This is a genomic window from Streptomyces sp. NPDC003027 (genome assembly GCF_053591435.1).
Genome location: NZ_JBSFTU010000001.1, coordinates 114195 through 168454, shown reverse-complemented (window position 1 = coordinate 168454; position 54260 = coordinate 114195). Strand labels below are relative to the sequence as shown.

The 54260-nt window shown below is 71.1% G+C and carries 56 protein-coding genes and 1 pseudogene (1 of these 57 only partly in view); 25 read left to right on the top strand and 32 right to left on the bottom strand.

Going from position 1 to position 54260, the window contains the following annotated elements:
- Positions 1-718, top strand: the final stretch of a protein-coding gene (locus ACWDX6_RS00785) for a molybdopterin oxidoreductase family protein (RefSeq protein WP_451482781.1). It extends 1487 nt beyond the left edge of the window; 718 of the gene's 2205 nt are visible here — the last part of the coding sequence; its start codon lies off the left edge, out of view; its stop codon occupies positions 716-718.
- Here ACWDX6_RS00785 and ACWDX6_RS00780 read toward each other — a convergent pair.
- The 5 genes from ACWDX6_RS00780 to ACWDX6_RS00760 all read right to left on the bottom strand — a co-directional run bounded on the left by ACWDX6_RS00780 (position 672) and on the right by ACWDX6_RS00760 (position 5858).
- A complete protein-coding gene (locus tag ACWDX6_RS00780; protein ID WP_451482780.1) occupies positions 672-1154 on the bottom strand; it encodes a gamma-glutamylcyclotransferase family protein in 483 nt (160 codons plus the stop codon). The two genes, ACWDX6_RS00785 and ACWDX6_RS00780, sit on opposite strands and share 47 nt — an antisense overlap.
- Positions 1151-1474 carry a divalent-cation tolerance protein CutA gene (gene cutA / locus ACWDX6_RS00775; protein ID WP_451482779.1) on the bottom strand — a complete coding sequence of 108 codons (324 nt, stop codon included), beginning with the start codon at positions 1472-1474 and terminating at the stop codon, positions 1151-1153. Before cutA ends, ACWDX6_RS00780 begins: the two co-directional genes overlap by 4 nt.
- A gap of 44 nt (positions 1475-1518) precedes the next feature.
- Positions 1519-3303, bottom strand: coding sequence for an ABC transporter ATP-binding protein (locus ACWDX6_RS00770; RefSeq protein WP_451482938.1), 1785 nt, complete (start codon positions 3301-3303; stop codon positions 1519-1521).
- 167 nt (positions 3304-3470) lie between these two features.
- Complete coding sequence (locus ACWDX6_RS00765; protein ID WP_451482778.1) at positions 3471-5204, bottom strand: ABC transporter ATP-binding protein; 1734 nt, start codon at positions 5202-5204, stop codon at positions 3471-3473.
- 15 nt (positions 5205-5219) lie between these two features.
- The gene (locus ACWDX6_RS00760) at positions 5220-5858 is read right to left on the bottom strand and encodes an NADPH-dependent FMN reductase (RefSeq protein ID WP_451482777.1); all 639 of its coding nucleotides are present in this window, start codon (positions 5856-5858) and stop codon (positions 5220-5222) included.
- Positions 5859-5936: 78 nt separating this feature from the next.
- Here ACWDX6_RS00760 and ACWDX6_RS00755 point away from each other — a divergent pair, with 78 nt between their 5' ends.
- From ACWDX6_RS00755 to ACWDX6_RS00745, 3 genes are all read left to right on the top strand, one after another.
- On the top strand, positions 5937-6758 hold the full coding sequence (locus ACWDX6_RS00755) for an aminotransferase class IV (RefSeq protein WP_451482776.1): 822 nt from the start codon (positions 5937-5939) through the stop codon (positions 6756-6758).
- Positions 6759-6928: 170 nt separating this feature from the next.
- Positions 6929-7426, top strand: coding sequence for a hypothetical protein (locus ACWDX6_RS00750; RefSeq protein WP_451482775.1), 498 nt, complete (start codon positions 6929-6931; stop codon positions 7424-7426).
- A gap of 162 nt (positions 7427-7588) precedes the next feature.
- Entirely contained in the window at positions 7589-8218 is a 630-nt protein-coding gene (locus ACWDX6_RS00745) for a class F sortase (RefSeq protein ID WP_451482774.1), read from the top strand.
- Here the strand turns inward: ACWDX6_RS00745 and ACWDX6_RS00740 are convergent.
- Positions 8213-8992 carry a sulfite exporter TauE/SafE family protein gene (locus ACWDX6_RS00740; RefSeq protein WP_451482773.1) on the bottom strand — a complete coding sequence of 260 codons (780 nt, stop codon included), beginning with the start codon at positions 8990-8992 and terminating at the stop codon, positions 8213-8215. The genes ACWDX6_RS00745 and ACWDX6_RS00740 overlap by 6 nt on opposite strands.
- 254 nt (positions 8993-9246) lie before the next feature.
- Between ACWDX6_RS00740 and ACWDX6_RS00735 the strand changes: the two genes are divergently transcribed.
- The 5 genes from ACWDX6_RS00735 (at position 9247) to ACWDX6_RS00715 (ending at position 14918) form a co-directional block, all read left to right on the top strand.
- Positions 9247-10518, top strand: coding sequence for an NAD(P)/FAD-dependent oxidoreductase (locus tag ACWDX6_RS00735; RefSeq protein WP_451482772.1), 1272 nt, complete (start codon positions 9247-9249; stop codon positions 10516-10518).
- 1 nt (position 10519) lies between these two features.
- Positions 10520-13066 carry a nitrite reductase large subunit NirB gene (gene nirB / locus ACWDX6_RS00730; protein WP_451482771.1) on the top strand — a complete coding sequence of 849 codons (2547 nt, stop codon included), beginning with the start codon at positions 10520-10522 and terminating at the stop codon, positions 13064-13066.
- Positions 13067-13072: 6 nt separating this feature from the next.
- Positions 13073-13414, top strand: coding sequence for a nitrite reductase small subunit NirD (gene nirD / locus ACWDX6_RS00725; protein ID WP_451482770.1), 342 nt, complete (start codon positions 13073-13075; stop codon positions 13412-13414).
- Positions 13415-13452: 38 nt separating this feature from the next.
- The gene (locus ACWDX6_RS00720) at positions 13453-14037 is read left to right on the top strand and encodes a TetR/AcrR family transcriptional regulator (RefSeq protein ID WP_451482769.1); all 585 of its coding nucleotides are present in this window, start codon (positions 13453-13455) and stop codon (positions 14035-14037) included.
- A 95-nt stretch (positions 14038-14132) separates the two neighbouring features.
- Positions 14133-14918 carry an SDR family NAD(P)-dependent oxidoreductase gene (locus tag ACWDX6_RS00715; protein WP_451482768.1) on the top strand — a complete coding sequence of 262 codons (786 nt, stop codon included), beginning with the start codon at positions 14133-14135 and terminating at the stop codon, positions 14916-14918.
- Between the two features lie 22 nt (positions 14919-14940).
- Here the strand turns inward: ACWDX6_RS00715 and ACWDX6_RS00710 are convergent, their stop codons facing one another.
- Together ACWDX6_RS00710 and ACWDX6_RS00705 are read right to left on the bottom strand one after the other, a co-directional pair.
- The gene (locus ACWDX6_RS00710; protein WP_451482767.1) at positions 14941-15351 is read right to left on the bottom strand and encodes a VOC family protein; all 411 of its coding nucleotides are present in this window, start codon (positions 15349-15351) and stop codon (positions 14941-14943) included.
- A 144-nt stretch (positions 15352-15495) separates the two neighbouring features.
- Positions 15496-15951 carry a group III truncated hemoglobin gene (locus ACWDX6_RS00705; protein WP_451482766.1) on the bottom strand — a complete coding sequence of 152 codons (456 nt, stop codon included), beginning with the start codon at positions 15949-15951 and terminating at the stop codon, positions 15496-15498.
- 71 nt (positions 15952-16022) lie between these two features.
- Here ACWDX6_RS00705 and ACWDX6_RS00700 point away from each other — a divergent pair, with 71 nt between their 5' ends.
- Positions 16023-16640: a hypothetical protein gene (locus tag ACWDX6_RS00700; RefSeq protein WP_451482765.1), complete on the top strand. Its 618-nt coding sequence runs from the start codon at positions 16023-16025 to the stop codon at positions 16638-16640.
- A gap of 50 nt (positions 16641-16690) precedes the next feature.
- On the opposite strand, the gene ACWDX6_RS00695 is transcribed toward ACWDX6_RS00700, so the two are convergent.
- Complete coding sequence (locus ACWDX6_RS00695) at positions 16691-17977, bottom strand: hypothetical protein (RefSeq protein WP_451482764.1); 1287 nt, start codon at positions 17975-17977, stop codon at positions 16691-16693.
- A 216-nt stretch (positions 17978-18193) separates the two neighbouring features.
- Here ACWDX6_RS00695 and ACWDX6_RS00690 point away from each other — a divergent pair, with 216 nt between their 5' ends.
- On the top strand, positions 18194-19354 hold the full coding sequence (locus ACWDX6_RS00690) for a PhoX family protein (protein ID WP_451482763.1): 1161 nt from the start codon (positions 18194-18196) through the stop codon (positions 19352-19354).
- On the opposite strand, the gene ACWDX6_RS00685 is transcribed toward ACWDX6_RS00690, so the two are convergent.
- The 4 genes from ACWDX6_RS00685 to ACWDX6_RS00670 form a co-directional block, all read right to left on the bottom strand.
- Complete coding sequence (locus ACWDX6_RS00685) at positions 19324-20346, bottom strand: ArsR/SmtB family transcription factor (protein WP_451482762.1); 1023 nt, start codon at positions 20344-20346, stop codon at positions 19324-19326. The genes ACWDX6_RS00690 and ACWDX6_RS00685 overlap by 31 nt on opposite strands.
- A 542-nt stretch (positions 20347-20888) precedes the next feature.
- Positions 20889-23600: a pyruvate, phosphate dikinase gene (ppdK, locus tag ACWDX6_RS00680; RefSeq protein ID WP_451482761.1), complete on the bottom strand. Its 2712-nt coding sequence runs from the start codon at positions 23598-23600 to the stop codon at positions 20889-20891.
- 428 nt (positions 23601-24028) lie between these two features.
- A complete protein-coding gene (gene dusB, locus ACWDX6_RS00675; protein WP_451482760.1) occupies positions 24029-25165 on the bottom strand; it encodes a tRNA dihydrouridine synthase DusB in 1137 nt (378 codons plus the stop codon).
- Positions 25166-25432: 267 nt separating this feature from the next.
- Positions 25433-25642, bottom strand: coding sequence for a DUF6243 family protein (locus ACWDX6_RS00670; RefSeq protein ID WP_451482759.1), 210 nt, complete (start codon positions 25640-25642; stop codon positions 25433-25435).
- Between the two features lie 249 nt (positions 25643-25891).
- Here ACWDX6_RS00670 and ACWDX6_RS00665 point away from each other — a divergent pair, with 249 nt between their 5' ends.
- Together ACWDX6_RS00665 and ACWDX6_RS00660 are read left to right on the top strand one after the other, a co-directional pair.
- On the top strand, positions 25892-26917 hold the full coding sequence (locus ACWDX6_RS00665) for an aldo/keto reductase (protein WP_451482758.1): 1026 nt from the start codon (positions 25892-25894) through the stop codon (positions 26915-26917).
- Positions 26918-26960: 43 nt separating this feature from the next.
- Positions 26961-27545 carry a TetR family transcriptional regulator gene (locus ACWDX6_RS00660; protein WP_451482757.1) on the top strand — a complete coding sequence of 195 codons (585 nt, stop codon included), beginning with the start codon at positions 26961-26963 and terminating at the stop codon, positions 27543-27545.
- Positions 27546-27612: 67 nt separating this feature from the next.
- Here ACWDX6_RS00660 and ACWDX6_RS00655 read toward each other — a convergent pair whose 3' ends face one another.
- On the bottom strand, positions 27613-28995 hold the full coding sequence (locus ACWDX6_RS00655; protein WP_451482756.1) for a glycine--tRNA ligase: 1383 nt from the start codon (positions 28993-28995) through the stop codon (positions 27613-27615).
- A 164-nt stretch (positions 28996-29159) separates the two neighbouring features.
- Between ACWDX6_RS00655 and ACWDX6_RS00650 the strand changes: the two genes are divergently transcribed.
- Genes ACWDX6_RS00650 through ACWDX6_RS00635 form a run of 4 tightly spaced genes read left to right on the top strand, consistent with a single transcriptional unit; the run spans position 29160 to position 32319 of the window.
- Positions 29160-30173 (top strand): metal ABC transporter substrate-binding protein, encoded by a 1014-nt coding sequence (locus ACWDX6_RS00650; RefSeq protein ID WP_451482755.1) that lies wholly within the window; start codon positions 29160-29162, stop codon positions 30171-30173.
- Between the two features lie 29 nt (positions 30174-30202).
- A complete protein-coding gene (locus tag ACWDX6_RS00645) occupies positions 30203-30967 on the top strand; it encodes a metal ABC transporter ATP-binding protein (protein ID WP_451482754.1) in 765 nt (254 codons plus the stop codon).
- Between the two features lie 2 nt (positions 30968-30969).
- A complete protein-coding gene (locus tag ACWDX6_RS00640; RefSeq protein WP_451482753.1) occupies positions 30970-31860 on the top strand; it encodes a metal ABC transporter permease in 891 nt (296 codons plus the stop codon).
- 48 nt (positions 31861-31908) lie between these two features.
- Positions 31909-32319 carry a Fur family transcriptional regulator gene (locus ACWDX6_RS00635; protein WP_451482752.1) on the top strand — a complete coding sequence of 137 codons (411 nt, stop codon included), beginning with the start codon at positions 31909-31911 and terminating at the stop codon, positions 32317-32319.
- 62 nt (positions 32320-32381) lie between these two features.
- On the opposite strand, the gene ACWDX6_RS00630 is transcribed toward ACWDX6_RS00635, so the two are convergent.
- Genes ACWDX6_RS00630 through ACWDX6_RS00600 form a run of 7 tightly spaced genes read right to left on the bottom strand, consistent with a single transcriptional unit; the run spans position 32382 to position 35844 of the window.
- Entirely contained in the window at positions 32382-32906 is a 525-nt protein-coding gene (locus tag ACWDX6_RS00630) for a YcxB family protein (RefSeq protein ID WP_451482751.1), read from the bottom strand.
- 1 nt (position 32907) lies between these two features.
- Positions 32908-33780, bottom strand: a complete 873-nt coding sequence (locus ACWDX6_RS00625; RefSeq protein ID WP_451482937.1) for an isoprenyl transferase — start codon at positions 33778-33780, stop codon at positions 32908-32910.
- A 20-nt stretch (positions 33781-33800) separates the two neighbouring features.
- Complete coding sequence (recO, locus tag ACWDX6_RS00620; RefSeq protein ID WP_451482750.1) at positions 33801-34550, bottom strand: DNA repair protein RecO; 750 nt, start codon at positions 34548-34550, stop codon at positions 33801-33803.
- A 29-nt stretch (positions 34551-34579) separates the two neighbouring features.
- A complete protein-coding gene (locus tag ACWDX6_RS00615; RefSeq protein ID WP_451482749.1) occupies positions 34580-35032 on the bottom strand; it encodes a PIN domain-containing protein in 453 nt (150 codons plus the stop codon).
- Positions 35025-35315 (bottom strand): type II toxin-antitoxin system Phd/YefM family antitoxin, encoded by a 291-nt coding sequence (locus ACWDX6_RS00610; RefSeq protein ID WP_451482748.1) that lies wholly within the window; start codon positions 35313-35315, stop codon positions 35025-35027. Before ACWDX6_RS00610 ends, ACWDX6_RS00615 begins: the two co-directional genes overlap by 8 nt.
- 53 nt (positions 35316-35368) lie before the next feature.
- Positions 35369-35584, bottom strand: a complete 216-nt coding sequence (locus ACWDX6_RS00605) for a hypothetical protein (RefSeq protein WP_403288868.1) — start codon at positions 35582-35584, stop codon at positions 35369-35371.
- Positions 35581-35844 carry a hypothetical protein gene (locus ACWDX6_RS00600; RefSeq protein ID WP_451482747.1) on the bottom strand — a complete coding sequence of 88 codons (264 nt, stop codon included), beginning with the start codon at positions 35842-35844 and terminating at the stop codon, positions 35581-35583. Before ACWDX6_RS00600 ends, ACWDX6_RS00605 begins: the two co-directional genes overlap by 4 nt.
- 93 nt (positions 35845-35937) lie before the next feature.
- Between ACWDX6_RS00600 and ACWDX6_RS00595 the strand changes: the two genes are divergently transcribed.
- The 5 genes and pseudogenes from ACWDX6_RS00595 to ACWDX6_RS00575 all read left to right on the top strand — a co-directional run.
- Positions 35938-36771: a helix-turn-helix domain-containing protein gene (locus ACWDX6_RS00595; protein ID WP_451482746.1), complete on the top strand. Its 834-nt coding sequence runs from the start codon at positions 35938-35940 to the stop codon at positions 36769-36771.
- The gene (locus ACWDX6_RS00590) at positions 36753-37034 is read left to right on the top strand and encodes a DUF397 domain-containing protein (RefSeq protein WP_451482745.1); all 282 of its coding nucleotides are present in this window, start codon (positions 36753-36755) and stop codon (positions 37032-37034) included. The genes ACWDX6_RS00595 and ACWDX6_RS00590 overlap by 19 nt, the downstream gene beginning before the upstream one ends.
- Positions 37035-37172: 138 nt before the next feature.
- On the top strand, positions 37173-38549 hold the full coding sequence (locus ACWDX6_RS00585) for an FAD-dependent oxidoreductase (protein WP_451482744.1): 1377 nt from the start codon (positions 37173-37175) through the stop codon (positions 38547-38549).
- A 159-nt stretch (positions 38550-38708) separates the two neighbouring features.
- On the top strand, positions 38709-40490 hold the full coding sequence (locus tag ACWDX6_RS00580; protein ID WP_451482743.1) for a helix-turn-helix transcriptional regulator: 1782 nt from the start codon (positions 38709-38711) through the stop codon (positions 40488-40490).
- 3 nt (positions 40491-40493) lie between these two features.
- Positions 40494-40727 (top strand): annotated as a pseudogene (locus ACWDX6_RS00575) (BBE domain-containing protein); the annotation flags it as partial.
- A gap of 10 nt (positions 40728-40737) precedes the next feature.
- Here ACWDX6_RS00575 and ACWDX6_RS00570 read toward each other — a convergent pair.
- Positions 40738-41430 (bottom strand): TerB family tellurite resistance protein, encoded by a 693-nt coding sequence (locus ACWDX6_RS00570; protein WP_451482742.1) that lies wholly within the window; start codon positions 41428-41430, stop codon positions 40738-40740.
- A gap of 255 nt (positions 41431-41685) precedes the next feature.
- Positions 41686-43443 carry a 2-isopropylmalate synthase gene (leuA, locus tag ACWDX6_RS00565; RefSeq protein WP_451482741.1) on the bottom strand — a complete coding sequence of 586 codons (1758 nt, stop codon included), beginning with the start codon at positions 43441-43443 and terminating at the stop codon, positions 41686-41688.
- Between the two features lie 295 nt (positions 43444-43738).
- On the opposite strand from leuA, the gene ACWDX6_RS00560 reads away from it, so the two are divergent.
- The gene (locus tag ACWDX6_RS00560; protein WP_451482740.1) at positions 43739-44803 is read left to right on the top strand and encodes a M4 family metallopeptidase; all 1065 of its coding nucleotides are present in this window, start codon (positions 43739-43741) and stop codon (positions 44801-44803) included.
- Between the two features lie 45 nt (positions 44804-44848).
- Positions 44849-45112, top strand: coding sequence for a protealysin inhibitor emfourin (locus ACWDX6_RS00555; protein ID WP_451482739.1), 264 nt, complete (start codon positions 44849-44851; stop codon positions 45110-45112).
- A gap of 16 nt (positions 45113-45128) precedes the next feature.
- Here ACWDX6_RS00555 and era read toward each other — a convergent pair whose 3' ends face one another.
- The 4 genes from era to ACWDX6_RS00535 form a co-directional block, all read right to left on the bottom strand.
- Complete coding sequence (gene era, locus ACWDX6_RS00550; protein WP_451482738.1) at positions 45129-46070, bottom strand: GTPase Era; 942 nt, start codon at positions 46068-46070, stop codon at positions 45129-45131.
- 146 nt (positions 46071-46216) lie between these two features.
- A complete protein-coding gene (locus ACWDX6_RS00545; RefSeq protein ID WP_403288855.1) occupies positions 46217-46579 on the bottom strand; it encodes a cytidine deaminase in 363 nt (120 codons plus the stop codon).
- Positions 46580-46606: 27 nt separating this feature from the next.
- Positions 46607-47311 (bottom strand): hypothetical protein, encoded by a 705-nt coding sequence (locus ACWDX6_RS00540; protein ID WP_451482737.1) that lies wholly within the window; start codon positions 47309-47311, stop codon positions 46607-46609.
- 119 nt (positions 47312-47430) lie between these two features.
- Positions 47431-48252, bottom strand: a complete 822-nt coding sequence (locus ACWDX6_RS00535) for a helix-turn-helix transcriptional regulator (RefSeq protein WP_451482936.1) — start codon at positions 48250-48252, stop codon at positions 47431-47433.
- Positions 48253-48409: 157 nt separating this feature from the next.
- On the opposite strand from ACWDX6_RS00535, the gene ACWDX6_RS00530 reads away from it, so the two are divergent.
- On the top strand, positions 48410-49831 hold the full coding sequence (locus ACWDX6_RS00530; protein WP_451482736.1) for an MFS transporter: 1422 nt from the start codon (positions 48410-48412) through the stop codon (positions 49829-49831).
- Here ACWDX6_RS00530 and ACWDX6_RS00525 read toward each other — a convergent pair.
- The 5 genes from ACWDX6_RS00525 to ACWDX6_RS00505 all read right to left on the bottom strand — a co-directional run bounded on the left by ACWDX6_RS00525 (position 49812) and on the right by ACWDX6_RS00505 (position 54229).
- Positions 49812-50165, bottom strand: coding sequence for an MmcQ/YjbR family DNA-binding protein (locus ACWDX6_RS00525; RefSeq protein WP_451482735.1), 354 nt, complete (start codon positions 50163-50165; stop codon positions 49812-49814). The genes ACWDX6_RS00530 and ACWDX6_RS00525 overlap by 20 nt on opposite strands.
- The gene (locus ACWDX6_RS00520) at positions 50162-51460 is read right to left on the bottom strand and encodes a hemolysin family protein (protein ID WP_451482734.1); all 1299 of its coding nucleotides are present in this window, start codon (positions 51458-51460) and stop codon (positions 50162-50164) included. The genes ACWDX6_RS00525 and ACWDX6_RS00520 overlap by 4 nt, the downstream gene beginning before the upstream one ends.
- Before the next feature lie 16 nt (positions 51461-51476).
- Positions 51477-51974: an rRNA maturation RNase YbeY gene (ybeY, locus tag ACWDX6_RS00515; RefSeq protein WP_451482733.1), complete on the bottom strand. Its 498-nt coding sequence runs from the start codon at positions 51972-51974 to the stop codon at positions 51477-51479.
- 12 nt (positions 51975-51986) lie between these two features.
- Positions 51987-53009: a PhoH family protein gene (locus ACWDX6_RS00510; protein WP_451482732.1), complete on the bottom strand. Its 1023-nt coding sequence runs from the start codon at positions 53007-53009 to the stop codon at positions 51987-51989.
- Between the two features lie 104 nt (positions 53010-53113).
- Positions 53114-54229, bottom strand: a complete 1116-nt coding sequence (locus ACWDX6_RS00505; protein ID WP_451482731.1) for a carbohydrate kinase family protein — start codon at positions 54227-54229, stop codon at positions 53114-53116.
- Positions 54230-54260: the final 31 nt, after the last annotated feature.

Genomic DNA, 54260 nt, shown 5'->3' with positions numbered 1-54260 from the left:
GGATCCGGAGGAGGTCTTCGACGAACTCCGCCGCGCGTCGGCCGGCGGCCCCGCGGACTACTCCGGTATCAGCTACCGCCGCATCCGCGAGGAGAACGGCGTCTTCTGGCCGTGCCCGGAGGCCGTGGAACCGTCCGAGGCCGGGGAACCGTCCGCGGCGGGGGCTCAGCCCGGTGCCGGGGCCCAAGCCGCCGAAGGAGCTCGGCCCTTCGGCGGGCCGGGCGCCCGGGCCGGTGCCGCCGGTGTCCACCCCGGGACTCCCCGGCTCTTCCTCGACCGGTTCGCCACGCCCGACGGGCGGGCCCGGTTCGTCGCCGTCGTGCACCGGGAGGCGGCCGAGGAGACCGACGCCGAGTATCCGGTCGTGCTGACGACCGGGCGGGTCGTCTCGCAGTACCAGTCGGGGGCGCAGACCCGGCGGGTCGACGAGCTGAACGCGGCCGCGCCGGGCCCGTTCGTGGAGCTCCATCCACGGCTCGCCGCCCGGCTGGGGGTGGCCGACGGCGAGCGGGTCGCGGTGGTCTCGCGGCGCGGACGTTCGGTGGCGCCCGCGCGGATCACCGCGACCATCCGGCCGGACACCGTCTTCATGCCCTTCCACTGGCCGGGCGAGGGACGGGCCAACACGCTCACCAACCCCGCCCTCGACCCCGTCTCGCGGATGCCGGAGTTCAAGGTGTGCGCGGTGCGCCTCGAGCCGGTGGAACCGACCGTGTGAACCAGTCGCCACCGGCGACGGGCGGCCCCGGCTCGACCCCCGGGGCGGCGAGGTAGACCCAGGCCCGTACGGCGGCCCCGTCCCGGACCCGGACCACCTCCCGCTCCACCCGCTCGTACAGGTTGCGCGGATGGCCGGGCCCCCGGTACTCCTCCAGCCGGTCCAGTACGGCGAGCAGTTCGCCGTACGCGCCGGGCGCGGCGGTCACCAGGTCGCCCGCGATTCCGCCCGCGATCGCGGCCGCCGTGCCGGCCTCGATCCGGCCCTCGGCGGGGACGGCGTACGGATAGCCGGGCCCGTCGTGCAGCAGCGCGCCCGTGAGCCGGGCGGGTTCCTCGGCGACCGTGCGGCCGAGGAGGAACCGGTCGTGGTTGTACGCGCCCGGGCGCAGGGTGCCGTACACGAAGAACGGCAGCTCGCGCGCCGCGGCGCTCACGGTGCGACCGTCTCGGCCGCGAGCCACGCCAGATAGCCGGCGGAGCCGCGGACGACGGGGATGGCGATGATCTCCGGGGTGTCGTAGTCGTGCGCGGCCAGGAGGTGGGCTTCGAGGGCTGCGTAGGCGGCTTCCGTCGTCTTGAACACGACCTGCCACTCCTCGCTCGTCTCGATCGCCTTCTGCCAGTGGTAGACGGAGGTCAGCGGCCCGGAGACCTGGGCGCAGGCCGCGAGCCGCGCTTCGACGGCGCCGCGGGCGAGCGCCTCGGCCTTCTCGGCGCTGTCGGTGGTGGTGAGTACGGTGAGTGCGAGGGTCACGCTCCTCACCGTACCCATCCGCGCGCCGGCTCCGCCCCGGTCGGTCAGGCCGCGGGCGCGAACTGGGCGGCGTACAGCCGGGCGTACGCCCCGCCCGCCGCCAGCAGCTCGTCGTGCGTGCCCTGTTCCACGATCGAGCCGTTCTCCATCACCAGGATCACGTCCGCGTCGCGGATGGTGGAGAGCCGGTGCGCGATGACGAAACTGGTCCTGCCCCGGCGCAGGGAGGACATCGCCCGCTGGATGAGGAGCTCCGTGCGGGTGTCGACGGAGCTCGTCGCCTCGTCGAGGACCAGGATCACCGGCTCGGACAGGAACGCCCGGGCGATCGTGACGAGCTGCTTCTCGCCGGCGCTGAGACCGGCGCCGTCCTCGTCGAGGACGGTGTCGTACCCGTCGGGCAGGGTGCGGATGAACCGGTCGGCGTGGGTGGCCATGGCGGCCTCGACGATCCGTTCGCGGGGGACGTCACCGGGGACTCCGTAGGCGATGTTGTCGGCGATGGTCCCGCCGAACAGCCAGGTGTCCTGGAGGACCATGCCGATCCCGGACCGCAGGTCGTCGCGGGACATCTCCGCCACGTCGACGCCGTCCAGCGTGATCCGCCCGCCCGTCGTCTCGTAGAACCGCATCAGCAGATTGACGAGCGTCGTCTTGCCCGCGCCCGTCGGGCCGACGATCGCCACCGTCTGGCCCGGCTCCACCGTCAGCGACAGATCCTCGATGAGCGGCTTCTCCGGCTCGTAGCGGAAGGCCGCCTTCTCGAAGGAGACCCGGCCGGTGACCCGGTCGGGTCGCCGGGACACGGCCGGGCCGGGGGACTCCTCGTCGGCGTCGAGGAGGTCGAAGACGCGCTCGGCGGAGGCGACGCCGGACTGGAGCAGGTTGGCCATGGCGGCGACCTGGGTGACCGGTCCGTTGAAGTCGTACGAGTACTGGATGAACGCCTGGACGTCGCCGATGGACAGCGTGCCGGAGGCCACCCGCAGTCCGCCGACGACCGCGATGAGGACGTAGTTGAGGTTGCCGACGAACGTGAGGGCCGGCTGGATGAACCCGGACATGAACTGGGCGCGGAAGCTCGCCGCGTACAGCTCGTCGCCGAGTTCGTCGAAGCGGGCCACGGCCTCCTCGCGCCGCCCGAAGGCGACGACCTCGGCGTGGCCGGTGAACATCTCCTCGACGTGGCTGTTGAGGCGGCCGGTGACGTCCCACTGCCGGACGAACTGCGGCTGGGCCCGCTTGCCGATCCTGGCCGCCACGAGGACGGACAGCGGCACGGTGGCCAGCGCGACGAGGGCGAGCAGCGGCGAGATCCAGAACATCATCACCAGCACGCCGACGAGGGTGAGCAGCGCCCGGATCATCTGGCTGAACGCCTGCTGGAGGGTCTGGGTGATGTTGTCGATGTCGTTGGTGGTGCGGCTGAGGACCTCGCCGCGGGGCTGCTTGTCGAAGTAGGACAGGGGCAGTCGGGCGAGCTTGCCCTGGGCGCGCTCGCGCAGCCGGTGGCCGGCCCGCTGGACGACGGTCGTCGCGAGCCGCTGCTGCAGCCAGTTCAGCGCGGCGGAGCAGGCGACGAGCGAGAAGGCGAGGACCAGGGCGGTGGCGACCGCGGGGAAGTCGACGCCTGCCGGGCTGCCGGCGCCGGAGACGACGAGGTCGGTGGCGTGCCCGAGGATCAGGGGGCTGAGGACGGCGAGGGTGACGGCGGCCGTGGCGGCGGCCAGCACGGCGAGGAGCCGTGGGCGTTCGGGTGCCATGGTGCGCAGCAGCCGCAGGCCGGAGGAGCGGAAGTCCAGCGACCGTTCGAGGGCGGGGGCGCTCATGCCGGGCCCGCGCTGCGGCACGGCGGGGCCTCGGCGTTCGGGGGCGCGCCGCTGGACGGCGGGGCCTCGGCGTTCGGGCCGCTGGACGGCGGAGTCTCGGCGTTCGGGGGCGCGCCGCTCCTTCTCGTGCCGCTCCTTCTCGTCCCCCTCCTTACGGCGTGCGTCGCTCATGCCGCTTCCTCCTCGGTGAGCTGGGAGAGGACGATCTCCCGGTAGGTGGGGTTGTCGCGCATGAGTTCCTCATGGGTGCCGCTGCCGACGGCGCGGCCCTGGTCGAGGACGACGATCCGGTCGGCGCCGCGGATGGTGGAGACGCGCTGGGCGACGATGACGACGGTCGCCTCCGCCGTCTCCCGTGCGAGTGCCTCCCTGAGCCGTGCGTCGGTCGTGTGGTCGAGGGCGGAGAAGGAGTCGTCGAAGAGGTAGACCCGGGGGCGGGCGACGAGGACCCGGGCGATCGCCAGGCGCTGGCGCTGTCCGCCGGAGAGGTTGGTGCCGCCCTGCGCGACGGGTGCGTCGAGTCCGTCCGGGAGTGCCCGGACGAAGTCGGCGGCCTGGGCGACCTCCAGGGCGTGCCACAGCTCCGCGTCGCTCGCCTCGGGCCTTCCGTAGCGCAGATTGGTCGCCACCGTGCCGGAGAAGAGGTACGGCTTCTGCGGTACGAGGCCGACGGTGCGGGCGAGCAGGGTCCGGTCCATGGCGCGTACGTCGACGCCGCCGACGCGGACCTCGCCGCCCGTCGCGTCGAAGAGGCGCGGCACGAGGCCGAGGAGGGTGGTCTTGCCGCTGCCGGTGGAGCCGATGACGGCGGTGGTGCGGCCGGGGAGGGCGGTGAGGTCCACTCCGCGCAGGACGGGTTCCTCGGCGCCGGGGTAGCTGAAGCCGGCGCCGGTGATGTCGAGCCGGCCGGGGCCGTGCAGTGCGCGGACGGGGGTGAGGGGCGGGGCGACGGAGGGCCGGGTGTCGAGGATCTCCTGGATGCGTTCGGCGCTGACCTCGGCGCGGGGCATGTGCATGAGCAGGAAGAGCACCATCATCACCGACATGAAGATCTGGAGCAGGTAGCCGAGGAACGCGATCAGCGAACCGGCCTGCAGAGCACCGGAGTCGAGCCGGTGGGCGCCGACCCAGATGATGCCGATGGTGGCCAGCTCCCAGATGATCAGGACGATCGGGAACATCAGGGCCTGGAGGCGGCCGGAGCGCAGTCCGACCGCGAACAGTTCGTCGTTGGCGGCCGCGAACCGGCGCTGCTCGTGCCGGTCGCGGACGAAGGCGCGGACGACCCGGATGCCGGTGATCTGTTCGCGCATGACCCGGTTGACCCGGTCGACGCGCTCCTGCATGCCGCGGAAGAGGGGGCGCATCCGCAGGACGACCGCGCCGACGGCGCCGCCGATCAGCGGGACGAAGAGCAGCAGGAGCAGCGCGAGCGGGATGTCCTGCTCGAAGGCCATGACGATGCCGCCGACGCACATCAGGGGCGCGGCCACGAGCATCGTCAGGACGAGGACGGCGAACGTCTGCACCTGCTGGACGTCGTTGGTGGTGCGGGTGATGAGGGAGGCGGTGCCGAAGCGGCTCATCTCCCGTGCGGAGAAGTCCTGGACGCGGCGGAAGGCGGTGGCGCGCAGGTCGCGGCCGATCCCCATGGCGATCCCGGCGCCGAAGTAGGTGGCCGCCGCCGCGGCGGCGGCCTGGAGGAGGGTGACGGCGACCATCAGGCCGCCGCCGGACAGGACGTGGGCGGAGTCGCCGCGCAGGACGCCGTTGTCGATGACGTCGGCGTTGAGGGTGGGCAGAGTGAGGGAGGCGAGGGACTGCAGGAGCTGGAGGAGGACGACCAGGGCGAGGGTGCGCCGGTGGGGCCGCAGCCGGCCGGCGACGAGTCTCAGGAGCATGGGTCCGGCGCCCCGTCAGCCCGCGTAGGCGCGGACGGCCTTGGCGTCGCGCAGGGCCCGTGCCCACCAGGCGATCTGGTCGAGCATCGTCTTGGCGGCGGCGTCGGCTCCGGTGGGGTCCTTGTGGCGGCCGTCCTCCCCGAACTGGCCGTGCACGTGGGGGAAGGGGACGGTGTCGCGGACGGTGACGGCATGCAGTTCGGCGTAGATCTGGCGGAGCTGCTCGACGGCGCGCAGACCGCCGGAGATCCCTCCGTAGGAGACGAAGCCGACGGGCTTGGCCTGCCATTCGGTGTAGTGCCAGTCGATGAGGTTCTTGAGGGAGGCGGGGAAGGAGTGGTTGTACTCGGGGGTGAGGACGACGTAGGCGTCGGCGGCGGCCAGGACCGGGGAGACCTTGGCGAGTTCGGCGCGGACGGCGGCGTCGGGGTGGTGGGAGAGGGAGGTGGGCAGGTCGATCGCGGCCAGGTCGACGACGTCGACGGTGAAGTCGTCGCGGACGGCGGTCCGGCCGAGGAACCAGTCGGCGATGACGGGGCCGAACCGGCCCTCGCGGTTGGAGGCGACGATGAGGGCGAGCTTCAGCGGCGCGGAGGCACCGGTGGCGACGGAGTTCGCGGAGTTCGCGGAGTTCGCGGAGTTCGTGATGTCCATGCCGATGATCGTGGTACCTCAACTTTACTTGAGGTCAAGCCCGGATTCCGGGACGCGCCGCGGGCATACGGTGGAGCCATGACGACGGCACCGCTTCATGTGGAGATCGACGGCTCCCCCGCCCGCGACCCCGAGCTGCTCGCCACCCTGACGGGCGGGTACGGCCACTTCACCGCGATGCAGGTACGCGACGGGCGGGTGCGGGGCCTCGGTCTCCATCTCGACCGGCTCGACCGCTCGACCCGCGAGCTCTTCGGCCGGGGGATGGACTCCGGGCACGTCCGGTCGCTGCTCACCGGCGCCCTGGAGGCGGCGGGCCGACGGGACGCGGCGGCCCGCGTGTACGTGTACGAGGGCGTGCGCGTCGTCGTGACCGTCCGGGAGCCGGCCTCGATGCCCCCCTCGCCGCAGAGCCTGAAGACCGTCGACTACTGGCGGCCGGCCGCCCACATCAAGCACGTGGGCGGCTTCGGCCAGAACTACCACGGCGAGGCGGTCCGGCGGGAAGGATTCGACGAGGCCCTGCTGACCTCCCCGTACGGCGAGATCGCGGAGGGCGCGGTCACCAACATCGCCTTCTGGGACGGCACTTCGGTGGTCTGGCCGTCCGCCCCGTGTCTGACCGGGGTCACGATGGCCCTGCTGGAGCCGCGTCTGCCGTCCGTGCGGCGGCAGGTGACCCTGGCGAACCTTCCGGACTTCGGCGCGGCCTTCGTGACGAACTCGCGCGGGATCGCTCCGGTGGAGCGGATCGACGACATCCGGTTCGAGGTGGACCGGGAGCTGATGGAGCGGGTGTACGCCGCGTACGCGTCGGCGCCCTGGGATCCGCTGGCGGCGGAGCGGTCCGGCGGGCCGGGCTCACCCGTTCGGCACGAGTCGCCGACCGACACCCCGTGAACCGCTCTGACCTGCACAAACAGTGGTGAGGCAAGGCGACACACCGCACCGGACGGCGTAATTCTGACTTTCCATCAGCAGGCGCGTGGCGCGCCAGGGCTCTTACCTCGGTCCTAGGAGACGGCTCGGAACGGCCGCTCGGAAGACCGCTCGCGCGCCACGGAGGACTCATGCGCAACCCTGCCCGCCCGCTCACCGGTACCGTGCTGTCGGCCGTCGCGATCGGCGCCCTCGCCGCGCCGACGGCGTACGCCGGGGACTTCCAGACCCTGGAGGTCTATCCGTCCTCCGCGACGCCGGGCACGACCGTCACCGTCAACACCCTCGCCTGCGGGCCCAAGGGGCACGGCATCGGTGACGCCCAGTCCCTCGGCGCGGGCGAGTTCCAGCTGAACCCGAGCACGCACAAGGAGGTCGTGGTCGGGCAGTTCACGGTCCCGCAGCATGCCAAGCCGGGCACCTACGGCATCAGCGTCGCCTGCGACAACGGCAAGACGGCCCGCGGCGACCTCGTCGTCAAGCACCGGGGCCCGAGCGGGCACGTGAAGACCGGTGTCGGGGGCAGCATCGGCCCCGACACCGCCCAGATCACGGCGGGCGCGGCGGTGCTGGCCGCGGCTGCCGTCGGCGGTACGTGGCTCCTGCGTCGCCGGGCGAGCGGCACGTAGGCCGCCGGGGACCGACCGACGGATCAGGGCCGGACCGGCCCCTGGCCCCCGGCCCGAGATCCGTCGGCCCCCTGGCCGTACCGCACGTCCTGCCCCCGCCGCGCGCCCGCATACGGCCCGGCGGGGGCAGGGCCACATCCTCGTACCCCCAGAAGGAGCCGCGTGAGCACCAAGAGCAAGGGCTGGGGCATAGCGGTCGCCGCGTGCGTCGGCATCTGGCTCGTCCAGAACGGCTCGGAGAACGTCACCCCGCCCGTTCCCTCCGCCGCCCAGGCGTTCGCCGCCGGGCCCAACGAGCACACCGACGCCGCCGCCGATCCGCTGCCGCCCTCGGCGCCGGTCCGGCTGCGGATCCCCGAGATCGACGTGGACGCCCCGATGATGGGGCTCGGCCTGGGCGCGGGCGGTTCGCTCGACGTGCCGCCGGAGGGCGACCGCAACATCGCCGGCTGGTACGAGGAGGGCACCACGCCCGGCGCCGAGGGCACCGCGATCGTCGCCGGCCACGTCGACAACGCGCGGGGGCCCGCCGTCTTCTACGCGCTGGGCGCGCTCAAGAAGGGGAACAGGATCGAGGTCGACCGCCAGGACGGCCGCACCGCGGTCTTCACCGTCGACGCCGTCGAGGTCTACGACAACAAGGACTTCCCGGACGAGAAGGTCTACGGAGAGCGGGACCGGGCCGAGCTGCGGGTGATCACCTGCGGCGGCGGGTTCTCCGCGAAATCCGGCTACCAGGGGAACGTGGTCGCCTTCGGCCATCTCATCGGCGTACGCGAGGCGACCTCATGACCACTGGTCGAAGGCGAGCTTCGCGACCAGTGAGAAGACCACGAACAGCAGCACCCCGCGCACGAACTCGGCGCCCTTGCGGAGCGCCATCCGCGCGCCGATCATTCCGCCCGCCAGGTTGAAGACGGCCATGACCGCGGCCAGCTGCCAGAGCACGGTGCCCTGGTAGGCGAACATCGCGAGCGCGCCCGCGTTGGTGCAGACGTTGACGATCTTGGCGGTGGCGGAGGCGGTCACCAGGTCGAGATGGAGTACGGCGGTGAGCGCGAGGACCAGGAAGGTGCCGGTCCCCGGGCCGAACAGGCCGTCGTAGAAGCCGATGCCCCCGCCGACGAGCACGATCGCGGCGACGATCCTGGCCCGGCCGACGGGCGCCCTGTTCTCGCCCTGGGTGCCGAAGGCCGGCCGCAGCATCACGAACGCGGCCACCCCGAGCAGCACGACCATGATCACCGGGCGCAGGACGTCGCTGCTGATCCCGGCGGCGAAGAAGGCCCCGCCCATCGACCCGGCGAGCGCCGCGAGCCCGATCCGTACGGCCGTCGCCACCCGCACCGGCGCCTTGCGTACGTAGGTGACGGCGGCGCCGGACGTGCCGACGATCGCGACGGCCTTGTTGGTGCCGAGGATGTGCGCGGCGGGGACCTGCGGGAGCCCGAGCAGCAGCGCGGGCAGCAGGAGCAGCCCTCCTCCGCCGACCACGGCATCGATCCAGCCGGCCACGAGAGCGGCCGCGCAGAGCAGGACGAGAGTGGTCAGGGATATGTCAGGCATGGCCGCGAGCCTAGGGAGACGGTGGTTGTGCCGTCCATCGATCCCTGGAGTGCTGAGCTACATCTGAGGTTGTGCCGTGATCGCCGGTATACGAGTGACCGCCGCCGGCCGGCGGCCGGTCCTCACCTCCGGGCCCCCGCCCCCGTGAGCGGCGCGCGCCTCACAGCGCGCTCCCGCCGGAGCTGAGATCAGCGTTCCGTACGGGAAACAGTCGGGATGCCGACGGGTAACACCCGCCCCGCACTCTTCGAGACATGAGTACACGGATCGTGGTGGTCGGAGGCGGAACGGCGGGCGCCCGGCTCGCCCAGCGCCTGCCGGTCACCCTCCTCGGCGAAGAGCCGCACGCGCCCTACAACAGGGTGCTGCTCGCGGACGTCCTCGCCGGGCGGTACGAGCCCGAGGTGATCGCGCTGCCCGCTCCCCTGGAGCCGGTGCGGCGCGGGGTGCGGGCGGTGCGGATCGACCGCGCGGCCCGGATCGTGGAGTGCGAGGACGGGACGGCGGTCGGCTACGACCGGCTGGTCCTGGCGACCGGCTCCAACCCGGTGCTGCCGCCGCTGCGCGGACTGCGCGGGTCGCGGCTGCCGTCGGGCGTCCACCCGTTCCGTACGCTCGACGACTGTCTGGAGCTGCGCGCGCTGGTACGGCCCGGCGTCCGCGCGGCCGTCATCGGCGGCGGCCTCCTCGGGGTCTCCGCCGCCCGTGCCCTGGCCGCGCTGGGCGCCGAGGTGGTGCTGACCCAGCAGGGCGAGCGCCTGATGGAGCGGCAGCTGGACGCCCACGCCTCCGAGCTCCTCCGCGAGCACGTGGAGTCCCTCGGGGTCGAGGTGCACACGGAGTGCCGGGTCAGCGGTCTGCGCCAGGAGGGCGGCGCGGTGACGGCCGTCGAACTCGCGGACGGCTTCGTGCTCGACGCCCAGGTCGTGGTGCTGGCCTGCGGAGTCAGGCCGCGCATCGGGCTCGCCCGGGACGCCGGCCTGGAGGTCCGTACCGGCATCGTCGTCGACGACGAGCTGCGGACCTCCGATCCGTTCATCCATGCCATCGGCGACTGCGCGGAGCACGACGGCCGCGTCTACGGCCTGGCGGGCCCGGCCCTGGAACAGGCGGACGCCCTGGCGGGCGTCCTGCTGACCACGACGGCGGGCGCGGCACGGCTCACGACACCGGCGACGGCGGGTGTGACAGCAGGCCCGGCACCGGGCGCGACGGCGGGCCCGGCGGGCGTGCCCGCCTACACCGGCACCCGGGCGCTGACCCGGCTCACCCTCGGTGGCGCCGAGTCGCTCGACCTCGCCGCCTTCGGCGAGGCCACCCCCCGGCCGGGCGACGACGTCGTCCAGCTGACCGACGCCACCCGCCGCGCCTACCGCAAGGTCGTCGTGCGCGGCGACCGGCTGGTCGGCGGCGTGCTCCTCGGCGATCTCGCCGCGGTCGGGGCGCTCGCCCGGGCCTGGGAGGGCGATGAGGCCCTTCCGCCCGCTCCCCTGCTCCACCTGCTCACCCATGACGGAGGCTCCTGAGATGTCGACCATGCCCGTGCACATCCCCACCGTCGTCCTGGTCGGCCACGGAATGGTCGGCCAGCGCTTCCTGGAGGCGCTGGCGGACCGGGGCGTCACCGAGCGCGCGCGTGTCGTGGTGCTCTGCGAGGAGCCCCGCCCCGCCTACGACCGGGTCCAGCTGACCTCCTACTTCAACGGCCGCACCCCCGACGATCTGTCGATGGTCGAGGACGGCTTCATGGCGAAGCACGGCATCGAGCTGTACGTCGGTGACCCGGCCGAGACGATCGACCGGGAGGCCCGTACGGTCACCGCGCGCTCCGGGCAGGTCTTCCCGTACGACACGCTGGTCCTGGCCACCGGCTCGTACCCGTTCGTCCCGCCCGTCCCCGGCAGGGACGCGCGCGGCTGCTTCGTCTACCGGACGATCGAGGACCTCCTCGCCATCGAGGAGTACGCCAAGACCTCGACGACCGGCGCGGTCGTCGGCGGCGGTCTGCTCGGTCTGGAGGCGGCCGGCGCGCTCAAGGGGCTCGGCCTCGACACCCACATCGTCGAGTTCGCGCCGCGGCTGATGCCGGTGCAGGTCGACGAGGGCGGCGGCGCGGCGCTGCTGCGCACGATCGAGCAGATGGGCCTGAGCGTCCACACGGGCACCGGCACCCAGGAGGTCCTGACCGAGGACGGCGCGGTCACCGGGATGCGCCTGTCGGACGGCTCCGAACTGGCCGTCGACATGGTGGTGTTCTCCGCGGGCGTACGGCCCCGGGACCAGCTGGCCCGCGACTGCGGCCTCACGGTCGGCGAGCGCGGCGGTATCGCGGTCGACGAGCGGTGCCGTACCTCCGACCCCGCCGTGTACGCGATCGGCGAGTGCGCGCTGGCGTCGGACGGCAAGGTGTACGGCCTGGTGGCGCCCGGCTACGAGATGGCGCTGACGGCGGCGGCGACGATCGCCGACGAGGCCGACGAGAACACGGCCGGCTTCACCGGCGCCGACATGTCGACGAAGCTGAAGCTGCTCGGCGTGGACGTGGCCTCCTTCGGCGACGCGCACGGCACCGCCGAAGGCTGCCTCGACGTGGTGTACTCCGACTCCCGCTCCGGCGTCTACAAGAAGCTCGTGGTCGACGGCGAGGGCGTGCTGCTCGGCGGTGTGCTGGTCGGCGACGCGGATTCGTACGGCATGCTGCGGCCGCTCACCGGTTCCGTGCCGCCCGTCTCCCCCGAGCAGCTGGTGCTGCCGGCGGGCGCCGGGGCGCCGGTCGCGCTCGGCCCGTCGGCGCTGCCGGACGACGCCGTGATCTGCTCCTGCCACAACGTCACCAAGCACGCGATCACCCAGTGCTCGACGCTGCCCGAGGTGAAGAAGTGCACCAAGGCCGGTACGGGTTGCGGCAGTTGCGTGAAGCTGATCGGGCAGCTGCTGCCGGCCGCCACCGACAAGGGGCTGTGCGGCTGCTTCTCGTACACCCGCAGCGAGCTGTACGAGATCACCCGCACCCTGCGGCTGACCTCCTTCGCCGAGCTGATCGACTCGCACGGGCGGCCGGAGGCGCGCGGCGGTGACGGCTGCGAGGTCTGCAAGCCGACCGTCGGCTCGATCCTGGCGTCGCTCGCTCCGACACTGGAGTTGGGCGGCTACATCCTCGACGGCGAGCAGGCCTCACTCCAGGACACCAACGACCACTTCCTCGCCAACATGCAGCGCAACGGCTCCTACTCGGTGGTGCCCCGGATCCCGGGCGGCGAGGTGACGCCGGAGAAGCTGATCGTGATCGGCGAGGTGGCCCGCGACTTCGGGCTCTACACCAAGATCACCGGCGGGCAGCGGATCGACATGTTCGGCGCCCGCGTCGAGCAGCTCCCGGCGATCTGGACCCGGCTCGTCGACGCGGGGTTCGAGTCCGGTCACGCGTACGGCAAGTCGCTGCGCACGGTGAAGTCCTGCGTGGGGCAGACCTGGTGCCGCTACGGCGTCCAGGACTCGGTGAAGATGGCGATCCAGCTGGAGCTGCGCTACCGCGGCCTGCGCTCCCCGCACAAGCTGAAGTCGGCGGTCTCCGGCTGCGCCCGCGAGTGCGCGGAGGCGCAGTCGAAGGACTTCGGCGTCATCGCGACGGCGAGCGGCTGGAACCTGTACGTGGGCGGCAACGGCGGCGCGACCCCGCGCCACGCCGATCTGCTGGCCCAGGATCTGTCGGACGCCGAACTGGTGCGCCTGATCGACCGGTTCCTGATGTTCTACATCCGGACGGCCGACCGTCTGGAGCGCACCTCGACCTGGCTGGAGCGCCTGGAGGGCGGGCTCGACCACCTGAAGGACGTGGTGGTGCACGACTCGCTGGGGCTGTGCGACGAGCTGGAGGCGCTGATGGCCGCGCACGTCGAGGACTACCAGGACGAGTGGGCGCAGACCCTGGACGACCCGGACCGGCTGCGCCGCTTCGTCTCCTTCGTCAACGCGCCGGACGCGCCGGACCCGTCGGTGAAGTTCGTACCGGAGCGCGACCAGATCAAGCCGGACCTGACGGTCCTCACCATCGGAACTCTGGAAGGGGTCTGAAGCCCGATGAAGCTCGAACTCTCCCACGACGTCGAGGCCGACGCCTGGACGGTGATCTGCGACGAGGCCCGGCTGACGCCCGGCCGGGGCGTGGCGGCGCTGCTGCCCGACGGCCGGCAGGCGGCGCTGTTCAAGGACCGCGCGGGCCGCGCGTACGCGATCGACAACCGCGATCCCTTCACCGGGGCGCAGGTGCTCTCCCGGGGGCTGCTCGGCTCGGCGGGCGGGCGGCCGTTCGTGGCCTCGCCGCTGCTGAAGCAGCGCTTCGACCTGGAGACGGGCCGGTGCCTGGACGACGACGAGGTGACGGTGGCCGTGTATCCGGTCCGCACAATCCCCCGCGACTGACTTGACCGTACGTTCCAGATCGATCTAGGGTCCTGATCGTGGCCAGGCCCAAGGAATTCGACCCCGAGGCCGCGCTCCAGTCAGCTCTCGAACTGTTCTGGCGGCGCGGCTACGAGGCGACGACGATGTCGGACCTCGTCGAGCACCTCGGGATCGGCCGAGCCAGCATCTACGCCACCTTCGGCAACAAGCGCCAGCTCTATATGAAGGCGCTGGAGCGCTACCTCACGACGCGCGACCCGCTGATGACCGAGGAGCTGTCCCAGCCAGGGCCGGCCCTGCCCGCCGTACGCGCTCTCGTACGCCGGTTCGCGGTCGAGGCGGGGACCGACGCGACCCGCCTGAACGGGTGTTTCATCACCAACTCGGCGGCGGAGCTGGGTCCGCACGACGACGCCGTGGCGCGCCGGGTGGAGCTGAACTGGGAGCAGATCGAGACCCTGCTGCACGCCGCGCTCGTCCGGGCGCGCGCCCAGGGCGAGCTGTCGGCGGACCGTGATCCGCGGGCGCTGGCGCGGATGCTCCTGGTCCTGATGCAGGGCATCCGCCTGGTCGGCAAGGCCTCGTCGGACCCGACCAGGGTCAGGGACGCGGCGGAGCAGGCACTGGCTCTGCTGGACTGAGCCACGGGCAGGAGGGCGCCGAACGGCGCCCTTCTTTTCGGCCCACATATTGGAACGTACGGTCAGATATTTTCTTCTCAGGGAGTTGTCACCGCATGTCCGCATCCCCGTCCCCGCGCACGTCCGCACGCTTCACCGGCAAGACCGTCCTCGTCACCGGCGGCGGTACCGGTCTGGGACGGGCCATCGCGCTCGCCTTCGCCGCCGAGGGGGCGAAGGTCGTCGTGTCGGGCCGCAGCGCCGGCACCCTGGACGAGACCCTGTCCCTGGTCAAGGCCGCCGGCGGCACCGCGGCCGCCGTCACCGCCGATGTGTCCCGTGCGGAGGACGTCCGCGCGCTGGTGCGCCGGACCGTCGAGCTCTTCGGCGGCCTCGACGTCGCCGTGAACAACGCCGGGGTCTTCCGGGGCGGCCACGCGGCCGCCGACTTCCCCCTGGAGGACTGGCAGACGCTGATGGACATCAACGTCACCGGTGTCCTGCACTCCCTCCAGGCCGAGGTCGCCCATATGCGGGCCAACGGCGGCGGGGCCATCGTCAACATCTCTTCCAACCTCGGCCCGCACGTGCGCGTCCCGGGCGTCTTCGGCTACCAGGTCTCCAAGGCCGCGGTCTCGGCGCTCACCCGCGCCGCCGCCCGCGACCACATCGCCGACGGCGTCCGGATCAACGCGGTCAGCCCCGGTGCCTCGCAGTCCACGATGTCGCTGCGGCCGGGCGAGACCGAGGCCGAGCGGGAGGTCCGCATGAAGGAGGAGTCGCCGCTCGGCCGCATCTCGGCCGCCTCGGAGGTCGCGGCCGCGGTCCTCTACCTCGCCTCGGAGGAGGCGGGCTCGGTCGTCGGCACGGACCTCGTGATCGACGGGGGCGTCTCGGCCTGACGACACCCCTGCCGGGTTCGGGTCAGCCCTCCACGGCGGCGGGGTCCATCCAGACCAGCTCCCAGTGGTGGCCGTCGGGGTCCGTGAAGGAGCGGCCGTACATGAAACCGAGGTCCTGCGGCTCCTTCGCCGGGGAACCGCCGGCGGCCAGGGCCGCGTCGGCCAGCTCGTCGACCTTCTCCCTGCTGTCGGCGCTCAGCGCGAGCAGCACCTCGGTGGTCTTCGTGGCGTCGGCGATCTCCTTGCCGGGCTTGGTGAAGTCCCGGAAGCGGGGCTCGGTCAGCAGCATCGCGAAGATCGTGTCGCTGATGACCAGGCACGCGGTGCTCTCGTCGCTGAACTGCGGGTTGAAGGAGTAGCCGAGCTTGCTCCAGAAGCCCTTCGAGGTCTCGAGGTCCTTCACGGGCAGGTTCACGAAGATCATCTGGGTCATGGTGGTCTCTCCTCTGGCATGCGCGTCGGGCATGCGCTCCGTAGGGGCGCTTTCAAGAGGTAAGACGGCGGGGGCGCACGGAACTCATCGCCGCCCGAGGATTTTCTTCGGCGGCTTCCCCGGTCAGAGGCCTTCGTCAGGGTCTTACGCGGCGGAGCGCAGCACCAGCGCCGCCAGCGGGACGAAGCCCGGGCCCTCGCCGGTGGTGGCGGCGTCCCGGCCGGCGAGCCGGTGGAGCATCGCGAGGGCGATCCGCTCCCCCTGGGTCTTGGCCCGCTCGGCGACCGGCCCCTGGTGGAGGCCGTCGACGGCGGCGCGCCAGAGCTGGACCCAGCGGCCGAAATGGGCGGCGGTGAGCGGGCGGGCCGCGTCCAGGGCCGCGTGCGGGGCGAAGGTGTCGCGGTCGTAGCCGGCCGTACGGAAGAGCGCGCGTTCCCAGAAGTCGGCGATCCGGGACAGATGGGCCTCCAGGTCCGTGCCGGCGATCCGGGTGAAGTACGGGCCGAGCAGCGGGTCCGCGAAGGCCGCCGTGTAGAAGCGCCGGAGAAGGACGTCGAGGTCGTGGCGGCCGCCGAGGTCCCGGGCGCGGATGGTGCTCATCTGCCCCAGTCTTCCCCCGTGTGCGGCGTCCATCCAGTGCCGAAGGTCCCGGCTCCGGATAGCGTCGGAGCATGAGCCCCGCAGGGAAGAAGATCACCGAGAAGCTGTCGGACGAGGCCCTGGCCGGCGCCACCGGCAAGCGCTGGGCCGAGTGGTTCGCCCTGCTCGACGCCTGGGGCGCGACGGACCGCGGGCACACCGAGATCGCCCGCCACCTCGTCGACGCCGAGGGCGTGAGCGGCTGGCACGCGCAGTCGATCACGGTCGGCTACGAGCAGGAGCGCGGGATGCGCCAGGTCGGCCAGTCCAGCGGCGGCGACTGGCAGGCGAGCGCGAGCAGGACGGTGAACGCCCCGGCCGAGCGCTGCACGGCCGCCTTCGCCGACGAAGGCCTGCGCCGCCGCTGGCTCCCGGACGGCGAGATGGAGGTGCGCACCCACCGTCCGGGAGTCTCGGTCACGGCGGACTGGGACGGCGGCACCAGCCGGATCTCGGTCTATCTCACCGCGAAGGGCCCGGCGAAGACCCAGGTCGGCCTCGGGCACACCAGGCTCCCGGACGCGGACGCGGTGGCCGCCTACAAGGATTTCTGGCGCGAGCGCCTCGGTGTGCTCAAGACCCTGCTGGAGTCCGAGGGCCCAGACCCCCGGACGCCGCCGGAGTCGGACGACCGAGTCTCCGGCGGCTGAGCGTCCGGCTCTCCTCGTCGTAGCGCACGGACATCCGCGCCCTCCCCCGATCAGCGGTCGATGGAGAACACCACCCGGACCCCTTCCGTGGAGTTGATCCGCTCGTTCAGTCCCCAGATCCGTCCGGTCGACGGCGAGTAGCCGAGGTTCTGCGTATAGACCGGCGCGGTCGTCAGGACGTGGGGTGCCGCGTCGGCCAGGGTCTTGTGGACGCAGGAGTAGCGGGCGCCGGACGGGTCCCCCGAGCCGCCGCCGACCCCTGACGGGCAGTCGCCCGCGAGGTACCACGCGGTGCCGTCGGTCGCCGCGCCCTGCATGGCCGAGATCGGGGAGGAGTAGGCGACGGTGGCGTGCCCGGAGGGCAGCGCCGAGGTGGCGTCGAGCGCCCAGCGGATGACCCGGCCGCCCGCGGCTCCCGGCTTGTACTCGGCGGAGACCAGGCCGTCCTGGCCCGACCGGTCGAGGCTGAGGGAGTTGAGGCAGGGGCGGTCCCCGGTGCCGGTCGAGCAGGCGCCGCCGTCGGCGGTGGTGACGTACTGGCCGATCATCGGCAGGGCGTAGTTGCTCCAGCGGGCCGAGGAGGTGGTGCCGGTGATGCCGACGGCCTCGGTGCTGGAGTTGACCTTCCAGATGTGCCGGAGGTCGAAGACCTGGAGCCAGCGGCCGTTGGCGACGAAGACGCGGTTGTCGTACCAGACCACGCCGTCGGCGTGGCTGCTCACGCGGGTGAAGCCGCCCTTTCCGTTCGCGTCGAGGGTCGGCTTGACCAGCAGCAGGTGGTTGTACCTGACCTGCCCGCCGTCGGTGTTGACGAGGCTGACCCGGGCGAACTCGTCGCGCACGGGGTTGGGGCCCTGCAGGCCGCGGCTGAAGTGCCAGGAGGCGAGGTGGGCCGAGCGGCCGTCCCAGGCGCCCCCGGGCTGGGCGTCGTACGAGCCGGTGATGCCCTGCGGGGTCCAGCCACCCGCGTCGGTCCAGGAGTTGGAGGTGTCGTCGCCCTTGTCCCAGCAGAAACCGTCGGGGTTGAGGCCGGTGGCGAGACCGGTCCGGTGGCACAGGCCGTCGATGCCGGTGCGGCCGCCGGAGGTGAGGACCTCGGTGGCGTTCCGTACGGTGACGGCGCCCTGGGACTCGACCGCCTTGATGGCCCTGTCGTGGTCGGCGAACGTGGTGCCGGCGTGGAGCCGGAACTCCGCGACGGCCGCCGGGTCGACCTGTCCGAACGGCATCGCCGCCTGCGCCTCCCCCGCCCCCGCCGTCACGACGGCGAGTGTGGCGAGCGCGGAGCCGAGCACGGCGATCCGGAGTCTCCAGCCTGTCTTTCCTCTGCGTGTCATGGCGCGAGAGCCTAGCCAGCGGCCCCGCCCATGGGCGGCCCGGGACCACCGCGGTCCCGCCGGCCCGGCGGACCGGGAGAGCGATCAGGCTCCCGCCGCTTCCCCTTCATCGGTTGTTGCTGCACAGTCAACTCCGTAGTTCTAGGTTCCGGAAGCGCGCGACCCCGCCGCCGACCGGGCGGTGGGGCGGTCACCACCACCCCTCTGGAGTGAGACGTGGAGCGACGCAGTTTTCTGCGCGGAGCGGTCATCGGCACGTCGGCCGCCGCCTTCGGCGGCACCCTGATGCGCGGTGCCGCCTACGCGGCGCCCGCCCAGCCCGGCCCCGGCCCCTACGGGGCCCTGGGCGCGGCCGATGCCAACGGCATCCAGCTGCCCAGCGGTTTCACCAGCCGGGTGATCGCCCGGTCCGGCCAGAAGGTCGGCAGCACCTCGTACACCTGGCACAACGCCCCCGACGGGGGCGCCTGCTTCGTCGACGGCACCGGCTGGATCTATGTCTCCAACTCGGAGATCTCCTCGACCGGTGGCGCGAGCGCGGTGAAGTTCAACTCGTCCGGCGCGATCACCGGCGCGTACCGCATCCTGTCCAACACCAACCGCAACTGCGCGGGCGGCAAGACCCCGTGGAACACCTGGCTCTCCTGCGAGGAGGTCAGCCTCGGCTATGTCTACGAGACCGACCCGTGGGGCGTGAAGGCGGCCGTCCGCCGACCGGCGATGGGCCGGTTCAACCACGAGGCCGCCGCCGCCGACCCCGTCCGCAAGGTGATCTACCTGACCGAGGACGAGTCGAACGGCTGCCTCTACCGCTTCGTCCCGACCACCTGGGGCGACCTGTCCTCCGGCACCCTCCAGGTGCTGAAGGCCGGCACCGCCACCTCCGGCACCTTCACCTGGGCCAACGTCCCCGACCCGGACGGCTCCCCCACCTACACCCGCGACCAGGTCTCCGGCGCCAAGCGGTTCAGCGGCGGCGAGGGCTGCCACTACGCCAACGACACCGTCTGGTTCACCACCAAGGGCGACAACCGCCTCTGGCAGCTCAACCTGGCGAACAACACCTACGAACTGGCCTACGACGACTCGCTGGTCAGCGGGGGCGGCGCCCCGCTGACCGGGGTCGACAACGTCACCGGCTCGTCCTCCGGAGACCTGTTCGTCGCCGAGGACGGCGGCAACATGGAGATCTGCGTCATCACGCCGGACGATGTCGTCGCCCCGTTCCTGCGGATCAACGGCCAGTCCGGCTCGGAGATCTGCGGACCGGCCTTCTCCCCCGACGGCAAGCGGCTGTACTTCTCCAGCCAGCGCGGCACGAGCGGCAGCTCCTCGGGCGGTATCACCTACGAGGTGACCGGCCCGTTCCGCGCGTAGCACGGCTCCTCCGCGCGCCGGTGGGCGCCGCCCAGCAGGGCGGCGCCCAGCGGCGTCAGCGTGTGCAGGACCGCGTTGCCGTGGCGCAGGGTGGCGACGAGACCCGCCTCGCGCAGCACGCCCGCGTGCTGACTGGCCGAGGCGAGGGACACCCCCGCCCTGCGGGCCAGTTCGCTGGTCGTGCCGCCGTCACCGATGGCGTGCAGCACGGCGGAGCGGGTGTTGCCGACGAGCTTGGCCAGCGAGGAGCCGCCCGGGGCGTGGAGGGTCGGCGCCTCGCAGTGGGTGATCGGGTAGACGAGCACCGGGGGCAGGGCGGGGTCGCGCAGCACGACCGGGGTGCCGCGGCAGAAGTACGAGGGCTGGAGCAGCAGCCCCCGGCCGTCGAGACGCAGGTCGCGGTCGACGGGGTAGTCCGCCTCCAGGACCGGGGCACGCCAGCGGAACATGCGTGGCAGCGAGGCGAGCAGCTCCTCGGCGCCGCCGTCGAGCAGCGCCCGGCCGCGCACGGCGCGGTCGGCCTCGACGCAGGCGCGGACATGGGGCCAGTACGGCTCGATGGCCGCCCGGTGGTAGCTGCGCAGCGCCCCGATGAGCCGGCTGAACGGTTCCGCGCCGCCGTCGGCGAGGGCGCGCAGCGAGTGGGGCACGGTCCGGCCGCCGACCCGGGCGGCGCCCAGCTGCGCCAGTTCCGTGTGGAGCCGGGCGGGCGGGGTCGCACGGACCGCCTGGAGGCCCTCGTCGAGGCCGTGGACGCCCTCGGCGGGGGTCAGGAAGTCGGGGAAGTAGCCGCGGCTGGGAACGAGGGCGGCGAGCAGGCGTGTCTCACCGTTCAGCCGGGTGCGGGTTTCCGAGCGCCATTCTCCGTAGACGAGGGACCCGCGCCGGTCCCTTAAACGGTGAAAACTGAGAATCGTTTCCCACAGAACGTCCGGCCGGGCGGCCATCCGCACCCCGGCCAAGTCGTTTCCTGTGAAATGAATCCGCAGCATGGAACCCCCACCTGTGCACCCGCAACCACCCCCTCCGGATGAGTATGCACAGCATCACAGCACGTTACCAGGGTGTTTCAGCCACACTTGAAAAGCATCGCGGTGGACGGGGGCGAAACGAAAAGCTGTGCGTGTCGGGCAGGAAACCTTCAGGACCGAGGTGACGTGACGAAGACCGTGGGGGGCTTCTCACGTCCGGCGGCGGTCGGCGAGGGTTGCGGCTCACCTGCCCGGCATGGGTAATGGGCGCGGTCACCGGGTGGGGATCCGGTGGCCGCGCCCGCCTCGTTCTTTGCGGTCCCAATCGTGAAAAGGTTCAACGGCGAATAATTCAATCGCGCGAAATTGAACAGGAACTCACAGGGCGCCGACATCCGGGTGCGGGACGAACCGGCACCATGCGTACGGACGAAATACGACGGGGCGGACACCTCCGCACAAGGTGTCCGCCCCGTCTCTCTTGCGACCCGGAGCCGCCGCCCGTCGGTGAGGGTCGAGTTGACCGACGGCGGCTCCGGTGGTCTTTGCTACTGAACGGATGTTCAGCGGCTGTCGCTGCCGCTCGACTGCGCGGCCGCGCGGCCCGCCTCCAGACGCGCCACCGGGATCCGGAACGGCGAGCAGGAGACGTAGTCCAGGCCGACCTCGTGGAAGAAGTGCACCGACTCCGGGTCGCCGCCGTGCTCACCGCAGACGCCGAGCTTGATGTCGGGGCGGGTGGCCCGGCCGGCCTCGACGGCGGTGCGTACGAGCGCGCCGACGCCGTCCTTGTCGATGGTCTCGAACGGGGAGACGCCGAAGATGCCCTTCTCCAGGTACGCGGTGAAGAAGCTGGCCTCCACGTCGTCCCGGGAGAAGCCCCACACCGTCTGGGTGAGGTCGTTGGTGCCGAAGGAGAAGAACTCGGCGGCCTCGGCGATCTGACCGGCGGTCACGGCGGCGCGCGGCAGCTCGATCATGGTGCCGAGCGCGAGCTTCAGCTCGACGCCGGTCCGCGCCCGCACCTCGGCGATGACCTGCTCGGCCTCGTCGCGGACGATCTCCAGCTCCTGGACGGTGCCGACGAGCGGGATCATGATCTCGGCGCGCGGGTCGCCCTTGGCGTCGATGCGCTCGGCCGCGGCCTCGGCGATCGCCCGGACCTGCATGGTGAACAGGCCGGGGATGACCAGGCCGAGCCGGACACCGCGCAGACCCAGCATCGGGTTCTGCTCGTGCAGCCGGTGCACGGCCTGCAGCAGGCGCAGGTCGTTCTCGTTGGGGTCCTTGCGGGCCTCGGCGAGGGCGACGCGCACCGACAGCTCGGTGATGTCCGGGAGGAACTCGTGCAGCGGCGGGTCGAGCAGGCGGACCGTGACGGGCAGGCCGTCCATCGCCTCGAACAGCTCGACGAAGTCCTGCTTCTGCTGCGGCAGGAGGGCCTGGAGGGCCTCCTCGCGCTCCTCGTCGGTGTCGGCGAGGATCAGCTTCTCGACCATCTCGCGGCGCTCACCGAGGAACATGTGCTCGGTGCGGCACAGACCGATGCCCTGCGCACCGAAGCGGCGGGCGCGCAGCGCGTCCTCGGCGTTGTCGGCGTTGGCGCGGACGCGCAGACGCCGGACGCGGTCGGCGTAGGCCATGATCCGGTGCACGGCGGCGACCAGCTCGTCGGCGTCGTCGGCGCCGGCGTGCATCCGGCCCTCGAAGTACTCGACGACCGGGGAGGGCACGACCGGGACCTCACCGAGGTACACCTTGCCGGTGGAGCCGTCGATGGAGACGACGTCGCCCTCCTCGATGATCTGACCGCTGCCGGTGGTCATCCGGCGGCGCTTGGTGTCGACCTCGAGCTCCTCGGCACCGCAGACACAGGTCTTGCCCATGCCGCGGGCGACGACGGCGGCGTGCGAGGTCTTGCCGCCGCGCGAGGTCAGGATGCCCTCGGCGGCGATCATGCCGTCCAGGTCGTCCGGGTTGGTCTCGCGGCGGATCAGGATGACCTTCTCGCCGGAGCGCGACCACTTGACGGCCGTGTACGAGTCGAAGACGGCCTTGCCGACGGCCGCGCCCGGGGAGGCGGCGATGCCGCGCCCGATCTGCTCGACCTTGGCGTTCTCGTCGAACTTGGGGAACATCAGCTGCGCGAGCTGGGCGCCGTTGACGCGCTGGAGCGCCTCGGCCTCGTCGATCAGGCCCTGGTCCACGAGCTGGGTGGCGATCCGGAAGGCGGCGCCGGCGGTGCGCTTGCCGACGCGGGTCTGCAGCATCCACAGCTGGCCGCGCTCGATCGTGAACTCGATGTCGCAGAGATCCTTGTAGTGGGTCTCGAGCGTCTCCATGATCCGCATCAGCTGGTCGTACGACTTCTTGTCGATCGACTCCAGCTCGGCGAGCGGCACGGTGTTGCGGATGCCCGCGACGACGTCCTCGCCCTGCGCGTTCTGCAGGTAGTCGCCGTAGACGCCCTGGTGGCCGGAGGCGGGGTCGCGGGTGAAGGCCACGCCGGTGCCCGAGTCCGGGCCGAGGTTGCCGAAGACCATCGAGCACACGTTGACGGCGGTGCCGAGGTCGTGCGGGATGCGCTCCTGGCGGCGGTACAGCTTGGCGCGGTCGGTGTTCCAGGAGTTGAAGACCGCCTGGATGGCGAGGTCCATCTGCTCGCGCGGGTCCTGCGGGAAGTCGCGGCCGGCCTCGGCCTTCACGATCTTCTTGAACTGCTTGACGAGCTTCTTCAGGTCGGCGGCGTCGAGATCGGTGTCGACGGTGACCTTCTTGGCGGCCTTGGCCTCGTCGAGCGCGTCCTCGAACAGCTCGCCCTCGACGCCGAGGACGGTCTTGCCGAACATCTGGATGAGACGGCGGTAGGAGTCCCAGGCGAAGCGCTCGTCGCCGGCCTGGGCGGCGAGACCGGCGACGGACTCGTCGGACAGGCCGATGTTGAGAACCGTGTCCATCATGCCGGGCATGGAGAACTTGGCGCCGGAGCGTACGGAGACGAGCAGCGGGTCGTCGGCCTGGCCGAGCTTCTTGCCCATCTTCTGCTCGAGGGCGTCGAGGTGACGGCTCACCTCGTCGCGGAGCTCGACCGGCTCGGAGCCGCTGTCGAGGTAGACCTTGCACGCCTCGGTGGTGATCGTGAAGCCGGGAGGTACCGGCAGGCCGAGGTTGGTCATCTCGGCCAGGTTCGCGCCCTTACCGCCGAGGAGGTCCTTCAGGTCCCTGTTGCCCTCGGTGAAGTCGTACACGAACTTCTGATCTTTGTTTTCCGACACGGGTCTCGACTCCTCGACGACTCGGTGGCTGCCCTGACGGCGAGGAACATACCCAGATCGAAGGCTTCTGGGGAGGTACGCCTAGCGGTCACCGGGGCTTAACCACCCGTCCGCCACCAGATCGAAAGTAACTGACGAGTAGCTTCCGCTTTCAGGCTCCGAAGCCCGCTTGACTCAAACTAGACCATACACGCTCACCTGAGCGGCTCGCGGAGCATTTGCGTTCAACTCTTGAACGAAAGAAGGGTGGCACCCAGTGCCACCCCTCCAGAAGTCCAACATCCCGCAATCCGCTCATCTGAGCACACCCTCTATCAAGGGTGGCGAGGATCACGCTGCGAAAATGACTGGATTCCCACGATCCGGACCTGATCAGGAGGGTCGGAACACCCCACCGGACTCCGTCCGTCCACTCCCTCCGGAGCCCGTCAGCCGCCTGACGTGTCGAGTTCCGCGTCCTCGCCCACACCGGCGCAGTCGTACGGATCCTTGAGCCAGCCGTCCGGCAGCACGACCCGGTTGTTGCCCGACGTACGGCCGCGCGGGCCGTCCGCGCCGACCGGCCAGGGCTGATCCAGGTCCAGCTCGCTCAACTGAGCGCTCAGCTCGTCCAGGGACGACGTGATCGCCAGCTTCTTGCGCATCTCCGAGCCGACCGAGAAGCCCTTCAGATACCAGGCCACGTGCTTACGGAAGTCGATGACACCGCGCGACTCGTCCCCGAGCCATTCGCCGAGCAGGCGGGCGTGCCGCACCATCGCGTCCGCGACCTCGCGCAGCCCGGGCTGGGCGTAGGCGCCCGTGCCCTCGAAACCGGCCACCAGATCGGCGAAGAGCCACGGCCGGCCCAGGCAGCCACGCCCCACGACCACGCCGTCGCAGCCGGTCTCGCGCATCATCCGCAGCGCGTCGTCCGCCGACCAGATGTCGCCGTTGCCCAGCACCGGGATCTCCGGCACGTGCTCCTTGAGCCGCGCGATCGCGTCCCAGTCGGCCGTGCCGCCGTAGTGCTGGGCCGCCGTCCGCCCGTGCAGGGCTATCGCCGTGACCCCCTCCTCGACCGCGATCCGGCCCGCGTCGAGGAAGGTGATGTGGTCGTCGTCGATGCCCTTGCGCATCTTCATGGTGACCGGCAGGTCGCCCGCGTTGGTCACGGCCTCGTGCAGGATCGCCCGCAGCAGGGGCCGCTTGTACGGGAGGGCGGAGCCGCCGCCCTTGCGGGTGACCTTGGGGACCGGGCAGCCGAAGTTCAGGTCGATGTGGTCGGCCAGGTCCTCGTCCACGATCATCCGCACCGCCTTGCCGACCGTCACGGGGTCGACTCCGTACAGCTGGATCGACCGCGGCTTCTCGCTGTCGTCGAAGCGGATGAGCTGCATGGTCTTCTCGTTGCGCTCGACCAGCGCCCGCGTCGTGATCATCTCACTGACGAACAGTCCCTTGCCGCCGCTGTACTCACGGCAGAGGGTGCGGAAGGGGGCGTTGGTGATGCCGGCCATCGGCGCGAGCACCACCGGCGGCTGCACGATGTGCGGCCCGATGGCGAGAGGGGAGAACGCGGTCATTCAGCTATTGTCCCGCACCGCGCCGACAGCCCGTCGCCCCTCCGCCCACCGGCTCCCGCGGGCGGCCGGGGCCCGCCGTCCTGGTCCAGGGGCACGTACGTCGCCGGCCGCGGCCCGGAGACGGGCCCGGCTCGTCGTGCGCGGGTGGCACAGGGTGCCTCGGCGGCGCCCGTACTGCCGCGCGTTCGCACGCTCATTCACTCCCCGATGACGAGAAGGGGCCCAGGTCACCGTGGTGACCCGGGCCCCTCGTCCTGCTCGCCGGTGCTACTCCTGGCCGGCCGTGGCGGTCTCGGCGCCTTCCGTGCCCTCGGCGCCCGCCGCGCGCTCGCGCATCTTCCTCAGCAGCTCCTGCTTCTGGTCGTCAGCGCTCCTGCGGTCGGCGTCGCTGCTCTGAACGGCGCCCTGCTGGTCGGCACGGGACAGCTTCTTGCGCTGTCCGCCGACACCGAGAAGGTTGTTGCGGCCCTTGGCCATGGGGTTCTCCCATCAGTGAGAAATGCGGTGGTGAGTCGGCTGGCGCTGCGCGGGAGTGGGACCCGCGGCGCTCTCACTCGTAGATCTGGAAGAACGAAGACATGGCGTAGACGCTACCCCGGCCGGCCGCGCGGCGGCACGTGGGTTTCGGTCGCGCCATCCTCGCGAGTGACAGACATTGAAATCTGTCAGCCGTCATGCCATGGTTGTCATGCGTCACCCTCCCATCCCTTCTCCGAGGAGACCCTCATGACCTCCCTCCCCACCCGCTCCCTCGGCGCCACCGGCCCCGAGGTCTCCGCCCTCGGCCTCGGCTGCATGGGAATGTCCGCGCTGTACGGCGAGAGCGACCGCGCCGAATCGATCGCGACCATCCACGCCGCGCTCGACGCGGGCGTCACGCTCCTGGACACCGGTGACTTCTACGGCATGGGGCACAACGAACTGCTGATCAACGAAGCCCTGCGCACCGCTCCCGCCGCCGCCCGCGAGAAGGCGCTGACCAGCGTGAAGTTCGGCGCCCTGCGCACGGTCGAGGGCGGCTTCACCGGCTATGACGGCCGTCCGGCGGCGGTGCGGAACTTCGCGGCGTACTCCCTCCAGCGCCTGGGTGCGGACCACATCGACATCTACCGGATCGCCCGTGTCGACCCCGACGTCCCGATCGAGGAGACCGTCGGCGCCATCGCGGAGCTGGTCCAGGCCGGGCACGTCCGCCACATCGGCCTCTCGGAGGTCGGTGCGGACACCCTGCACCGCGCGGCGGCGGTCGCCCCGATCGCCGATCTCCAGATCGAGTACTCCCTCATATCCCGGGGCGTCGAGGAGAAGATCCTGCCGGCCGCCCGTGAGCTGGGCATCGGCGTCACGGCGTACGGCGTGCTCTCCCGCAGTCTCATCAGCGGCCACTTCACCCGGGACCGCGAGCTGGCGCCGGGCGACTTCCGGGGGATGAGCCCGCGCTTCCAGGGCGACAACCTCCACCGCAACCTGGACCTGGTGGACCGGCTGCGGGCCATCGCCGGGGCCAAGGGCGTGACGGTCGCGCAGACCGCGATCGCCTGGGTGCTCGCCCAGGGCCCCCGGCACGGCGTCGGCATCGTCCCGCTGATCGGCGCGCGCCGCCGGGACCGTCTGGCCGAGGCGCTCGGCTCCCTGGACGTGACGCTGGACGCGGCCGACCTCGCCGCGATCGAGCGGGCCGTGCCGGTGGGCGCGGCGGCCGGTGAGCGCTACCCCGAGGCCCAGATGGCGCACCTGGACAGCGAGCGCTGACTGCCCGGCGACCTGTCGTTCGGCTGACAGGTACTGTCAACCCATGCCCACCGAGACCCTCACCGCAGAGCGCATTCTCGAAGCCACCGAGGAGGTGCTGCGGCGCTACGGCCCGGCGAAGGCCACCGTCGTCGACGTGGCCCGGGTGCTCGGCGTGAGCCACGGCAGCGTGTATCGCCACTTCCGTACGAAGGCCGCGCTGCGCGAGGCGGTCACCCACCGCTGGCTGACCCGTGCCGAGGTCGCCCTGGCCGAGCTGATCGAGGCGCGGGACCGGCCGGCGGCGGAGCGGCTGCGTGCCTGGTTCGCCGGTCTGTTCGAGGCCAAGCGCCACAAGGCGGGCGCCGACCCCGAGCTCTTCGCCACCTACGGCGTGCTGATCGACGAGAGCAGCGGCGTCGTGGAGCACCACATCGATGTCCTGATCAGCCAGGTCCGTACGATCGTCGAGGAGGGCGTCCGGGGCGGGGAGTTCACCGCCGCCGAGCCCGACGCGACGGCCCGCGCGCTCTTCGACGCGACGTGCCGCTTCCACGACCCCGCCTATGCCCCCGAGTGGCGGCGCCCCACGATCGAGGCCGAGTTCGACGCGGTGATGGATCTGCTGCTGCGCGGCCTGCGCGCCTGACGACGCACGCCGAAGCCCCCGGTTCCGCAGGGGGAGCCGGGGGCTTCGGCGTGTGGGTGATCCGGGGTCAGCAGCCCAGCAGGCGGCTTCCGAGGTAGCCCTGGATCTGGTCGAGGGAGACGCGCTCCTGCTTCATGGTGTCGCGCTCGCGCACGGTCACCGCGTTGTCGTCGAGGGTGTCGAAGTCGACGGTGACGCAGAACGGCGTACCGATCTCGTCCTGGCGGCGGTAGCGGCGGCCGATGGCACCGGCGTCGTCGAAGTCGATGTTCCAGTTCTGCCGCAGGTCGGCGGCGAGGCCCTTGGCCTTCGGCGACAGCTGCGGGTTGCGCGACAGCGGCAGGACGGCGACCTTGACGGGCGCGATGCGGTGGTCGAAGCGCATCACGGTGCGCTTCTCCATGACGCCCTTGGCGTTCGGGGCCTCGTCCTCGTTGAACGCGTCGAGCATGAACGCCAGCATCGTCCGGCCGACACCGGCCGCCGGCTCGATGACGTACGGAGTCCAGCGCTCGTTGGCCTCCTGGTCGAAGAAGTGGAGCTCGTTGCCGGAGGCCTTGGAGTGGGCCTTCAGGTCGTAGTCGGTGCGGTTGGCGACGCCCTCGAGCTCGCCCCACTCGCTGCCGCCGAACTGGAAGCGGTACTCGATGTCGGCGGTGCGCTTGGAGTAGTGGGAGAGCTTCTCCTTCGGGTGCTCGAACCAGCGCATGTTCTCCTCACGCAGGCCCAGGCCCGTGTACCAGTTCCAGCGCTGCTCCATCCAGTACTCGTGCCACTGCTCGTCCTCGCCCGGCTTGACGAAGAACTCCATCTCCATCTGCTCGAACTCGCGGGTGCGGAAGATGAAGTTGCCCGGAGTGATCTCGTTCCGGAAGGACTTGCCCATCTGCGCGATGCCGAACGGCGGCTTCTTGCGCGAGGTCTGCAGCACCTGGCCGAAGTTGGTGAAGATGCCCTGGGCGGTCTCGGGACGCAGGTAGGCGACGGAGCCGGAGTCCTGGGTCGGGCCGAGGTGGGTGGAGAGCAGACCCGAGAACTGCTTGGGCTCGGTGAAGGTGCCCTTGTTGCCGCAGTTGGGGCAGTTGAGGTCGGCGAGGCCGTTCTCGGGGAGGCGGCCGTGCTTCTCCTCGTACGCCTCCTCCAGGTGGTCGGCGCGGTAGCGCTTGTGGCAGGAGGTGCACTCGGTCAGCGGGTCCGTGAACGTGGCGACGTGACCGGAGGCCTCCCAGACCTCGGTGGCCAGGATCACCGACGAGTCGATGCCGACGACGTCCTCGCGCGAGGTGACCATGTACCGCCACCACTGACGCTTGATGTTCTCCTTCAGCTCGACACCCAGCGGTCCGTAGTCCCAGGCGGCCTTCTGGCCGCCGTAGATCTCACTGCACGGGTAGACGAAGCCACGGCGCTTGCTCAGGCTGACGATGGTGTCGATCTTGTCGGCGGCCACGGTGCTCTCTTCATTACGACGACGAAGTGCGAATGCCTCAGATTACCGGCGCGCGTGCCCCCCGTATCAAATCGGTCCGGCCGGGCCCGGCCCCGTACGGGCGTGGCCGGGAACACAAGTAGGACAATTGACAATCGTTTCCAATTTTGTTGAAAATGAGTGTCATGAACGTACGCCGCCTCATACCCACCGCCGCCGTCGCCGGAGCCGTCTCCCTCGGGCTCGTCACGCTGTCCGCCTGCTCCGGCACTTCCGGCGCCGCCGACCGGCCGAGCGACGGCAAGCTGAGCGTGGTGGCGTCGTTCTACCCCATGCAGTACCTGGCCGAGCAGATCGGCGGCGACCACGTCTCCGTCAGCACGCTCACCAAGCCGGGCGTCGAGCCGCACGACCTGGAGCTCAAGCCGAAGCAGATAGCCGAGCTCGGCGAGGCCGACTACATCCTCTACCTCAAGGGCATCCAGCCCGCCGTCGACGAGGCGATCAAGCAGGCCGGCGTCAAGAACACGGTCGACGCCGCCACCCTCACGAAGCTCGAGGAACACGGTACCGAGACCGGCCACGACCACGCCGGAGAGACCGCCGAGGAGCACGCCGCCCACGAGGGCGAGGCGCACGCCGACGAGCACGGCCACGAGGGCCACGAGTCCGAGGCCGGCGCCGACCCGCACATCTGGCTCGACCCCGTGAAGTACGCCGAGGTCGCCAAGGGTGTCGGCGCCTCCCTGGAGAAGGCCGACCCGGGCCACGCCACCGACTACCGCGAGAACACCGACGCCCTGGTGAAGAAGCTCGGCGACCTGGACACGGCGTTCGAGACCGGCCTGAAGAACACCACCACCAAGACCTTCATCACCACCCACTCGGCCTTCGGCTACCTCGCCGAGCGCTACGGCCTGGACCAGGAGGGCATCTCCGGCATGGACCCCGAGTCCGAGCCGAGCCCCGCCCGGATCAAGGAGCTCCAGGACATCGCGGCGAAGGAGAAGGTCTCCACCGTCTTCTTCGAGACCCTCGCCAGCGACAAGACCGCGAAGACCCTCGCCACCGACACCGGTCTGAAGACCGACGTGCTCGACCCGCTGGAGGGAATCACGGACCGGTCCAAGGGCGATGACTACATCGAGGTCATGCAGTCCAACCTCACGGCGCTGAAGAAGGCCCTCGGCGCCAAGTGACACCCACGCACGTATCGGAGGCACGAGCCATGGCCATCGACCCCGTTCTTTCCGTCCGCGGAGCCACGGCGGCCCTCGGCTCGCGCCCCGTCCTGCGCGGCGTCGACCTCACCGTCCAGCACGGTGAGGTCGTCGCGCTGCTCGGCGCCAACGGCTCCGGCAAGTCGACCGCCGTCCGCGCCGTCATCGGCCAGGTGCCGCTGACCGACGGTTCCATATCCCTGTTCGGTACGGAGCAGAAGCGATTCCGCGCCTGGTCCCGGGTCGGATACGTACCGCAGCGCACCACCGCCGCCAGCGGCGTGCCCGCCACGATCCGCGAGGTCGTCTCCTCGGGCCGGCTCTCCCGCAAGCGGCTGGGCTGGCTGACCAAGGCCGACCGGGCCGCCGTCGACCGGGCCATCGCACTCGTCGGCCTGACCGACCGCGCCAAGGACTCCGTCTCCGCCCTCTCCGGCGGCCAGCACCAGCGTGTCCTGATCGCCCGGGCGCTCGCCTCGGAGCCCGAACTGCTGATCATGGACGAGCCGATGGCCGGCGTGGACCTCGCCAGCCAGGAGATCCTCGCCGCGACGCTTCGCGAGCAGGTCGCCGACGGCACCTCCGTCCTCCTCGTCCTGCACGAGCTGGGCCCGCTGGAGCCGCTGATCGACCGGGCCGTGGTGCTCCGTGACGGCTGCGTGGTGCACGACGGCCCGCCGCCGAAGGCCGTCGGCCAGCACGCGCTGCCCGGCCACGACCACGTACATCCGCACGCGGCCGACGAGCCGCTCCGCACGGGACTGCTGACCTGATCATGGATTTCCTCGAGCCCGCCTTCATGCAGCGATCGCTTCTCGCGGCCGTCCTCGTCGGCATCACCGCCCCCGCCGTCGGCATCTACCTCGTCCAGCGCCGCCAGGCGCTGATGGGTGACGGCATCGGCCATGTCGCCATGACCGGCGTGGGCCTCGGCTTCCTGCTGAGCTCGAGCCCGGTGTGGATGGCGACCCTGGTCGCCGTGGTCGGCGCCGTCCTGATGGAACTGATCCGCGCCTACGGCAGGACCCGCGGCGACATCGCGCTGGCGCTCCTCTTCTACGGAGGCATGGCGGGCGGCGTCATGCTGATGAGCATCGCCGACGGCTCCAACGCCAACCTGCTCTCCTACCTCTTCGGCTCGCTGTCGACCGTGTCGGACGCGGACGTCACCGCGATCGCCGTCCTCGCCGCCTTCGTGATCCTCGTCACCGTCGGCCTGCGCCGCCAGCTGTTCGCGGTCAGCCAGGACGAGGAGTTCGCCCGCGTCACCGGCCTTCCGGTGCGCGCCCTGAACCTGCTCGTCGCGGTCACCGCCGCGGTGACCGTCACGGTCGCCATGCGCGTCGTCGGCCTGCTGCTGGTCAGTGCGCTGATGGTGGTGCCGGTGGCAGCCGCCCAGCAGTTGTCCAAGTCGTTCCGTACGACGTTCGTGCTCGCGGTCGTGATCGGCGTCGGCGTCACCCTGTCCGGCACCATCACGACGTACTACCAGGACGTGCCGCCGGGCGCGACGATCGTGCTGCTCGCGATCGGCGTCTTCATCGTCCTCACGCTCCTCGCGACGCCCCTGGCGAGACGGCGGGCCCGGGCGGCGGAGGCGGCGTCCGCGGAGTGCGACATGGCCGTCCCGGGCACCCGGCGGCCGACGGACGACGTCACGGTCTAGGGGGCCTGGCAGAATGGCGGGGGCAACGAAGATTCCAAGGAGGCCCCTGTGGCGACGGCAGGACCCCCCGTACGCGGCCGCTCGACCAAGCAGCGGGCCGCTGTCTCAGCCGCACTGAACGAGGTGGACGAGTTCCGCAGCGCCCAGGAGCTGCACGACATGCTCAAGCACCGCGGCGACTCGGTCGGCCTGACCACGGTCTACCGCACGCTGCAGTCCCTGGCGGACGCGGGCGAGGTCGACGCGCTGCGCACCAGCGACGGCGAGACGGTCTACCGCCGCTGCTCGACCGGTGACCACCACCATCACCTCGTCTGCCGCGTCTGCGGCAAGGCGGTCGAGGTGGAGGGTCCGGCGGTGGAGAAGTGGGCGGACACGATCGCGGCGGAGCACGGCTTCGTGAACGTGGCCCACACGGTCGAGATCTTCGGCACGTGCGAGGACTGCGCGGCGAAGTGACCTGAAACGCCAGAAGGGCCCGCCCCCGTGCCGGGGGCGGGCCCTTCTGGCGTGCTCGTGCGTCAGACGCGGCCGAGGTGCCGGTCGAGCAGCTCCCGCAGGCGGTCGGCGTCGGCGGGGTCGACCAGGCCACGCTTGGGCAGGAGGGCGACCGAGTCGGCCGTCAGGAGGGCGAAGAACGAACCGGTCTCGGCGTACCTGAGCACCGTCGACCACGGGCGGAAGCTCTCGTGGTCCCGGCCGGTCCAGCGGACCCCGCGGTCGTTCACGACGGCCCACAACTCCCCGTGCGGCTTGGTCGCACGGTGCATCCGACGCCCGCTCCACCAGGGCTGGAGCGGCCCCAGGAGAAGGGCGTACACGACCAGGCCGACCAGCAACGACACCGTTATCCCGTCCGGCTCCCCCGAACCGGTCAGCTTCAGCACGATGACGAGGAAGGCCACGACGGCGGTGGCCGACATCAGCCCTCGCATGCGGCGGCCGGAGGGGCTGTCCCGCAGCCGGAACCGGACGGCCTCTCTCGCGTCGGCGGGCGTCGGTTCGTAGAACAGCTGGACTCTCTCGTCCGCCCCCACGTCCCTCACGTCACGCCTTGGGAGAAGCCGCGGCATCCGCCGGGCCCTGCGGCGGGACGGTCCCGTTGCCCATCGCCGCGCGGTCCTCGGCCGGGATCGCGCCGAAGCGGCGGTCGCGGGAGGCGTACTCGACGCACGCCCGCCACAGGTCGCGGCGGTCGAAGTCCGGCCACAACACGTCCTGGAAGACCATCTCCGCGTAGCTGCTCTGCCAGATCAGGTAGTTGGAGGTGCGCTGCTCGCCGCTGGGGCGCAGGAAGAGGTCGACGTCCGGCATGTCCGGGTAGTAGAGATACTTCTGGAAGGTCTTCTCGTTGACCTTCGACGGGTCAAGCCGTCCCGCCGCCACGTCCTCCGCGATCTTCTTCGCCGCGTCGGCGACCTCCGCGCGGCCGCCGTAGTTCACGCAGAAGTACAGCGTCATCGCGTCGTTGTCGACCGTCTGCTCCTGCGCGATCTGCAGCTCCTGGACGACCGACTTCCACATCTTCGGCATACGGCCGACCCAGCGGATACGGATGCCCAGCTCGTCCATCTCGTCACGCCGGCGACGGATCACGTCCCGGTTGAAGTTCATCAGGAAGCGGACCTCCTCCGGCGACCGCTTCCAGTTCTCCGTGGAGAAGGCGTAGAGCGACAGGTTCTTCACCCCGAGCTCCAGGCAGCCCTTCAGCACGTCGAGGACGACGCCCTCGCCGACCTTGTGCCCCTCCGTGCGCGGCAGCCCCCGCTCCTGCGCCCAGCGGCCGTTGCCGTCCATCACGCACGCGACGTGGTTCGGCACCAGCTCGCCGGGGAGCTTCGGCGGGCGGGCACCGGACGGGTGCGGCTCGGGGACCTTGTACTCACGCCGGTTCCGTCCGAGGATTCCGCGTCGTGCGATGGCCATGGCGATGGGTTCTCCTAGCTCTTCTCTACGTACCGCAGCGAGCGCAGGCCGCGCTCCAGGTGCCAGTGCAGATAGGCGGACACCAGTCCGCTGCCCTCCCTGACGTGACGCGGCTCGCACGCGTCCGCCGTCGCCCAGTCGCCGGTCAGCAGCGCGCTGAGCAGGCCGATGGCCTCCGGAGAGGGTACGACGCTGCCCGGCACCCGGCAGTCGCCGCAGATGACTCCCCCCGCCGCGACCGAGAAGAAGCGGTTGGGCCCGTGGAGGCCGCACCTCGCGCAGTCCTGGAAGCTGGGCGCGTACCCGTTGACGGCCAGGGAGCGGAGCAGGAAGGCGTCGAGTATGAGGTGGGGGGCGTGCTCCGCGTTCGCGAGGGTGCGCAGTCCCCCCACGAGCAGCAGATACTGCTGCACGGCCGGCTCGCCCTCGTTGTCCGTGAACCGCTCGGCGGTCTCCAGCATTGCCGTACCGGCGGTGTAGCGGGCGTAGTCGGTGACGATCCCGCTCCCGTAAGCGGCGATGGTCTCGCTCTGTGTGCAGAGCGGCAGGCCGCGCCCGACGAGATCGCTGCCCCGGGCGAAGAACTGCACGTCGACGTGGGAGAAGGGCTCCAGCCTGGCCCCGAACTTCGACTTCGTCCGCCGCACCCCGCGCGCCACGGCGCGTACGCGTCCGTGACCGCGCGTGAGCAGCGTGATGATGCGGTCCGCTTCACCCAGCTTCTGGGTGCGCAGCACGATGCCGTCGTCGCGGAACAGGCTCATGGGCCCATTCTCCCGTACGACGGGAGTGCTCAGAGGTCGTCGGGCAGAAGCCGGAACGAACCGTGCGCCGTGAGCGGCCGCATCATCCGGAAGTGTGTGTCGGTGGTGAACATGTCGGCTGTGTGGAAGGCGGCCGCGAGTGCCACGTTCATGGCGTCCGCAAGCCCTACCCCCTTGCCTCCGGACGCGTCTTCGTAGCCCCGCATGACGGCCATGGCCCCGCGCAGATGCGGCTGGACCTCCGGCACCTCGAAGCGCCGGGCCTCCACTTGGCGGGCGATGAAGTCGAGCGCGTTCATGGAGGCCCTGGCCCCGACCCGTTCCGTCAGCAGGTAGTCCAGCTCGGTGAGAACCATGGGCGAGATGACGAGGTGGCCGACTCGGGCGAGCGCTGCCGTGTGCGCCCGATGGCGGGGGTCCTTGGGTGTGAAGAGGCGATACAGGGCGTTCGTGTCCGCGATCACCACAGGAAGTTCAGGCATCGGCCGCGCCCATGCCGCGGAGGGTCTCGTCGATCTCGTCGTCGCCGAGCACGGGTCCGCCCAGATCCGGGATCTCCAGCGGCCCCATGGGGTCCGTCCTGAACGGGTACGCGGGCCGGCCCAGGGATCCACCCCTCGGAACGATGTCCCCTATCGGGACGCCGTCCTTGGTGATGGTGATCGTCTCACCGGCCTCCACGCGCGCCATGACACGCGAGGTCTGCTGGTTGAGCTCCCGCAGAGGCACGTCCTGGTTCCTGTTCCTGTCCTCGTCGCTGCCCATACCACGAGCGTACTACTCGTTCTACAGACATGCGGGCCATGCGGTCGCCCACCTCACGGCACCTCGCCCCGGCTCCGGGCGTTCGCGTGGGCCGTCGCCGCGCTGATGCGCTCCGCCGAGGTCGCCTCCCGGACCCCGTCCGGCTCCGCGTCCCACTCCCGCCCGCCGCCGAGCGGCCGCAGCTGGACGTAGGGGCCCTCATGACCCATGACCGTGCCCACACGCCCGGTGCGGATCTCGATGACGTACGACCCGATGGGCAGTTTCATGACCGGTCCCCTTCTTCCCCCGGCAGTACGGCGGCGGCCAGCCGGCGCGCCGTTTCCACCGTGCAGCGTCCCAATTCGATGAGCGGCCGGGGGTTGTCGGAGGCGAGGGTGACGGCGTCGAGCCCGAGGGAGGGCAGCACGATTCCCGCCCGCACGAGCGCCTCGCGCAATTCCGTCACCGCCTCGCTCGCTTCTTCGACGGATCCCTTGATCGACCGCATGTCGTGTTCCTTCACCAACGCATCCTTTTCCGAATCCATTTCCCGCTTACCGCACCCAGGGTGGTACCGGATCCGTAGAATCGGGAGATGCGCAGGTCCTACAACTGCGGCGTAGCGTGGGGGAGTTAATCCATGGCCAAAGCTCGACGGCTGGACACGTGGCGCTTCTTCGGCCAGGAGCTGAAGGCCCAGCGGGAAGCGAAGGGGATGACGCAGGGGGAACTGGGCGAGCGGGTGTTCGTTTCCGGCGGATACATCGGCCAGTTCGAACAGGGAATTCGAAAGCCGCAGCTGGATGTGGCAGGGCGAATCGACGACGTCCTACAAACCGGTGGTTTTTTCGAACGGACGTGTAGGCGACTGATCAACGCCTCGCCGTACGCGTCCTATTTCGAGCCGGTGGTGGAACTGGAGGCGCTGGCGACGAAGATCTGCGAGTTCGCGCCGACGGTGATGCCGGGGTTGTTGCAGACGGCGGAGTACGCGCGGGCGGTGACGCTGGCGGCGAACCCGTTCGTCACCGAGGCGTACGTGGACGAGAAGGTCACGGCGCGGATAGAGCGCGCGCGGGTCCTGAAGGACGCTACAAGGCCCGAGTATTGGGTGGTCTTGCACGAGAACGCGCTCCTCACGCCGGTGGGCGGCCCGGCCGTGATGGCGGCGCAGCTGGAGCACCTGGCGGCGCTGGTACGCGAGCGGGTGGTGCTGGTCATCGTGCTCCCGCGCGAGGCCGGAGCACACGCCGCCATGGAAGGCTCGCTACGACTCATGGAGTTCGAGGACGCGCCACCAACCGCCTATACAGAGACGTCGTTTTCGGGAACGCTGCTCGACGATCCGGCAGTGGTCAAGCGAGTACAGCGCGCCTACGATCTGCTCAGGGTCGCCACGCTGTCGCCGGAGGCGTCCCTGGCCCTGATCGAGTCGGCGGCGGAGGACTACAGACGATGCGCGAGTACGACCTGAGCAAGGCCCGCTGGTTCAAGAGCTCGTACAGCAACGCTTCGGGCGGCGACTGCGTCGAGGTGGCGTACGACTTCGTCGGCGCCGCCTGGCGCAAGAGCAGCTACAGCAACGGCGAGGGTGGCAACTGCGTCGAAGTCCTCGACAACCTCCCCGGCGTCGTCCCCGTCCGCGACTCCAAGAACCCCGGCGGCCCCGCCCTCGTCCTCCCCGCCACCGCCTGGGCCGCCTTCGTCTCCGCGCTCAAGGCCGAGGAGTCCGTGTAGGCACACTTATGGACCTCATAAGCCTGACTTATGAGGTCATAGACCGGGGGCGGGTACCGCTTCGCGAAGTTCGTTAATTAGGGTGACCTAAGTGACGGCACCTCTCGCCGTCACGTCGCTTGCGAAGGGAACCCAGACATGCCCCGCCCTCTCCGGGTCGCGATCGTCGGCGCCGGCCCCGCCGGAATCTATGCCGCCGATGCGCTGCTGAAGTCCGAGGCCGCCGCCGAGCCGGGCGTGTCGATCGACATCTTCGAGCGGATGCCGGCTCCCTTCGGCCTGATCCGGTACGGCGTGGCGCCCGACCATCCCCGGATCAAGGGCATCATCACCGCCCTGCACCAGGTGCTCGACAAGCCGCAGGTCCGCCTCTTCGGCAACGTCGAGTACGGCGCCGACATCCACCTGGACGATCTGCGCGCCTTCTACGACGCCGTGGTCTTCTCCACCGGCGCCATGGCCGACCGCGAACTGCGCATCCCCGGTGTCGAGCTCGACGGCTCCTACGGCGCCGCCGACTTCGCCTCCTGGTACGACGGCCACCCGGACGTGCCCCGCACCTGGCCGCTGCACGCCGAGAAGGTCGCCGTGCTCGGCGTCGGCAACGTGGCCCTCGACATCGCGCGCATCCTCGCCAAGACGGCGGACGAGCTGCTGCCGACCGAGATCCCGCCGAACGTCTACGACGGCCTCAAGGCCAACAAGGCCGTGGAGATCCACGTCTTCGGCCGCCGAGGCCCGGCCCAGGCGAAGTTCAGCCCCATGGAGCTGCGCGAGCTGGACCACTCGCCGACCATCGAGGTCATCGTCAACCCCGAGGACATCGACTACGACGAGGGCTCGATCGCCGAGCGCCGCAAGAACAAGCAGACCGACATGGTCGCCAAGACCCTGGAGAACTGGGCGATCCGCGACGTCGGCGACCGCCCGCACAAGCTCTTCCTGCACTTCTTCGAGTCGCCGGCCGAGATCCTCGGCGAGGACGGCAAGGTCGTCGGTCTGCGCACCGAGCGCACCGAACTCGACGGCACCGGCAACGTCAACGGCACCGGCAAGACCACCGACTGGGACGTGCAGGCCGTCTACCGCGCCGTCGGCTACCTCTCCGACGAGCTGCCCAAGCTGCCCTGGGACACCGCCTCCGGCACCGTCCCCGACCAGGGCGGCCGCGTGATCGAGGAGAGCGGCGAGCACCTCGCCTCGACGTACGTCACCGGCTGGATCCGGCGCGGTCCGGTCGGCCTCATCGGCCACACCAAGGGCGACGCCAACGAGACCGTCGCCAACCTGCTCGACGACTTCGCCCACGGCCGGCTGCTGACGCCCGAGACCCCGGAGACCGAGGCGGTCGTCTCCTTCCTGGAGTCCAAGGGCGTCACGTACACCACCTGGGAGGGCTGGTACGCCCTGGACGCCGCCGAGAAGGCGCTGGGCGAGCCGCAGGGCCGCGAGCGCGTGAAGATCGTCGAGCGTGACGAGATGCTGAAGGCCAGCAACGCGGTCACTCCGCGGTAGGTCGTCTCCGGACACTCCCTGGCACCCACGGCCGTCGGCCCGGGCCCGACTCGTAAGCGGCGACGAGTCTGGCCCGGGCCGTTTCCCGCCACCGCACCGCTTCGACGGCTGCCTCCCGCGCTCATACTCTGGAAGGGCCGGGAAGGGAAGTGAGCCGCCATGGCCGTCCCCGTCGAAGAGGCCGCCCCCGCCGTGCGACGGGCACGGGACGCGGCTGCGCGTGAGTCCTGGGCCGAGGCGTACGCCCTGCTGCGCGACTTCGACCTGCATCCCTCGCACCCGCTCACACCCGGGGATCTGGACATCCTCGCCGACGCCGCCTGGTGGGCGGGCCACATCGACGAGTCGGTCGCCGCCCGGCTTCGGTCCCACGCCGCGCACGCGGCCGCCGGGGACCACCGGGGAGCGGGGCACGCCGCCTGGTGGCTGGCCTTCGAGTACCGCTGCCTGGGACGGCCGGCGGCCGCGGCGGGCTGGCTGCACCGGGCCCGCCACCACCTGGAGGGGGAGCCGGAGTGCCCCGAGCAGTGCTATCTCGCCTGGACCGACGCGGAGGAGGCCCAGGAGCACCACGACCCGGGCGCGGCCCTCACCGCCGTGCTGCGGATGAACCGCATCGCCCGCCACTCCGGCAGCCCGGACCTGATCGCGCTGAGCCGCGAGGCCCACGCGGCCGTCCTGCTGGCGAACGGGCGCAGGGCGGAGGGGCTCGCCCTCCTCGACGACGCGATGTGCGCGGTGACCGCCGGCGAACTGAGCGGCATGTTCACCGGCTGGCTGTACTGCCTGGCGCTCACCGAGTGCATGGAGGCCGCGGACCTCGGCCGGGCGGTCGCATGGACCTCCGCGGCGATGACCTGGTGCGAGGCCCCCTGGGCGCAGCACGTCCGCCGGCCCGACGCCCCGGGCACGCCGGGCCCTGACGGCACCACGGGCGGGGCGCGCTCCGCCGGGCCGGCACCCGGTGGCGTCCCGTCGCCGCTCCCGGCGGGCGTGCCCGCGCCGGTCACCGACAACCCGTTCCGGGGGCTGTGCCGGATCCACCACGTCGAGGTGCTCGATCTGCTCGGGGTGTGGGAGCTCGCCGAGGCCGAGGCCGCCCGCGTCTGCGAGGAGATCCTTCCGGACGGCCTGGAGGCCGCCGCCGAGGCGCACTACGCGGCCGGGGAGATCCGGCGCAGGCAGGGGCGGTTCGACGCCGCCGCCGTCTCGTACGGACACGCCCACGAACTCGGCAGGATCCCGCAGCCGGGCCTCGCGCTGCTACGGCTGGCCCAGGGGAAGGCCGACGCCGCCGTGGCCGGGCTGAAGCTGGCCCTGGCCTGTCAGAGCGACCGCCACGACCTCCTCGGCCGGGCGCGGCTGCTGGCCGCGCAGACCGAGGTGGCCCTGGCCGTCGGGGACCTGGACGGTGCCGCGGCGGCGGTCGCGGAGCTGGAGGCGCTGTCCCCCGGGGCGCCGCTCCTGGGCGCCATGGCCGACACCGCCCGCGGCGCCCTCGCGCTGGCCCGGCACGAACCCGCGCTCCGTCCCCTGCGCCGGGCACTGGCCGGCTGGCTGGCGCTGCGCGTGCCGTACGAGGCCGCGCGGGTACGGATGCTGCTCGCCGCCGCCGGCCAGGCCGAGGGCGACGACGAGGCGGCCCGGCTGGAACTCGCCGCCGCACGCTCCACGTTCGAGCGGCTCGGCGCGCTGCCCGACGCCCGGCGGGCGACGGCCCTGCTGGCCGGCCACCGCCGGACACTGCCCGGCGGGCTGACCGCACGGGAGGCCGAGGTGCTGCGGCTGGTCGCGGCGGGCGGCTCCAACCGGGACATCGCGCGAGCGCTGACCATCGGCGAGCACACGGTCGCCCGCCACCTCAACAACGTCTTCGCCAAGCTGGACGTGACCTCCCGCACCGCCGCCACGGCGTACGCCTACGCCCACGGCCTGGCGTAGGTCGGCGCCAGCTACACCGATCCCGCCGACACGGAGCGGAACATCGCCTGGACCCGGGCGTACGACGCCGCGCTGCGTCCGCACACGCAGGAGGCCGGCTACGTCAATTTCATGGACACCGACGACCAGAGCCGGGTGCGCGTCAACTACCGGCAGAACGAAGACCGTTTGCGGGCGGTCAAGCGCCGCTACGATCCCGGCGACGTCTTCCGCCTCAACCACAACATCGCGCCGTAGGGGGCACGGCTCAGAGCAGCGTCCTCGCGGTGGTGAGCAGCCGGGCGGTGTCGTCGGCGCAGAGCGCCAGGGCGTTGCCGACGGTGCTCAGCACGTCCCGCTCGGCCGCGCTGTACGGGCCGTCGGCGAGGGCGATCCGGGCTCCCTGGAGCAGGATCGACTCCCGTCCGGAGGCTGCCAGGTGCGGGGTGAGCGGCTCCAGGGCCTCGTGCAGCTCGATGGCGAGGGCGGCGCCGCCGCCGCCCACGTCGGGGAGGAAGCGGCCGGTGTCGGCCGCCAGCGCCTCGACGAGGTCGGTCAGCTGGGTGGCGGTGCACTCGGCGAAGCCGGCCGCCCGGACCGCCGTGACCGCGGTGTCCACCGCCGTACGGGAGGAGGCGCCGCCCGCCGCGAGGACGGCGAGGGCGACGGTGTGCACGGCGTCCCGCAGCATCGCGGAGAAACGGCTCGTCGTCGGGTGGTCGAGCACGTCCGTACCGAAGTGGGTGTGGCACGCGGCGCATTCGATGACCGGCCCGGTGCATCCGCGGGGCAGGACCGGCACTCCGAGGACGGCGAACCGCCGGCGGCCGGTGCGGCGCCGGTAGTTGCGGTCGCCACCGCACTCCTCGCAGAAGAACTCACCGTCTCCGACGGTGTTCCAGGAAGTACGAATGCCGCAGACGCCCACTTTTCGACAACGTGACTCTCGGGCAGACCGCACGTCGCACCTCCCTTAACGACACGGCAACACTGCCGACGTGGGCGTGATGTTAGCCACATCTGTGATGTGGCGTCAGCACCTCGTCGACAGATCGCCACCGACATGGCCGAGACCCGCCACGAACACCGGCCGCCTCATCGAGGCGGCCGGTGCCCGAAAGACGCGGTCACCGCGTCGGAAGGGGCGGACGCGGCGGCGGTGAACCGAGTGGGTGGCGGGTTCGCCACCGACCGGAACCGATGCCCGTACGGAGCGTCAGCGTGCGGCCCGGTTGACGGCCGAGATGACGGCCTTCAGCGAGGCGCGGGTGGTGTTGGCGTCGATGCCGATGCCCCACAGGACCTTGCCGTCGATGGCGCACTCGATGTACGAGGCGGCCTGCGCGGAGGCGCCCTCGCTCATCGTGTGCTCCTGGTAGTCCAGCAGCCGTGCGTCGACGCCGATGGTCTGCAGGGCGTCGAAGAAGGCCGAGATCGGACCGTTGCCGGTACCGCTCAGCACGGTCTCGGCACCGTCCACGACCGCCTCGACGGTCAGGGTGTCGGTGCCGTCCGTGTCGGAGGTGGTCTGGCCGGAACGCAGCTGGATGCGTCCCCAGGCGTTCTCCGGGTTCGGCAGGTACTCGTCCTGGAAGACCGACCAGATCGCGGCGGGGGTGACCTCGCCGCCCTCGGTGTCCGTCTTCTGCTGGATGATCTTCGAGAACTCGATCTGCATCCGGCGCGGCAGGTCCAGCTTGTGGTCGTTCTTCAGGACGTAGGCGATACCGCCCTTGCCGGACTGGGAGTTTACCCGGATCACGGCCTCGTAGGAGCGGCCGACGTCCTTAGGGTCGATCGGCAGGTACGGCACGGCCCACTCGATCTCGTCGACGCTCTTGCCCGCGGCGGCCGCGTCGGCCTCCATGGCGTCGAAGCCCTTCTTGATGGCGTCCTGGTGGGAGCCGGAGAAGGCGGTGTAGACCAGGTCGCCCGCGTAGGGGTGGCGCGGGTGGACCTCCATCTGGTTGCAGTACTCGGAGGTGCGGCGGATCTCGTCGATCTGCGAGAAGTCGATCTGCGGGTCCACGCCCTGCGAGAACAGGTTCATGCCCAGGGTCACCAGGTCGACGTTGCCGGTCCGCTCGCCCTGCCCGAACAGGCACCCCTCGATGCGGTCGGCGCCGGCCATGATGGCCAGCTCGGCCGCCGCCACGGCCGTACCGCGGTCGTTGTGCGGGTGCACGGACAGGCAGATGTACTCGCGGCGGGTCAGGTGGCGGGACATCCACTCGAACCGGTCCGCGTGCGTGGACGGCGTCGAACGCTCCACGGTGGCGGGCAGGTTGAGGATGATCTCGCGGCCCTCCTCGGGCTGCCAGACGTCGCAGACCGCCTCGCAGACCTCCAGGGCGAAGTCCAGCTCGGTGTCGGTGAAGATCTCCGGGCTGTACTGGTAGCCGAAGATCGTCTCGTCGCCCAGCAGCTTGTCCGCGTACTCCATGACCAGCCGCGTGCCGTCGACGGCGATCTGCTTGATGTCCTGCTTCGTGCCGCGGAAGACGACCCGGCGGAAGGTGGGCGCGGTGGCGTTGTACAGGTGGACGGTGGCGCGCTTGGCGCCGACCAGGGACTCCACGGTCCGCTCGATCAGGTCCTCGCGGGCCTGGGTCAGCACGGAGATGGTGACGTCGTCCGGGATCGCGCCCTCTTCGATGATGGAGCGCACGAAGTTGAAGTCGGTGTCGCCGGAGGACGGGAAGCCGACCTCGATCTCCTTGTAGCCCATGCGCACCAGCAGGTCGAACATCTCGCGCTTGCGCGCGGGGCTCATCGGGTCGATCAGGGCCTGGTTGCCGTCGCGCAGGTCGGTCGACAGCCAGCGGGGCGCCTTGGTGATGCGCTGCTCGGGCCAGGTGCGGTCGGGGATGTGCACGGCCTCGTACCGGCCGTACTTGTGGATCGGCATCCCTGACGGCTTCTGCATCTGGGTGGCGTTGGTGACGGGCGTGGGGCGGCCAACGGGCTGAGACATTGCGTAGGGCTCCTCGGGTCCAGCTGGGGAGGGACGGCCGACTGTCGAACGCAACACCAGGTCCCGCGGGGAGGGGGTCGGCCTACGACTACAGGCCCTCGCCGCGGCAGCTAAGGAGAAGCAGCCCGAAACGCATGATGTGCCGCAGCCTAGCCGAGGACGGCGGAGTCCGGACGTCCTGTTTCAGTATGCGGGACGACCAGGCCGTCAATGGGAAAGGGTGACGAATCACTCCATTTCGCGGATCCTCGTCGCATGCCGTGACAGTTCGATGACTCAGTGCGACATTGCTGGGATGACCTCCCTCGCGCATCACCCTGTCTTCTGCTCGATCGTGCCGCCCCACCTGCTGGAGCAGCTGGCCCGGTCCGCGAACCCGGCGATCGCTGCCGTGGCCCGCCGGACCCTGGTCGCGGACGCCGCCGCCCGGACGGCCCGCACGCTTCCGCACGCCGCCTCCACCTCCGCCACGGCCCCGACGCCCGCCGACCCGGCCCGCCCGCGGCGCACCGTGTACGACGCCCAGCGCCGGACCGAGCTGCCGGGCGTCGAGGTCCGCGGCGAGGGTGGCGAGGCGACCGGCGACGCCACCGTCAACCGCGCCTACGCCGGGCTCGGCGCCACCTTCGACCTCTTCCTGAACGCCTACGGCCGCGACTCGATCGACGGCGCCGGCCTGCCGCTCCTGGCGACCGTCCACTACGACGAGAACTACGGCAACGCCTTCTGGAACGGCGAGCAGATGGTGTTCGGCGACGGCGACGACGAGATCTTCCTCGACTTCACCCTGCCCGTGGACGTCATCGGCCACGAGCTGGCACACGGCTTCACGCAGCACACCGCCGGCCTGGAGTACTTCAGCCAGTCCGGTGCCCTCAACGAGTCCGTCTCGGACGTCTTCGGCTCACTGGTGAAGCAGTACGCGCTGGGCCAGAGCGCCGCGGACGCCGACTGGCTGATCGGCGAGGGCCTGTTCCACCCGAACGTCCAGGGGACGGCCCTGCGCTCGATGAAGGCTCCGGGCACGGCGTACGACGACGACGTCCTGGGCAAGGACCCGCAGCCCGGCCACATGGACGACTACGTCCGCACCAGCCAGGACAACGGCGGCGTGCACATCAACTCCGGCATCCCCAACCACGCCTTCTATCTGGCGGCGACCGAGCTGGGCGGCAACGCCTGGGAGCGGCCGGGGCAGATCTGGTACGACGTGATGACCGGTGGGACGCTCACCCCCCAGACCCGGTTCGGCGAGTTCGCCAAGGCCACGGTGGCGGCGGCGAAGGCGCGGTACGGCGACGGCGCGGAGATCCAGGCCGTGGTGAAGGCCTGGGCGACCGTGGGCCTACCGACGGACTGACGGACGAGGGCGGACCGACAGGCGACGGACTGATAGACAGAGCCCATGCGTATTCGAGTACGGCGCACCGGCGGCTTCGCGGGCATCGAACGGTCGGCCGAGGTGGACACCTCCGAGCAGGAGGACGCCGTGGAATGGCACACCCTGGCCGACGCCGTCCTCAGGGACGGCGACGACGACGGCCCGGAGGTGCCGGACGGCTTCTCGTACGAGATCACGATCGACGGCGCGACGGTCCACTGCGCGGACCCCCGCCTGACGCAGGTCCAGCGGGCCCTGATCGGAAAGGTCCTCAAGGAGGGCGCCTGAGCGCCCTCCCGCGAGGCTAGAAGCCCAGCTTGCGGAGCTGCTTGGGGTCCCGCTGCCAGTCCTTCGCGACCTTCACGTGCAGGTCGAGGAAGACCGGGGTCCCGAGCAGCGCCTCGATGTGCTTGCGGGACTTCATCCCGACCTCCTTCAGGCGGCTGCCCTTCGGGCCGATGATGATCCCCTTCTGGCTGGGGCGCTCGATGTAGACGTTCGCGTGGATGTCGAGCAGCGGCTTGTCCGCCGGGCGGCCCTCGCGGGGCAGCATCTCCTCGACCACCACGGCGATCGAGTGCGGCAGCTCGTCGCGTACGCCCTCCAGCGCGGCCTCGCGGATCAGCTCCGCGACCATGACCTGCTCCGGCTCGTCGGTGAGGTCGCCCTCCGGGTAGAGCGGCGGGGACTCGGGCAGGAGCGGGATCAGCAGGTCCGCGACGAGCTGGACCTGCTTGCCGGCGACGGCCGAGACCGGGACGATCTCCTGCCATTCGAAGCCCAGCTCCTTGCCGAGCTGATCGATGGCGATGAGCTGCTCGGCGAGGGTCTTGGAGTCGACCAGGTCCGTCTTGGTGACGATCGCGACCTTCGGGGTCTTCTTGATCCCGGCGAGCTCCTTGGCGATGAAACGGTCGCCGGGGCCGAGCTTCTGGTCGGCGGGCAGGCAGAAGCCGATCACGTCGACCTCGGCCCACGTCGTGCGCACGACGTCGTTGAGCCGCTCACCGAGGAGCGTGCGCGGCTTGTGGAGACCCGGCGTGTCCACCAGGATCAGCTGCGCCTCCGGGCGGTGCACGATGCCTCGGACGGTGTGCCGGGTGGTCTGCGGCCGGTTGGAGGTGATCGCCACCTTCTGGCCGACCAGAGCGTTCGTGAGAGTGGACTTGCCCGCGTTGGGGCGGCCGACGAAGCAGGCGAAGCCGGCCCGGTGGACGGCTTCGGAATCTTGGTTACGAGCGCTCATGGGGGCCATTCTCCCCGATGCGGGACCTCGTCACGTACCCAGTGCCCCGCGGCGCCGTACCCGCGGCCCGATCGGCGCCGGGCCGGGGGTGGCGCGCGAAGGGGCCCGGCACCTGGCCGGGCCCCCTTCGCGCTGCTCGGACGGGGTCAGCCCGCCGTGACCGCCGCCCGGAGCTGTCCGTCGGGGCCGGCGAGCAGGACCGGGGTCTCGGGCCCGCCGAGGTCCCGTACCGCGGCGCGGTCCGCGTCCGAGGCGGCGTCGGCGGTGGAGACGACGGCCGCCGCCTCCAGCGACCGGGCGCCGCTGGCGACGGCCATGGCGACCGCCGTCTGCAGCGCGCTCAGCCGGAGCGACTCCAGGGCCACGGTCCCGGCCACGTACGTCCGCCCGGTCTCGTCCCGTACCGCCGCGCCCTCGGGCACACCGTTGCGGGCGCGGGCGCTGCGCGCCAGCGTGATGATCTTGAGGTCCTCGGCGCCGAGATCGCCGTGCTCGCGGTTGAGTGTCATGCCCCGAGCATAGGTCGGGGCAGGGGGTCAGCTCTTGGCGCCCTTGACGAACTTGTCGGCGGCGAGCTTGGCGAAGGTGTCGAAGTCCTTCTTGGTGGTGGCGGGGTCCGAGAGGTACAGCATCCGCATCACGCCGGTGCCCTGGCGGGCGACCACGATCTGCGGCTCGATCTTCATGCCGGGCGCGACCTCCAAAGCCAGCCCGAAGGCGAGCGCCTCCTCGGCGCCCTGCGGGGCGGTGCGCTTCGCCACCGACATCTTCATCTTCTCGCCCTCGGCCTCGACGGTGAAGTCGGTGCAGCTGTCCAGTGCGGTGGCGAGCTTCTTGGTGAAGTCGGCCGCACCGGTGCCGGGGAAGGTCACGATCTCCTCGGTGATCTCGGAGTCGTTGTTGCCCACGGCGAAGTCGGCGGTCGCGCCCTTGGTGGCACCGGCGATGTCACCGGCCACCATGACGGAGAGCGGCTCGCACGCCGGCTTGTCGATCTTGTAGACGGTCTTCTCGTCCTCGTGCTTGGTGGTCTTCCAGCCCGAGGGCAGGTCCTTCAGCTCCAGGACACCGGCCTTCATCTGAGCCACCGTCAGCGGCGTGGCGGGCGCCGGGGCGGCCGGCTTGTCCGCGCCCTTCTTCGTGTTGTCCTCGGCGGCGTCGCCGCCACCGCACGCGGCGGTCAGGGAGAGCGCGGAGACGGTGAGTACGGCGGCCAGGCCGTGACGAACGCGGGTACGCATGATGGATGAGCCCTTTGCGGTACGAGGGTGGGAGACTGCCCGGTACCGGTGGGGGACGGCCCGATCACGAGGAGCTTATCCGGGCCCACTGACGGCGTCGTACGGGTTTCGAGCCTTGTTCATCCGGCCACCGGGAACATCGCTCCCCACCGCCCCTCCGGGGAGACCAGCCACTCCAGCTTCGCCGCCGTGTCCGCCTCCGCCAGGGGCGTGTGCAGCACGATCACCAGGTCCGGCCGGGCCGGGACCCTCAGCTGCGTCGCTTCGAGCACCAGCGGACCGGCCACCGGGTGTTCCACGGTCTTGCGGTGCTGGCCGCCCGGCTTGATGTCCCGTCGCTCCCACAGCGCGGCGAACTCCGCGCTGGCCGCCTTCGCCTCCTCGACCACCGCGCGGAACCCCTCGTCGTCCGGGCACTCCGAGCAGGCGGCCCGGAACTGGGCGACCACATGGGGCGCGAGCTCCTCCCAGTCGCCGGCCCGGGAGCGGTAGAGCGGGTCGGTGAAGAAGGAGAGGAGGCAGTTGCGGGGGGCCTCGGGCCGCATGCCCAGCACGATCGACGCCGACTCGTTGTACATGACCGTGTTCCAGTACGCGTCCATGATGTGCGCGGGGAACGGCATCCAGGCGTCGATCAGCCGGCGCAGCCCCGCGCACATGTCCCGTGCCTCGGGATCGACTTCGGGGGCGGGCGGGTTGAGGCCGGCCAGCACGTACAGATGGCGCCGCTCGGCCGGGCTCAGCCGCAGCACCCGCGCCACGGAGTCGAGCACCTGCGGGGAGACCGTGATGTCCCGGCCCTGCTCCAGCCACTGGTACCAGGAGACCCCCACACCGGCCAGGACCGCGACCTCCTCGCGGCGCAGCCCCGGGGTGCGGCGGCGTGCCCCGCCGTCGGGAAGGCCCGCCTCGGCGGGGGTGACCCGGGCCCGACGGCTCATCAGGAACTCGCGCAGTTCGGCCAGTCGATGCGCCTTGGCATCGGTGTTCTCGACCGCAGTGGCCACGTGCGCTCCTCCCCCGGGGATGTCTGGTGGTACGACCAACAGGATAAGTACCCGCTCCCCAGCCTTGTTCCCGTGCGCCGAGGGTGGGGCCATGGCAACCCTGACCTCTCCTCCGACCACCCCCGCCGCTCCCCCGGCTCTGACCGGCCGTGCCCGGCTGGTCCTCTTCGTGCTGTGCGCGGCGCAGTTCATGGTGGCGCTCGACTTCTCCGTCCTGAACGTGGCGCTGCCGGTGCTCGGCGCGGACCTCGGCCTCGGGCACTCGGCGCTCCAGTGGGCGGTCACGGCCTTCGCCCTGCCCTCGGGCGGCTTCCTGCTCCTCTTCGGGCGGATGGGCGACCTCTACGGGCGCAAGAAACTGTTCCTGGCCGGCCTGGCGCTCTTCGGAGCGGCCTCCGTGCTCGCGACCTTCGCCTGGGACCCGGCGTCCTTCCTCGCGGCGCGGGCCCTGCAGGGCGTCGGCGCGGCGGCGATCGTGCCGACCGGGATGTCCCTGCTGACCACCACGTTCCCCGAGGGGCCGCAGCGCGACCGGGCGCTGGGCATCTCCGGCACCCTGCTCTCCCTGGGCTTCACCATCGGCATGGTGCTCGGCGGTGTCATGACGGACGCGCTCGGCTGGCGCTCGACCATGGGCCTGCTGGCGGTCTTCAGCCTGATCGTGCTGCCGCTGGCGCCGGGTCTGCTGCCGGAGTCCCGGACCCCGGACCGGCCCCGTCCGGACGTGCCGGGCGCGGTGACCGTGACCGGCGGGCTGCTCGCGGTGATCTACGCCCTGTCGACGGCGGCCGAGCGCGGCTTCGGCGGCGCGGACGTGCTGGTGTCCCTGGTGGCGGGCGTGGTGCTGCTCGTGGCCTTCGCGATCGTGGAGTCGCGGCACCGGGCCCCGCTGGTCTCCCTGCCGATGCTGCGGCGGCGTACGGTCGCCCTCGGCAACCTGGGCGGGCTCGTGACGTTCTCCATGATGTCCACGGTCGTCTTCGTGCTCACCCTCTACCTGCAGGAGACGCTCCGGCTGTCCGCGCTCGCCACCGGTCTGGTCTTCGGTGTGCAGGGCGTCGTGTCCGTCTTCGCGGGGTCGGTCGCGCCCAGGCTGATCGGCCGGTTCGGCGCCCGCCGCACGCTGGTGTACGCGCTGGCCGGGCAGGGCCTGTTCGTCGCCGCGCTGCTCGGCATCGGCGAGGACTCGGGCGCGCTCCTCGCGGGGGTCGCCGTCTCGCTGGCGTCCATGTGCCACCTGGGCGCGATCATCTCGTACGGCCTGACCGTCACGTCCGGCGTCCCGGACTCGGAACAGGGCCTGGCCACCGGTCTGGTGACGACGACCCAGCAGGTCGGTCTCACCGTCGGCATCCCGCTGCTCGGGGTCCTCGCGACCACCGGCGGGGATCTGTACGGCGGTGTGCGCACCGTTCTCGCCGTCGACGCGGCGGTCGTGCTGGCGACGGCCCTGCTTATCGCCGTCGGCCTGCGCGAGCGCGCCGGGCGCACCCCTAAGGGCGGTCGAGCCTGAGGCGTACGGCGCGCGGGAGGCCGGCGACCACCAGGTCGTACGAGTCCTCGATGAGCTCCCGGACCGTCCGGTCCGGGAGCCCGGCGACCGTCACGGTGTTCCAGTGGCGCTTGTTCATGTGGTAGCCGGGGGCGACGGCCGGGTGTTCCTCCCGGAGCCGTACCGCCTCCTCCGGTTCGCACTTGAGGTTGATCCGCAGCGGCTCGGCGTCCAGCGCCGAGAGCGCGAACACCTTCCCGGCGACCTTGAAGACGGAGGTCTCCGGGCCGAACGGGTACTCCTCCGTCGCGTCGTTGAACTCCAGGCAGAAGGCGCGCAGCTCGTCGGGGGTCATGCCGGTGCCTCCTGCGGTCGCGCGACCGGTTCCACGAGGACGGTGACGATCTTGTTCCGGCGGCCGGCCGGGGACTCGGCCGTCAGGCGCAGCGCGCGCCCGTCCGGGAGCTCCACGACCGCCTCGGCGCCCGCGATCGGCACCCGGCCCAGCGCCTTGGCGAGCAGTCCGCCGACGGTCTCGACGTCCTCGTCGTCGTACTCGTCGGCGCCGAGGCCGTACAGCTCGCCGAGGTCGCCGATGTCCAGGCGGGCCGTGACGCGGTAGCGGTCCTCGCCCAGATCGTGGACCGGCGGCAGCTCGCGGTCGTACTCGTCGGTGATCTCGCCGACGATCTCCTCCAGGATGTCCTCGATGGTGACGATCCCGGCCGTGCCGCCGTACTCGTCGATGACGACGGCGACGTGGTTGCGCTCCCGCTGCATCTCCCGCAGCAGGTCGCCGGCGTTCTTGGTGTCCGGTACGAACGCGGCCGCCCGCATCGCCGTCGAGACCAGGTCGTTCTCGGCGTCCCGGTTGATGTGCGTCTTGCGGACCAGGTCCTTCAGATAGACGATGCCGACGATGTCGTCCTCGTTCTCGCCCGTGACCGGGATGCGCGAGAAACCGGAGCGCAGCGCCAGGGTGAGGGCCTGCCGGACGGTCTTGAACCGCTCGATGCAGACCAGGTCGGTCCGGGGCACCATCACCTCCCGTACCAGCGTGTCACCGAGCTCGAAGACGGAGTGCACCATGCGGCGCTCCTCGTCCTCGATCAGCGACTCCTGCTCGGCGAGGTCGACCATCGCGCGCAGTTCGGCCTCGGAGGCGAAGGGGCCCTTGCGGAAGCCCTTGCCGGGGGTGAGCGCGTTGCCGATGAGGATCAGCAGCTGCGGGATCGGGCCCATGACCCGGGCCAGCGGCAGCAGGACGTACGCGGCGACGGTGGCCGTGTTCAGCGGGTGCTGGCGGCCGATGGTGCGCGGTGAGACGCCGACGGCGACGTAGCTGACGAGCACCATCACCGCGATGGCGATGAGGAGGGCCTCCCAGGTCTCCGGGAACTCCTCCAGGCAGGCGTAGGTGACGAGGACCCCGGCCGCCGTCTCGCACGAGACGCGCACGAGCAGCGCCAGGTTGAGGTAGCGGGTCGGGTCGGAGGCGACCTGGACCAGCCTGTCGGCGCCGCGCCGCCCCGACCGTACGGCCTCGGCGGCGCGGAAGCTGGAGACGCGGGCGATGCCGGCCTCGGCGCAGGCGCCGAGCCAGGCGACGACGACCAGGGCGACCACGCCGAAGATCAGCGATGCGTTCATCGGCTGCTTCGGGGGTTCAGGAGACGGTCGGCGCCGGGGAGGGGCCGGTCAGGCCCTTCTCCGCGCGCCAGCCGTCGACGATGGCCGCCTGAAGGCCGAACATCTCGGCCTTCTCGTCCGGCTCCTCGTGGTCGTAGCCGAGGAGGTGCAGCACGCCGTGGACGGTCAGCAGCTGGAGCTCCTCGTCCATGGAGTGCTGCGTGGGCGCGTCCTCGCCCTGCTTCTTGGCGACCTCGGGGCAGAGCACGATGTCGCCGAGGAGCCCCTGCGGGGGCTCCTCGGTGTCCTTCGTCGGCGGGCGCAGCTCGTCCATCGGGAAGGACATGACGTCCGTCGGGCCGGGCAGGTCCATCCACTGGATGTGCAGCTGCTCCATGGCCTCCTCGTCCACGACGATCACCGACAGCTCGGAGAGCGGGTGGATGCGCATCCGCGCGAGGGCGTAGCGGGCGATGTCGAGGATCGCCTGCTCGTCGACCTCGGTTCCGGACTCGTTGTTGACGTCGATCGACATGGTGCGGCTGGTCTACTTCCCGTTGCGGCTGTCGTACTTCTCGTACGCGTCGACGATACGGCCGACGAGCTTGTGCCGTACGACATCGTGGGACGTGAGCCGGGAGAAGTGGACGTCGTCCAGGCCCTCCAGGATCTCCTGGACCTGACGCAGGCCGCTCTTCGTGCCGCCGGGAAGGTCGACCTGGGTGATGTCACCGGTGATGACGATCTTCGAGTCGAAGCCGAGCCTCGTCAGGAACATCTTCATCTGCTCCGGGCTGGTGTTCTGCGCCTCGTCGAGGATGATGAACGCGTCGTTCAGGGTCCGTCCTCGCATGTACGCGAGCGGCGCGACCTCGATCGTGCCCGAGGCCATCAGCTTCGGGATCGAGTCCGGGTCGAGCATGTCGTGCAGCGCGTCGTACAGCGGCCGCAGATACGGGTCGATCTTCTCGTACAGCGTGCCCGGCAGGAAGCCGAGCCGCTCACCCGCCTCGACGGCCGGCCGGGTCAGGATGATCCGGGTGACCTGCTTGGACTGCAGGGCCTGGACCGCCTTGGCCATGGCCAGATACGTCTTGCCCGTACCGGCGGGGCCGATGCCGAAGACGACCGTGTGCTTGTCGATCGCGTCGACATAGCGCTTCTGGTTGAGGGTCTTGGGGCGGATGGTGCGGCCCCGGCTGGAGAGGATGTTCTGGGTGAGCACCTCGGCCGGGGTCTCCTGGCCTGCCTCCGCCTTGCCGTTCTCGCTCGCCCTGAGCATGGCGATCGAGCGTTCCACTGCGTCCTCCGTCATCGGCTGCCCGGTGCGGAGCACCAGCATCATCTCGTCGAACAAGCGCTGGATCAGTGCGACTTCCGTCGCCTCGCCCACCGCGCTGACCTGGTTCCCCCGGACATGGATGTCGGTCGCCGGGAACGCCTTCTCGATCACGCGCAGCAACGCGTCACCGGAACCGAGAACGGTCACCATCGGGTGCTTGGCGGGGACGGTGAAGTGGGCGCGGGTCTCGCCCGGTGCGCCATTGGGGGCTGTGGGTGTGTGAGTCATGGGCCGGCACTGTGGCCTGCACATACCTCCCGTTGCAGGGTTCTCGCCGCTCGACAACCTCTGGATACAAGCCTACGACCTGGCGGTGACAAGGCCGAAGCCTTTTACGAGCGCGGTGCCCCGAAGCCGATCGTGGGCACGGCCCGGCGCAGCGGCCAGGGGCGGGCCTCGGCCGGGAGCAGCGGCTCCAGGAAGGCGTAGCGGCCGCGCAGGGCCTCGGGGTCCTGGCAGACGTGCCCCTGGACGTGCTGCCACCAGGCGGCGACCTCGCCCCAGCCGGGGGCGGAGAGCGAGCCGCCGAACTCCTGCACCGACAGCGCGGCCGTCAGCCCGGCGAAGGCCAGCCGGTCGGCGAGCGGCCAGTCGGCGAGCGTTCCGGTGACGAAGCCGGCCACGAACACGTCCCCGGCGCCGGTGGGGTCGAGGGCGGAGACCTGGATGGCCGGGACCTCGGCGGTCTCGCCGGTGCCGCCGTCGACCGCGTAGGCCCCCTCGGGACCCAGCGTGACCACGGCGTAACGGACCTTGTCGGCGAGGGCGCGGGCGGCGGCGCGGGGGCAGTCGGTACGGGTGTAGCGCATCGCCTCCTGCGCGTTGGGCAGGAACGCCTCGCAGTGTTCGAGGTCGGTCAGCCCGGCCAGGTCCCAGCGTCCGGTGTCGTCCCAGCCGACGTCGGCGAAGACCTTGGCCCCGCCCCGGGCGGCCCGGGCCACCCACTCCTCGCGGCGCCCGGGTACGAGGGAGGCGACGGCGGCACGCGCGTGCGGCGGGTAGGCGGGCAGGGCGCTGTCCAGGGGCGGGGCCTCGTGGCCGTGGGAGACCATGGTGCGCTCCCCCTCGTACGCCATGGAGACGGTGACCGGGGAGTGCCAGCCGGGTACGGTCCGGGAGAGCGAGAGGTCGATGCCCTCGCCCTGTTCGAGGGCGTCCCAGCAGTACTCGCCGTAGTGGTCGTCGCCGAAGGCGGCGGCGAGCGAGGTGCGCAGCCCGAGGCGGGCGAGCGCGGTGGCCATGTTGGCGACGCCGCCGGGGCTGGAACCCATGCCCCGGGCCCACGACTCGGTGCCGCGTACGGGGGCGCTGTCGAGCCCGGTGAAGATGATGTCGAGGAAGACCGTGCCGGTGAGGAAGACGTCGCAGCGGGGGTCGGTCGGCTCCCGGAGGCGCAGCAACGGGTCGACCCCGGCGTCGTGTTGCTGGTCTCCCTTTGCTGTGGTCACGGCGGCCTCCCCGAACGTGGTGCGGATCAGC

What these genes read in the sequence shown, in the direction of transcription:
- ACWDX6_RS00770 (WP_451482938.1), bottom strand. Translation starts at nt 3,303, where the DNA reads ATGAGCGCCCCCGCCCTCGAACGGTCGCTGGACTTCCGCTCCTCCGGC.
- ACWDX6_RS00765 (WP_451482778.1), bottom strand. Translation starts at nt 5,204, where the DNA reads ATGCTCCTGAGACTCGTCGCCGGCCGGCTGCGGCCCCACCGGCGCACC.
- ACWDX6_RS00760 (WP_451482777.1), bottom strand. Translation starts at nt 5,858, where the DNA reads ATGGACATCACGAACTCCGCGAACTCCGCGAACTCCGCGAACTCCGTC.
- ACWDX6_RS00755 (WP_451482776.1), top strand. Translation starts at nt 5,937, where the DNA reads ATGACGACGGCACCGCTTCATGTGGAGATCGACGGCTCCCCCGCCCGC.
- ACWDX6_RS00750 (WP_451482775.1), top strand. Translation starts at nt 6,929, where the DNA reads ATGCGCAACCCTGCCCGCCCGCTCACCGGTACCGTGCTGTCGGCCGTC.
- ACWDX6_RS00740 (WP_451482773.1), bottom strand. Translation starts at nt 8,992, where the DNA reads ATGCCTGACATATCCCTGACCACTCTCGTCCTGCTCTGCGCGGCCGCT.
- ACWDX6_RS00735 (WP_451482772.1), top strand. Translation starts at nt 9,247, where the DNA reads ATGAGTACACGGATCGTGGTGGTCGGAGGCGGAACGGCGGGCGCCCGG.
- nirB (WP_451482771.1), top strand. Translation starts at nt 10,520, where the DNA reads ATGTCGACCATGCCCGTGCACATCCCCACCGTCGTCCTGGTCGGCCAC.
- nirD (WP_451482770.1), top strand. Translation starts at nt 13,073, where the DNA reads ATGAAGCTCGAACTCTCCCACGACGTCGAGGCCGACGCCTGGACGGTG.
- ACWDX6_RS00715 (WP_451482768.1), top strand. Translation starts at nt 14,133, where the DNA reads ATGTCCGCATCCCCGTCCCCGCGCACGTCCGCACGCTTCACCGGCAAG.
- ACWDX6_RS00710 (WP_451482767.1), bottom strand. Translation starts at nt 15,351, where the DNA reads ATGACCCAGATGATCTTCGTGAACCTGCCCGTGAAGGACCTCGAGACC.
- ACWDX6_RS00705 (WP_451482766.1), bottom strand. Translation starts at nt 15,951, where the DNA reads ATGAGCACCATCCGCGCCCGGGACCTCGGCGGCCGCCACGACCTCGAC.
- ACWDX6_RS00700 (WP_451482765.1), top strand. Translation starts at nt 16,023, where the DNA reads ATGAGCCCCGCAGGGAAGAAGATCACCGAGAAGCTGTCGGACGAGGCC.
- ACWDX6_RS00695 (WP_451482764.1), bottom strand. Translation starts at nt 17,977, where the DNA reads ATGACACGCAGAGGAAAGACAGGCTGGAGACTCCGGATCGCCGTGCTC.
- ACWDX6_RS00685 (WP_451482762.1), bottom strand. Translation starts at nt 20,346, where the DNA reads ATGCTGCGGATTCATTTCACAGGAAACGACTTGGCCGGGGTGCGGATG.
- dusB (WP_451482760.1), bottom strand. Translation starts at nt 25,165, where the DNA reads ATGACCGCGTTCTCCCCTCTCGCCATCGGGCCGCACATCGTGCAGCCG.
- ACWDX6_RS00670 (WP_451482759.1), bottom strand. Translation starts at nt 25,642, where the DNA reads ATGGCCAAGGGCCGCAACAACCTTCTCGGTGTCGGCGGACAGCGCAAG.
- ACWDX6_RS00665 (WP_451482758.1), top strand. Translation starts at nt 25,892, where the DNA reads ATGACCTCCCTCCCCACCCGCTCCCTCGGCGCCACCGGCCCCGAGGTC.
- ACWDX6_RS00660 (WP_451482757.1), top strand. Translation starts at nt 26,961, where the DNA reads ATGCCCACCGAGACCCTCACCGCAGAGCGCATTCTCGAAGCCACCGAG.
- ACWDX6_RS00650 (WP_451482755.1), top strand. Translation starts at nt 29,160, where the DNA reads ATGAACGTACGCCGCCTCATACCCACCGCCGCCGTCGCCGGAGCCGTC.
- ACWDX6_RS00645 (WP_451482754.1), top strand. Translation starts at nt 30,203, where the DNA reads ATGGCCATCGACCCCGTTCTTTCCGTCCGCGGAGCCACGGCGGCCCTC.
- ACWDX6_RS00640 (WP_451482753.1), top strand. Translation starts at nt 30,970, where the DNA reads ATGGATTTCCTCGAGCCCGCCTTCATGCAGCGATCGCTTCTCGCGGCC.
- recO (WP_451482750.1), bottom strand. Translation starts at nt 34,550, where the DNA reads ATGAGCCTGTTCCGCGACGACGGCATCGTGCTGCGCACCCAGAAGCTG.
- ACWDX6_RS00615 (WP_451482749.1), bottom strand. Translation starts at nt 35,032, where the DNA reads ATGCCTGAACTTCCTGTGGTGATCGCGGACACGAACGCCCTGTATCGC.
- ACWDX6_RS00610 (WP_451482748.1), bottom strand. Translation starts at nt 35,315, where the DNA reads ATGGGCAGCGACGAGGACAGGAACAGGAACCAGGACGTGCCTCTGCGG.
- ACWDX6_RS00605 (WP_403288868.1), bottom strand. Translation starts at nt 35,584, where the DNA reads ATGAAACTGCCCATCGGGTCGTACGTCATCGAGATCCGCACCGGGCGT.
- ACWDX6_RS00600 (WP_451482747.1), bottom strand. Translation starts at nt 35,844, where the DNA reads ATGGATTCGGAAAAGGATGCGTTGGTGAAGGAACACGACATGCGGTCG.
- ACWDX6_RS00595 (WP_451482746.1), top strand. Translation starts at nt 35,938, where the DNA reads ATGGCCAAAGCTCGACGGCTGGACACGTGGCGCTTCTTCGGCCAGGAG.
- ACWDX6_RS00590 (WP_451482745.1), top strand. Translation starts at nt 36,753, where the DNA reads ATGCGCGAGTACGACCTGAGCAAGGCCCGCTGGTTCAAGAGCTCGTAC.
- ACWDX6_RS00585 (WP_451482744.1), top strand. Translation starts at nt 37,173, where the DNA reads ATGCCCCGCCCTCTCCGGGTCGCGATCGTCGGCGCCGGCCCCGCCGGA.
- ACWDX6_RS00580 (WP_451482743.1), top strand. Translation starts at nt 38,709, where the DNA reads ATGGCCGTCCCCGTCGAAGAGGCCGCCCCCGCCGTGCGACGGGCACGG.
- leuA (WP_451482741.1), bottom strand. Translation starts at nt 43,443, where the DNA reads ATGTCTCAGCCCGTTGGCCGCCCCACGCCCGTCACCAACGCCACCCAG.
- ACWDX6_RS00560 (WP_451482740.1), top strand. Translation starts at nt 43,739, where the DNA reads ATGACCTCCCTCGCGCATCACCCTGTCTTCTGCTCGATCGTGCCGCCC.
- ACWDX6_RS00555 (WP_451482739.1), top strand. Translation starts at nt 44,849, where the DNA reads ATGCGTATTCGAGTACGGCGCACCGGCGGCTTCGCGGGCATCGAACGG.
- era (WP_451482738.1), bottom strand. Translation starts at nt 46,070, where the DNA reads ATGAGCGCTCGTAACCAAGATTCCGAAGCCGTCCACCGGGCCGGCTTC.
- ACWDX6_RS00545 (WP_403288855.1), bottom strand. Translation starts at nt 46,579, where the DNA reads ATGACACTCAACCGCGAGCACGGCGATCTCGGCGCCGAGGACCTCAAG.
- ACWDX6_RS00540 (WP_451482737.1), bottom strand. Translation starts at nt 47,311, where the DNA reads ATGCGTACCCGCGTTCGTCACGGCCTGGCCGCCGTACTCACCGTCTCC.
- ACWDX6_RS00535 (WP_451482936.1), bottom strand. Translation starts at nt 48,252, where the DNA reads ATGAGCCGTCGGGCCCGGGTCACCCCCGCCGAGGCGGGCCTTCCCGAC.
- ACWDX6_RS00530 (WP_451482736.1), top strand. Translation starts at nt 48,410, where the DNA reads ATGGCAACCCTGACCTCTCCTCCGACCACCCCCGCCGCTCCCCCGGCT.
- ACWDX6_RS00525 (WP_451482735.1), bottom strand. Translation starts at nt 50,165, where the DNA reads ATGACCCCCGACGAGCTGCGCGCCTTCTGCCTGGAGTTCAACGACGCG.
- ACWDX6_RS00520 (WP_451482734.1), bottom strand. Translation starts at nt 51,460, where the DNA reads ATGAACGCATCGCTGATCTTCGGCGTGGTCGCCCTGGTCGTCGTCGCC.
- ybeY (WP_451482733.1), bottom strand. Translation starts at nt 51,974, where the DNA reads ATGTCGATCGACGTCAACAACGAGTCCGGAACCGAGGTCGACGAGCAG.
- ACWDX6_RS00510 (WP_451482732.1), bottom strand. Translation starts at nt 53,009, where the DNA reads ATGACTCACACACCCACAGCCCCCAATGGCGCACCGGGCGAGACCCGC.